The following is a 57414-nucleotide window of genomic DNA, read 5'->3' on the forward strand; positions in this document are numbered from 1 at the left end:
CAGTCGTCCGTATACTTCTTGCCACATTTATGACAGAATCGACTTTTACAAGTGAAGCACACAAAAACGGGTCTAGGATTTCCTTCACATCCTAAACATTCATATCGGGAATATCCCAAATCTCTAGTACCACACCTCATAGCTTTTTCAACCGTTTCTTTTATGTCATCTCTATATGACTCTGGAAAATTAATATCGTTCATTTTCCAGAATCCATCAAAATGATCTTTTAAAATGCGTTTAATGATTCCGCTTCTTTGTTTACTCATACCGATTCTCCCAAGTATTATACGAACATTTTATCGAACAGTTATCCACAAGTCGAGAATTTTATAATTTCCTAAACGATAAAAAAGCTGTCTTTTCGATAAAAGCCTGTTTTTGCCAACTGAATACCTTCCCTATCACTCTATAACCCCACCGGTAAAATAAAACAAAGCGGTTGTTAACTCTCCCCCTGTTTCAAGGAAGCAGGAGAACCGTCCCCACGCTTCTCATATTATGATTAATATAATTTTAGTTAGATACATTTTGCCACAATCTCTGCTGTTTGTTGAGCATAAACACTTATACCTCAATCTTTACCTCATTGAAAAAACACCTTACGCACCCAGTCTGCACAATAAATAGATCGCTAGCCAATCCTCCATCCCTTTTCTTCTCTATTACTCATGTTAATATGGTTAATAGAAAGGAGAATGAAATGAATAATTATAAATTATTAGTTCTTTTCAGCTTTTTTACGATATTTCTTTTATCTGGATGTTTGCAAGCACCACCTGAACCTGAGTCCATTGATAAAAATGAATCGAGTCCCTCAGACACGATTGACAAGGAAAAGATAGATTCATCGACCCCAAGCAAAGAAGAAAGCGACCTCCCTGATCTGACTGAAAGGGGATCTAATGATTTACCCGAACTCAAAGTCCACTACATCAACGTTGGACAAGCAGATTCTACTTTACTTCAATTCCCCTATGAGGGAGATGATTTTACAATCTTAATTGATGCAGGGAATTGGAACAGAAATGATGTTGTTAATTATCTTGCTTCTCATAAAATTTCAGAGATTGATCTCGCGATAGGCACCCATCCTGACGCCGATCACATCGGCCAATTAGATAAAGTGCTGAACACGTTTGACGTTGGAGAAGTGTGGTTATCTGGGAACACGAGTAACTCGCAAACCTTCCAAAGACTGCTCCAAGCCATCGATGCTAAGGGCGTTGATTACTATGAACCGAGAATGGGTGAGGAGTTTGAAATCGGCCCGTTGAAAATGGATGTCCTCTATCCAAGAACCATTTCAGAGCAGGATAATGATGAATCGATTTCCTTAAAAATAACGTATGGAGATGTCCGATTTATTTTTACAGGTGATGCGAGCACCGATGATGAACTTAAAATGCTGCAAAGTGGCTTTAATGTTGAAGCAGATATTCTTCAGCTTGGACACCATGGTTCCTCGACTTCAACGCATCCAAGATTTCTGAGTGCCGTCCACCCAGATGTTGCGATTTATAGCGCTGGAGTAGACAATAGCTATGGTCACCCACATGATGAGGTTGTCGAGCGTGTTCGAGGTTCTGACGCTCAACTTTATGGCACCAATGTCCATGGAACGATTATCGTTACAACGGATGGTAAAGACTATAACCTACTAACTAAAAAAGATGGGACCATTACGCCTTCGAGTAACAGTCCTAATAACGATGATTCCACCAACCATAACTCGAATAGTGAACCTAATACTTCAAAAACTAGTTGTATCAATATAAATGAGGCAACATTTGAGCAATTACAAGAAATAACCCATATCGGTCCCGCACGTGCTCAGGAACTAATCAACTTGAGACCGTTCGAATCCATAGATGATTTATCAAGGATCAATGGAATCGGCCCCTCGAGAATAGAAGATATTAAATCACAGGGACTCCCATGCTTAGGAGGTTAAAATAATGAAGGGCTATTTAGACAGAATAGAAGATGAGAAGTACGCAGTAATTTTAATTGAAGACATTCAAAAAGAATTTGTTGTCAATAAAAATTCATTACCCGAAGGAAGCAGCGTTAAATCCTATTTCGATCTCACAATTGAGAACGACAAGATTACTTCCATCAAATTGAATGAGGGAGCCACGGCATCACAACAAAAAAACGTTGATGAATTAATGTCAAAACTTCAATCAAAGAGCAAGACGAGTAAATTCAAAAAGCAATAGCCCTTTTGAATTTATAGAAAAAGAGACTATTGTAGAAACGGGGAGCTAATTTTGGACGGCTTTTGGATTGGGCTTATTGTTGCCTTGTTTGCCATCTTCAGTTTAATCAACAGGAACACAAAGACTGGTTCAGAAAACAATCCATTCATATTTGTAATTATTAGCATCATTGCTGCAATCATCGGTTTTATCGGTTATGCATTCCTAGGCTGGCGTTATTAGATCGTTCGTTTAGAAGCGGATAACAGGATTTCGCAACAAAATTCCCTGCGCACCATAATATTCCACCTACTTCGAAACCGATAAAGCAGGAACTATGCAACTAAAAAAGGCAACCCAAAGGTTGCCTTTTTATAATCGTCACCCGTTAATCCTTCTGTACCTAAACTGTTTCCACTGAAAAAGAATAAAACATCCTATGCAGAAACCAAGAATAGCAATAAAAGCAGCTAAAGCAACGAGAACTGTAAATATATATCCAACAACATCCCAACCAAAAAGGAAACTAATAAATCCAATCGCAAGACAGGCTACAGCAATTTTCTGATTAAACTGTTGCTGTTCCCAATCTTCAGGGATATAAGCCTTTAGTGGTTTCTTCAAAAACCTTTTTGCTCCTTCCATGATCGGATTATACCCGAACAGAAGACCCATGACCCCAGCTAATAAAGGTACTAATAAAAACCCTTCTTGGCCAGTTGCCCATGTGATAAGTACACATATCACAATAACCGTTTGGTTCATTTTCACAAGCGGTCTTGGAATTGAACGCTGAATCTCACTCATCTATAATCCCGACCTTTCACATATGTTTTATTGGATTGTTATTAGTTTATTCTTTTTTCCTGTCTTTGTATAGTGAAAAGAATTTAAAAAAACGCAATAAAGTAGGAACTCTTCATCTACCAGAAAAGTTCCTACCTTATTAAGCTTCAATATGTTCTAAATGTTTTTCTATCTCTTCTTTTAGCTGCCTCGACTTCATCAACTTACAAGTAAATTCCATAAAAGTAGCTTCGTCTCCTGTATCAAGAGCTACATTAATCTTGTACTTACAATAGTTTACTTTCAGTTCAAGGTCTACCAAAGAGAACAGATAGCCACTGACATAATAGTTCTCCAAATCTTCGAGAGCGAGATAGAAATGACGCCCATCACTCATGCAAATCAAAAAATACCATCCTTGTTCTTCTATGAATTTCCGTTCATTCGTAAGTTCAATTATATCCCCTATCTGAATGGTAACCTGACCAGCATGATGGCGATCCGCGCAAAAACATTCAATCTTATGTTCAAAAGAATTACTCGCAATAAAATGTCGAAACATCCGCTTCTCTCCCATTATAATTTTTTTCAATTCCCCTTACCCTAGTGTAGAAAATCTTCATTCGACCTTTTCGTTTCTTTATCGTGACGATCATTACACTTATTTGTAAACGGGCAGCTGCTACATTCAATCATAGAATTGGTTTTTATATAAGTGATAGGTTGTTTTAAGTAACTTTTCATCTTGTTCAAAAACACAATGCCTTGTTCAACGTTGCTGTTTGTTGGTGAAAAGCGATATTTTTTCCCTTCCAAAAGTGTGATGATTTCAATTCTTTCTGGGAGTTTCCCAAACGCTTTATCCGAAAAAACCACAAGCATATGAAGATATAGTTGAACCATTTCCTCATCCGCTTCAACAAGGAATTTTTTCACCATAAATGATTTGTTCGTCCACTCCACTAACTCAAACGTTAAAGAAAGGTCTATTTCCAGCTCCTCCACATATGTATTCATTTTTTCATATAAAAATAGTGGAGGTTGCTGTTGAGTCTTTGCCATTAAGAATTGCAACAATTGATCGGTTGTCTTCGCTAACACCATATAGTAGTGGACCTTTGACTCGAATAATTGGGGATTCACGTTTTCCCAATATCGATCAACTAGTTTCAATATATGCAATTTGTTTTGCTCATTTGGTGAAAGTTGATAGAAGCTTTGGACGACTTGATTGATAATGGATTGAACCAACTGCCGCCATTTAACTTGGCTAGAATCTAGCGATAAGATATGTTGATAATAAAATCGATAAGGACATCGAAGAAAAGATTCTAAGTGATAGTCAGTGATGGTTTTGATTATGACTTGTGGCTGGCTACGGTTCATTTAATTGCCCTCCCCTTTCCTACATGAATTTGAGGATATTCAATAAGTTGAGAATAATTCTCAACACGGAACAAAAAAATTAGGCACTAACTCCCTTTAAAACTGTATAAATCGAACACCAAGAACGCTTCGCAAAGTAAATTGGAATCGATTGGCTTTTCGCTCGCTTCTTTATTACTGTAGATAAATTATGATTCACATAGTCTGTTAAAACGAGAATACAACTTACCTTTTCAGGAATCTCCATATTAACCATTTTTCCTTTCCTTCCGTTTACATGATAGACATCATCAAAACCAACAGATGATAGTTTATCTAGAATACCTCCTAAACGATCCGCGCCAACAATCATTAATGAACTCATCCGTACTTCCCTCCCAAGACTAGTAATTTTATAGTTTAAAACGGTGAAGCTTACGTTTATTATTTAATTGATAATGGTTATCATTAGTTATTAACATTTTAAATGATAATGATTTTCATTGTCAATAAAATTCACAAAAATTACATAAATGACTTTTACTCAATAGTTTGTTCTCACTTTTTACTCACGATTACCATCATAAATGCTCTACGGTAAGCAAGAATCATCTCCTACACACATATTGTTTTAAGAATGCAGTATTTTACAGTCGACAAGGTGGGATCTTATGCCAGCATGTGATGGAACGGAATTTTTACAAAGGATTCGTAATCTAAAGGCGGAAATCTGGATTGACGGTCAAAGAATTACCGATAACATATGCGACCATGATGCTTTTAAAGGTGTACTAAAAAGTAAAGCAAAGCTGTTTGATTTGCAATTAGAAAAAAATAAGAAAGATTTTATGACCTATACATCCCCATTAACTGGTCAACGCGTGGGGACTTCCTTTATGGAACCGAAGACGAAAGAGGATTTAGAGAAGAGACGATTAACTACTCAAGAGTGGGCGAAAACCTCGGGGGGGATGATGGGTAGATCTCCGGATTATATGAACACCGGTTTGATGGCCTTAGGGGCGGCTTCGGAAGTGTTTGGTGAACAACACCACCGTAGGAAGAATATGAAATGGTTATATGAAAATGCCCGTGAAAAGGATTTAACTTTATCTCATACGTTTGTCAATCCTCAAGTCAATCGATCAACAGGCTATTATGAGGCAAACGAAGAGCCAATCTCCGCCCGCATTGTAGAGACCAATGCTGATGGTCTAGTCATCAAAGGTGCACGTTTGCTCGCAACTCAAGGGGGAATTACAGATGAGTTGTTGGTTTTACCAATCGGGGGGAAATATATTGAAGAGTCCTTTATCTATGGCTTTTCGATTCCAAGCAATACGCCTAATTTAAAGTTTATCTGTAGGGAATCATTTGCATACCGTCCATCTCAGTTTGACCATCCTCTAGGTTCGCGATTTGAAGAGATGGACACAATCGTGGTATTTGATCATGTTTTAGTTCCCTGGGAACGAGTTTTCCTATATAACAATTACACAATCGCAAACTCGATGTATGAAAAAACACAATTCTACCCATTCTTACTTCACCAAACCGTTGCCCGACAGACGATTAAAACCGAGTTTTTATTAGGGGTCGCGCAAATGATTGTCGAAACGATTGATATTAGTGGTTATTTACATGTAAAGGAAAAGGTAAGTGAACTTATCACTGGATATGAAACAATGAAAGCCCTTTTGTTATCTTCTGAAATGGGGGCGAAAACAAATAGTCGTAGCACGATGGTCCCCGATCCAAATCCGTTGTATGCTGCCATCACTAGCTTTCCGAGGCTTTATCCTAGATTTACTGAGATCTTGCAACTACTAGGAGCAAGTGGATTAATTTCAATCCCCACCGAACAAGATTTTCAGTCTACGGCTATCGAAAAAGATCTTCAACATTATTTACAAGGTGCTACCTGTGATGCCAAATCTAGAACGCAACTCTTTAGACTCGCTTGGGATATTAGTACAAGTGCGTTTGGTGGCAGGCAAACCCTTTATGAACGATTCTTTTTTGGAGACCCAGTGAGACTGAATACTAGTCTTTATAATGGCTACCAGAAACAAGATGCGGTGGAACTAGCAAAATCACTACTTAATCAACATTAATATTCTACAAAGTTATCCTATCAAAATTAAGCAAGGCACCGTCCAAAAAATGAACTGGACAGTGCCTTGCTTTTTAACTACCTACGCTGCAACATCCCGTTTGGCAAAAACGAAAAACGCCAACAGATGAAAGACAACAAAATAAATCAGAAGCATGATGATGGAAAAGGCAAGTGTCATCCCTTCTACCGGTGGGACGCCGTCAAAGTAGACGGTTAAGTTCGTGTTAGCAAAGAGTACATATTTGGCCCAGTCAAACTTTGACGCGAGCAACATCGTACCCGTACCACCCATGAACATTAAAAACAGGGACAACCCAATCGCTAGTGAGCTGTTGCGGAATACCGCGGAGATCATAAACGCCATCGTCGCCAGCATTAACACGTCAATGGAGCTTAGTAAATAATTGTAGATTAGCTGAATAAACATGCTTCGCTCAACTACTTCCCCATCGGCAAAAGCTAAATATGGCCTCGCCTGCTCTGGCATCCCGAACAACACTAAACCAACTAATGCTGAGACAGTATAAAGGACCGTCAACATTAGCCCGCCGAATAACAGCACTGTCAAATATTTAGACAATAGAATCTTAGAACGTTTGATTGGTCGAATTAGTAATAGCTTGACTGTTCCCCATGAGAACTCAGATGCGACCATCCCCGCTGCGATAATAATTGTAAAAACCCCTATGATTCCGATAACAGCCTGTGCTTCGCTCATCAACGACCAAAGGGTTACACCCGTTTCTGGTGCGAGATCCTTCTCCAATTGGTATTCTTTGACCGCAATTTCCCGCTCATAAAACATTCTCAGTGTAGCATTGTTCTGACCGGTTTCCTCCAATGCGGCCCTGTCTGCCTCAAGCTGCATCGCTAGCTCTTGCTCCCAAGCCGGATTAACCTGAGGCGGATTGTTCACTTCGCCATATTTTAAAAATGCACCAATTCCTAAAATCATGATAATGACGATAGCAAACATCACCCATGTGCCCGTCCTTCGAAACAATTTGGCACACTCATTAATTATCAATTTCCCCATCGTTTTCCCCTCCTATTTCGTGGTCACTTCTAGGAATCTGTCTTCTAAAGTCTTTGCAACGGCCTTAACACCGTAAAGATCAATACCTTCTGCTGTAAGTTTTTTTATCAGGACTGGTACTTGCTCCCTAGTTATTTCAACAGAAAAACCTTCTTCCATCATGAGAGCGTTCCAGTCACTCTTCAACCACGTGGCCGCGTCCCCGAGGCTACCGGTTTCAAACGCGAATGCAGCCGTTGCCTGTTCAGTGAACTCGTTAATTGTCTGTACATCAATCAGTTCACCATTCTGGATGATGGCAATTCGGTCGCACATCAACTCCATTTCAGACAGCAAATGGCTCGACACGATGACGCTCATTCCTCGCTCGCGCGTGAGCATCCGGAGATGATCCCTGATTTCTCGAATGCCTGCTGGGTCTAGGCCGTTTGTCGGTTCATCTAAAATCAATAGCTTAGGATCATGTAAAAGGCATTGTGCGAGGCCCAGGCGTTGGCGCATGCCGAGTGAATACTTTTTGACCTTATCGTGAATTCGGTCGGTGAGCCCCACCAGTTCAATCACTTCTCGAATTTTCTCTTTTGTAATTCCATCATGCATCCGGGCATATTGAAGTAAATTTTGATAACCTGTTAAAAATTTGTACATCTCCGGGTTTTCAACAATCGCTCCAATTTCTTTAATCGCTCCAGTAAAGTCGTTTTTGATGCTCTTTCCACAAATGACGATGTCGCCTTCGCTAATGTCCATCAGTCCAACAATCATCCGAATCGTTGTCGTTTTTCCCGCCCCGTTTGGCCCCAAGAAGCCGAATACTTCTCCTTCACGAACAGAAAAGCTCAGTCCGTTGATAATTGTCTTTCCACCGATGACTTTTTTTACATGATCGAGTGTAAGTACTGCACTCATTGTGCTCCCTCCTCTTGCTTTATTGCCAATTGTTTAAACCATTGCAACACAGATTGCCCCTCTTCCTCACGTAATGACTCCACGCTTTCCCTACCGATCATCGTCCCATGGTAAATGGCGATTGCTTCATCAAGTAGCGGTTCAATTTCATTAATTTCGTGGGTGGCAATGATAAGGACTTGATGTTCAAAATCAATATACTTTAACAGACTTTTTACAATCGAATCGCGTACCATTGGGTCGAGGCCTGAGAACGGTTCATCCAGCAGTATGACCTCCGCATCCCGTGCTAGCGTTGTAACCAGCTTAAGTCGACCCCGATTCCCTTTAGAGAGTGAACGTACTTTTTGTGAAGCTTCTAGCCGTAGCTCTGTTAAAAGCAGACTGGCTTTTTCCCTATTAAAATCAGCAAACTGACTAGCTACGTACTCAACGGTCTCTCCAACTGAAAATGCATCATAAAACATATCAAGCTCAGTTAAATAGGCAACCTTTTCAATCGTTTTTCTTGTGACCTGCTCTCCGTTAAGCGTGACCGTTCCTTCGTCCGGAAAAACAAGCCCAGTTATCAGCTTTAACATCGTCGATTTCCCGCTCCCGTTTGGGCCAAGTAAACCGTAGATCTTCCCTGTTTCAAAGCTAAGATGAACATGTTTCAAAGCTTGATTTTTTCCATATTTCTTACTGATATTGTTTAACTCAAGCACCATCTCATTTCCCCTCCCCAAGATAGCTTTGGAGGAGCACAACAAGTTGATCTCTCGTTACACCGATTTCCTCCATTTTTCTAATAAAATTCTCCATAATCTCTTCTTGCATGTTTCGTCCCAGCTCCTCCATTAGGGCTTTATTTTCTGAAACGAACGTTCCTTGCCCCCTTCTGCTCTCCACGATTTGCATTCGTTCAAGTTCTGTATACGTCCGCTGAATGGTGTTAGGGTTAACCCCCATCTGCACAGCCATTTCGCGCACCGATGGAAGCTTATCGCCAGGCAGCTGCTTGCCCTGAGCAATCTCGCTAATGATTTTATCGACGATTTGCATATAAATTGGTTTTGATGCCTGGAATTCCTCTCCCATTGACTACACCTCCACTTTCCGCTCAAGAAGTCTAGCTGCAGCGGTAACGAGGATCGTAAATAACAACAAATACCAAAGAAGTGGAATCACAGGAATCTGGGCTGGCTCAAGGACTGCTCGCCACTGTTGGTCTTGATAACTTAAGCTCGCATCAGACACTACATTTATTTGATATTGGAAAAGAAAATCCCTTAACGGCGTTGCAGACAGAAGTAGACTCTCAACCATGTTATAGGCTATTACAATACCAATCACCGTTATCCAACGGACAAGCTTTGCCACATTCTTCATGGAATGGTACACCGTCCACAAAAAAGTCAGCCAAGAATTGAGGTAAAAACCGAATAGTAAAATTAGGATATTCAATAAAATGATTGCCTCTAGAAAGAGTCTCATTCCGATTTGATCATACACTTGACGTCCAAACCAGAAAAGATTTATCGCCGTATAGATCGTTAACACCATCTGCAGAATCAATTGATAGGTGAAAATCACCGCAAACTTTGAAAAGATCAATTCAATTCCACGTCGTGGGGTGTAAAGCCATAGTTGGGTTTTCGCCTCAATATTGAGCAAACCTAGCATGAAAACTGGGGCAAAAATAAAGTGCAATAGTCCGATTAGTATAATGACAGGTAGTGTGCCCGCCGGCTGCGACCAGTACGCCGACAACGCGATTCCCCCAATTAAGGCAAGGATCACTGCCGCTCCCCACGTAAGAAACATATTGCGAGATATCCGATAGTCCTTCTTTAATAAACCGAATTTTGGATTCATAACAATCCCCTTTAAGTGTATTATTGTACTAACCAAATAGTACACTAATACATTAGCATACGTCAAATTCAATTTTTTTTACCCATGCAATAAAAAATAAAAGGGCTAGATTGAGAATGTCTCAATCTAGCCCTTTTATCGTTTATTCCAACCCAACCCTTATTTGGCTAAGATGATTCAAGCTTACAGTTAAGACTACTTGATCTATCGGGTCTAATTTTATCTAAAGAAAACTTTATCGATATTATACTTCGACTTAAGTTTATTGATGATATAGGTTTCATAAATTTCTCTATCCGTCGGATCTTCCACTACACAGATTTCAATTTTATGTACTTCATCTCTGTGGTTTTTAATTGGTGAAACTGTGTCCTCAAAGTGCTTTTTAACTCTCTGGCGTAGTTTACGCGCTTTCCCAACAAAGAGTAGTTCATCATTGATATTGTAAAATAAGAAAATGCCACCTTTATCCCGTGGAATTTGATGGAAATCAATAAAGCCATAAATGGACTTTATTTCTGGTTCATCCGCCTTACGATGCTGTTGTCGCTCCGTAATGGTAATATCCGGATTTGGAATTTCAATTTTAATCACGTTTAATCACGTCCTCTTCTTTATAGACTAATATCGTAACACAATAATGATAGGAAAAATATTATTTTATTTATTCCCACATAGGGACGGTTCTTATGCTTCCATCAACAAAGCTAACAGAAGCGTTTCCTGCCTCTAAGGTCTGTATCCGTAACCAAAAGAAAACAAGAAACTAAAAAAGACAAGGAGAATTGTAGCTGGTATTATACTAACTAAAATGAGGATCCTTGCGACTTTGGTTTGAGCCTTAGTAAACCATTTAAAGTAAATGAAAATTACAATAGCAATTAAAGGTAGGAATAAATAATTTGTTATCGTGTCAACCCATCCAGTATTTTTGTCCCAATAGGCATCTGGAACAGGAAGAATGTCTTCATATTCCTTATCTATTCTGTTCTTAACTGTGATGAAATAGTAGGAAACGACCAAATAATAAGCAACAATTATACCCTTGACCCACCAAAATAAGTATTTGTTGAATAAAACAATGATAAGAATTATTGCTAATGTTATAAAAAAACCTGTGTATTGTTGCATCAAGATCCCCCTCCCAACCGAAACCAACAATGTTACACTGTTTAATGGCGATAATTAAAGAGTTAGTTTGCTTCCCTTCTTATAAAGCGATAATTACTTTTCTATCATTCCTTTGTCCTTTGCGAAGATTCCAATTAATAAAGTTATAAGTCCTCCCAAGAATATAACCGGGAACAGGATCACCATTAGTCCACCCGCTGCAAACCCACTACCCACACTTACTCCATAAGCAACCCCAACCAACCAAGAGAAAAAGGGAGCAACTGCAACCATGAAAGTTATCCCCCACACGACCTTTTTCCTCTTATTCGACTTCCCTACGCTTAATTGGTAGGCAACCGTAACACCTAAAAGCAAAACCAAAATCGCCACACCTATTGCCATAGCTCAACATCTCCTTTTGGTTGCATGGGGACGGTTCTAGTGCTTCCTTTGGAAGCGCTAGAACCGTCCCCATGCATCTTATTTGTTCGGCAATTGAATTTCCTTTACATCTGTTCCGTCCAAGTTCATCTGGTATAGATGATAGTCCGAATTTCTTTTTGCGAACCGCTTGTCGACCATGAAGTAGATCTTGTTCTGATTTGCACTAATCACGGGGTTTGTCGTATATTCCCGCAAGTTTGTCAGCTGTTTTTCTTCTTTCGTCTCTATATTGTATTTATATAGTTCATATTCAAAGGTATCTCCAGAATCGATATTCCCAATTGATTGAAAAATGATGTCTTTGCTATTCGGAACGAACGCAAAATCAAAAATATCCACCTCACGATTTGGGTCACTAACAACTGTCCGCTCCGTAGGATTACTTAGTGAGATTTCGAAAATACGTTGGTGGACATTGAAGCTCTCTTCAGGGGTTGGTTCAGCCTCCTCATCCATGCGGACGAATACAGATTCACCATCTTGAGCAATATGAAGAGAATGCATGGAGTACTCTTTTAATTCTGTATGTTGTATATGTTGGTCCTCCGCAAAGCGGTACTCGTGAACGTCAAAATCATGTGGCCGCTTACTCGCAATCGGCGAATAATTCTCAAATACGCCTGCCATTAAATAGAACAAGGATTCCTCATCTGGTGAAAATTCGATTTCCGTAATTGCAGATGCAACGGAGAATATTTCTTGATTTTCCTTGGTTTCAAGATTGAACTGGAGGATTGTACTTTCTAATGACTCCTCTAGGTCTTTATTGGTTGAGATATAAATAATCGTGGACCCATCAGCCGAAAAAGTCGGATTTAAAATATATTGGTCATTTTCCAATTCTATAGCTTTCGTCTCAACAGATTGTTCAGGGTGAAATAAGCGAATCTCTGGTTTGCCCTCCGAATAAGTTACGTAAGCAATCGTTCCTTGTGCCGAAACATCATAAAAACCTGATAAACCATTAAGCTTTTCATCTTCATTTTTACCAAAAAACATACCCAACACAGATAAACTGAGTGTCACGATAGCGAGAATCGACATAATCCAAATAATCATCTTTTTTCTCATCTAAAAACCCCTAACGGCAAAAAAGCTTTCAATAAAATAAATACGCTTATTAAAATAGAAAAAATGGCTAATAGATAAGCCGCCCGTTTGTGCTTTTCTACCATTTTCATCTGTCCATAATAAGATAGGCTCCACAAACAAAAAGGGATGATCATCGGAATCATGTAGAGGTGAAATCCACCAAACAACATCAAACCAACCGATATAAAAAATACTGAAAAGCCAATGATAGCTATACCCGAAATAAAATTTAATTGGTGAAGTCGTTTAAGCTCTTCCACTGTCTTCCCTTGCGATTTTATTCCATAAGTCGTTGTTTGATAAATCAACACCAGTGTTAACAGAATCAAAATCCAGTTTGATATTACCAAAGGTAGATGTGCTGGGTGTTCAAGCACAGATAAAATGGCGTACCCATACAAGAAGGCGAGAATGTTTATTATAAATAAGCTATTTAACCAACTTCTTCGATTTAATGGTGCAATTTGATTTAAACCAACCAATAAAAGAAGCGAATTCACAGACATAGAAGTTACTAACCATCCAATATGTGCATTGCCCTCAGCAAACAATGCCAATAGGTATAAACCAATAGAGTAAATAAATGAAGCAAGCGAAAGGGTTAGAATCAACTCCTTACGATAAGGAAAAAACGATTGCTGTAACTCACTTCCGATTTCCTCTTCGATTCCAAATAGCTGCATTGCTTTTATTTCAGCATCCCTTTCACTTAATCCCTGGCTCATAAGTTCATCTCTCGACAATTCGAGATGGATGATTAGTTCCTCATACATATCTTTTTTTTCTTCTCTATTACAATCCGTTTGACAGATGATCTTCTCTACATACTGTTCAAAATTAGATTTCACCCAATCCCTCCGAACTCCTTTTAACCAAGTTCTGAATTAAATCGAAATTCTTTTGCTTTTGCTCTAACTCCTCTTTCCCCAAATCCGTAATTTGATAATATTTTCGCCTACCATTACTTGTTTCACTCCAATAAGAACTCACCCACAATTTCTTTTCAATCCGTTTCAATGCAGGATAAAGCGTTCCTTCACTCATTTCATATGTACCATCACTTAGCTGCTTTAAAATTTTCGTTATTTCATATCCATATAAATCCCGTTTGGCTAACAACGATAACAGCAGTAAATCGATACTCCCTTTCAACATTTCCTTATCCAATCTTCAAGCACCTCATTCTATTTTGATATTCGATCTCTCACCGATTCAAAGACCCGTCCATCCATTGTAAGGAATCTTTGCCAGAGGTTCCTCACCTAAATTGTAATACGATGTACCACGCATTGCAAGGGTGAAACGAAGCAAGGGGACGGTTCTTCTGCTTCCTCGATTTGGAAGCAGAAGAACCGTCCCCTTGCATTCATCAAAGTTTTCTCTCTTCATTCTCTGCATGAATCTTTATATTAACCTGATATGAACTTGCTTGATCGAACTGATTTTCTACTTCTGACACATCTATGTTTGTCTCAACCGTCACTCTTTTCTTTTCCTTCCCTGCTAATTCCACCTTATATGGCGCACCGGTATTCATCAGTGAAACCGTCTGGACAGACTCTTCATACCAATAATCATCATAAAATTCCACACCAAATTCAACAGCATTTCGACTATTGTTTGTAAACGAAAATTCACATACTCCATTTACAGTATTCGCATCAACCCTAGTAAACTCACATTGACTAGAATCAAGTTCATAGTTAACAGCGTAAATACCTGTCGCAATTGTTTGCTGGTAAATAGATATAAGGAGGTAGGGCATAAGCATAAATAGAATCATAGCAACAAATACTGAACGAACACGATACTTATCTAGTGATTTCGCAAGCAATAATAAACTCGCCACTAGCAAAAGTAACCCAAACACCCCGATTGTATTGACCCCATCCATAGTAGTAATAGGAATATTAAAAATGGATGTAAGCGTCCTAGAGCTTAAATAGGTATCCGGAAAAGGAAAGGTTAATGCCGTAGAGGTAATAAAAAGAATACCAGCAAATACTAGAAGTTTTTTATTTATAATGATGTCCAACGCATCCTTTCATCAAGGGAGTACCTTCAAGGTTTTGTTTTTTTAGTTGCCTATGATACATACAATAATGTCTTATTAGTCCTCCCCGAATACCTGGCTCATGTTAGAAAGCTAGCTTAAGATCTTTTCATATTTTTCAGTTCAAGAATCCCACCGAATAGTCCAATAAAACCACCAATTCCAAGAATAATAGGGCCGAATGATAGATTTTCATTTATAACATTATACAATCCAAACATGCATAAACCGAGGCTACCTATAATCCCGATCAACACTCTTACTTTTCTATTCATCCGTTTTACTAGTTTCATTGCTGTATAACATCCATTAAGCTGTTTGCTCGGATGAGGATAACAGCTATTTTCCCATCCTCATTAATATTCGCTTGGCCTGTTATCGTTGAAACTTCTGCTGCACTTCCTTTTGGCTGATACTGTACATCTGCAGTGAAATCATAGATATGATTCTTTGTTTCAGAAGTCTGAACATCGATGTTGTTCACCTTTAACTGAGCATCATTCCAGTAAGCATTCGTTACAAAAGTTAACGCATAAGAGGAAATATAGGAATGATACATCTCTTCGGTAAAATACGGCTTCAACCGTTCTGCTAAATACTGATTTAGGTGATTTGGCGTAATCGTTCCTACAGATGAATCTTTAACCTCTTCAGCTTCAATTACTGCATTTTCTATCGATTTCCAAATCTCCTTCAGTTCCTGATCCGGCCCAGTGAAGGTGTATTTCAATACCTTTTCAATTTTGATGATGTTTTCATCTTTAGGCTCAGGTACGGCCACTTCGTCCGATGAACACCCTGCCACAAATAAAAAAATCCCTATAATAAAGAGAGCTTTTACTAGTTTAGAATTTTCATAAAAAATATAGTTGAAAAGCATTTTATTCCCCCCTTTAAAAACAAGTACGAATTAAAAGGTATTCCGGTTCCAATATTTGGAGAAGTTCAACACTAAAATAGTAAAACTAACAACCCAAACATTAGACAATTAATCGATTTTCTTACATTATAACCCCCAGTATTAAACTTCTATTCCCAATAAACCTTCGATATTATTACCTTACACGAAGAGTCCACTAATTTCCAATTTTCACCTTTCTAAATGTTCCCCTTAGCCTTCTTCTCCTACCTTCAGTTGAATTCGGAACTTTTGTTCTAAATCATCCTGTAACTTTTGATAATAATCCTTACTAACCAAGCCTTTAGCACCGCGAAGAATCTCCGTGTAGTAATGTTCTGGTGGGGCCACCTCTTCCTCTTTATCGATTACTAAAAATGTTAACACGTTTTTGTATGATATCCCGTCAATCATCACATCAATAAAAGCAGGTCGATAAATCTGAGAGTGAACCCCCTCTCTTTTAAACAAGTAGTCTAAAGTTTTCCGCTCAATTTGATACACTTTCCCCTCAACCATTTCAGTAGATTCTTCGACCATGTCGGCTCTGCCTCCATCATGGAATTTCCTCGAATAGGCCAGCGAGAAGTTGCTCGCAACCCCGCACCCTTTTACTCTAGCAAACTGCTCATGAACTCCAGCTAGCTTAAAGCGCTCATCGTCCATGCAAGACCCATAGGCAAAGTACAGGAATTCCTGCCGGTTCAAATAGCGGCGACACTTCCAATCTCCAAAAACTATTTCTTCCAACTCTGTGACGTGAGCTGGCAGATAAAGATAGACAAACGCTTCGACCGGTCCTGAATCAGTGTGAATCGTTTGGATAATTCTTTCATATAGATTGTTCTTCCCATCCTCTTCGTATCCTTCTAAAAGATCCAGTTGCTTGAGTTGCTCTCCGTTCACTTCATACACTTCTCCATATACTCTGTTCGTGGTACTTGCTAGCAAGCCTGGATACCCATATCCAGTGTCATAAAGGATTCCATTCGTCCAAGCCTGACGCCAAAGGCAGCTCGCATTCTTTAATAAATGGTGATTGCTCTCATGCTGTCGCAACGTACCGTAAACAAATACGTAGTATGTATCATTCATTTTCCACATCATCTCCTGCTTTTATTAGTTATCTAAAGTAAAGTTGATTTCGCGTGACAGTACTGTCAAAGAAAAAGCTACTGAATCCAGAAGCAAATCCGTACTAATATCTCTATTATGCTTGAACATTCGATATTCTTGTTGACAATTCCCTCGAGAGTACCGTGAATTGAGCAGTTGGAACTGTCTAAAATTAAAAGTAACTATGTTACTAGCCATTTTTTCTAATTTTACTTGCCGGTTTTGCCTGTTTACTAGTCGAAAAATCACTTTACTAGCCACTTCCGCCGGTTTACTCGCCAAAATTTGCAATTCACTTGCCATTAGACAATATCTGGAATCACTAGCAACCCGTTGGATAACAGTAGTCAACCCGCACACCCTAATGCCATTAACTTCATTGTAAGTGGCTTGTACTATTTGAAAAAACAACCTGTCTCCCTCTTTCCGTATACTCCAACAGATGAATACCCGTATCACCTGTTCTAAAGAAGACGTCATGGACAAAAGGCAAACCTAAGAAACTCTCAATGATTCTCGAAATCGTACCCCCATGGGAAACAATCGCAATTCTTTCATATCCTTTACTAGCTGCTTTGATAACAGAAAAGACCTGTTCCCCGCGCGCACGGAACTCCATTGCAGATTCCCCATAGGTGCCAAACTTTTCATGTGGAAGCAAATGCCATGGGAAGGGGACTTCATGAAGGGGCTTCCCTGCCATATCCCCATTCTCATGTTCGCGAAGTTCGGGTAGATAGTGAATGGGACAGTCAGTTATTTCAGCTAAAATGGATCCTGTTTGACTCGCCCTTTTAAACGTACTCGCCCAAATAAACTCAGGAGGAAACTCCTGCTTCACTCTAGCTGCCATTCGTTTAGCTTGTTGCACACCTTCTGCCGTCAATGGATAATCCGCACTTCCTTCATGTACGTCAAGTAGGTCAGCCTCGGATTGCCCATGACGAATTAATAGAATTTGCATATAATTGCCCCCTTTAGGAATTCCGATTGAAAGATACATCTATTCAACAGCCGCCCCTTCAATTCCTCTTATCTGATTAACAATTCCATAAAAGTTCAGAAATCTTAAAGTTTTAAAAATAGGTGTGGTTCGATCAGCGCTGAAGCCGCATGATCAACAATTACGGTGACGTTCGGGTGCTGATTTAAAATGGAAGCGGGAAAGCTCTCGTGGACCTCGCCAGTGAGCAACCGTTTGACAGCCTCTTGTTTTCGCTCGCCTGAGATAAGGAGGAGGATTTCATTGCTTTTCATAATTGTTCCAATTCCCATAGTAATCGCCTGCTTGGGGACGTCTTCTATTCTAGGGAAATATCGGGAGTTAGCTTCTCTTGTTGTTTGTGCTAGTGAGACGATATGAGTCTTCGATGAGAATGACGTGCCTGGTTCATTAAAGCCTATATGGCCGTTGCGGCCAATGCCAAGTATCTGAAGATCCACTCCCCCATGCACAAGGAGACTATTCTCGTAACGTACACATTCCTCTGTAGGATTCTCAGCATTGCCGCGGGGTACAAAAGTGTTGCTTTTATCGATATCAATATGGTCAAACAAATAGGTATTCATATAATAACGGTAACTGTTCGGATCACGGATAGGGATTCCGATGTACTCATCAAGGTTAAACGTCTTTACGCTCCCATAGGAGGTGCCATTCAACTGGTGGTCCTTAATCAGATTTTGATAGGTCCCCTTTGGTGTACCCCCAGTCGCCAATCCAAGGGTGATTTCTGGATTCATCCGAACTTTATCAATGATTAAGTCAGCTGCTGCTCTACTCATGGCTTGATAATCTTCAACTACTTTTAGTTTCATCTGTTCCCATCTCCTCCTTTTTATAGGCTTAGTCATAAAGACATCATCCTTGTCATCAAGGATAACCAGGTCCGCACCCTTCCCTACTGCAATGCTTCTTTTGTGGTCAAAAAGATTTAATTACATAGCCGGATTTGCGGACGCCATTTCAACGGCATCTGCTAGTGTACAATCCGCAAACTCCATTACATTCTTAACCGCGTGACTACTGGCTTACATTCACCCCATGAACATGAACATGGACATAAATCAAACCTCGGATGATTTTATAGTTCTTATGGATGACGATTTCCTCCAAAAGCCCGTCCTCTTTTATTTCATGAACCGAGCCCATTTCGACCCTTTTGATTAGCCTGTTTCAATCATTTCTTTTCCAGCATAGATTTAGATATTTTTTATTAACAGTTTATTGGCTGTACACAGTTTCCGTTCCATAGTATTCTCCCTTTCTAATCCACTTCTAATGATTTTGGACAAAACAATGATAAATTTTAAACTTCCCTCAACATGCTAATATTTTTTAAGATTAAAAATTACCATCTTTCCATTCCTTGTCCCTACTTGACCATTTGAAAAAATAACATACGGATCTTAAAGGAATGTTTCACCCTGATAGCGAACAATAAACGAATAAATGCAAGCAAATTTGTTAGAAAACTTTTGTTTAGGGGGATTGGAATGGCCTTTCCAGAATTAGAAACAGAACGATTAAAATTAGTCCAGATTTCAAAACCAGATACTCAAAGCTACTTCGACATAATGTCTAGAGACGAAGTAACCGAATATTATGGCATGAGTAGCTTGAAAACGATTGAAGACGCTTCAAAAATCATTCAATCCTTTCAAGATGGATTTGAAAACAATAGGTCGATTAGATGGGGAATGGTATTAAAAGATTCGGGAGTTTTTGTTGGCACAGTGGGGTTGAATAACCTCAGTACTTGGAGTAAAAAGGCTGAAGTCGGCTACGAATTGCATCCGTCCCACTGGCAAAAAGGGATTACAACCGAAGCGGTTAAAGAAGTATTAGAGTATTCTTTTGATGTGTTGGACTTATTTAGAATGGGCGCAATCACATACCCCCAAAATATAGCTTCAATTCAATTATTAAAACAGTTAGGCTTTACTCAAGAAGGTTTGCTAAGGGCCTATCTTTATCAGAATGAGCAATCCCATGACGCCTATGTGTTTTCTTTATTAAAAACCGAGTGGACAGAAAAGCTTCGACTTAACCAAAATATATAGTTGGATTTACCGCCAAAGATAAAACTGGCCCATTCCTAGGAAAGGGCCAAAACACCTATCTTTATATAGACCACCCTGCGATACGCATTTAAATAAAAGCTCAAACCCGCACACAATGCCATCAATTTGCACTTGATCCCTCTTTAATGAGTTCATTTTTTCTCAAGGCTAGATAAAAGAAACCTCCATTTAGAGCTGTCACTATAATCAAGCCTGCAAACACATTGCTATAGATGATACCCGTTCCTTCCGCAATCGAAAAGGGATTTATCCGTAAACCCACTTCATAGTCTAACACTCTACCAATAATTGCACCGCCAAAAGCTCCAGCCATAAAATTAAACAGGTTGTAAATCCCCATCCCAACTCCAATTTCATTTCGAGGGAGAGCGAATGAGATTAAATTTGCTGTTGACGTTTGAAGAAACGGAAACGCGATATAACTAAGAATCACTACGATACTAATAACCCAACCAGGACCGCCAATGAACGTGGAAAGTAGAAAAAAACCGAGGATCATCAAAGCAAAGGCAAGATAGACGACAGGTTTGCTTCCGCGTAAGTCGGTCAAAACCCCGGCCCATTTGCCCGTAAGTGCCGCAGCCATAGCGCCTGGGAATAACGTAAGCCCAATCCAAAGTGTATTTAATCCATTTACCTCACTTAACATAAGTGGCAACATAAACATCATGCCAAACATTGTCATGATCGCAAAAAATCCCGAAATGATTGTCGTCCGAAACGCGCCATTGCGAAACAAATCTGGGCGGATAAATGGAATCTCACTAGTGAATATTCGCCAAGCAAACAAGCTAAAAAATCCAATACTAACAACTATGTAATACCAATCAAACATCGTGATGAACAGGATAAGCGTGGCGACAGCAATCGCGATAAACATGGCACCGAGGATATCTACTTTTCCTTCCTTTTTCTCCTCCTGAGGCATCCAAATCCGGAAAAATGGGATTGTAATAACTACAAATACCGATATTAAAAATAAGAACTGCCAGTTCAATGCACCAGCAATAAATCCACCGATGACCGGTCCAATTCCAGAGGCAAATGCCATAGTACTTGAGACAATTCCTAGCACTCTACTCCTTGCTTCTGGAAAATACCGTGTTGGCACGATAAAAGCCAGCGCAACAATTGAGGAAGCGCCCGAAGCCTGAATAAGCCGGGCAAGGATGACCACTGAATAATTTGGCGCAAAAAAACCTACAATTGACCCTATTGCAAACAAGCTGAGTCCAATGGTAAGCAAGTTTTTTAATGGATAAATATCGGCTAATTTCCCATACATTAGAGCCCCAATTGCATAAATAATGATGTAACCTGTTACCACCCAACTTACTTGTGAGGGCAAAAGCGCAAACGATCGTGCAATATCAGGTACAGCAATCATAAACATCGTTCCATTCATAACTGAAAACAATAAGACCGTACACATCAGGAAGATGATTTTCTGTTTTTCCGCTTTAGATAGTTGGTATTCTACACTTAATGATTCTGCAACAGTTGTCATTTCAGCCATCTCCCCTCCTTTTATAAATATTCCTAACTCTACTATCATAACAGGATAATAAGGAAAATTCAGTAAATTAGCCCGAAATGGTTATGAGCGGACTCGACTTGATTAGCATGAGAAGGAAAAGAATCGTATCACCATCGTTTTAATTTCATTCTACTTAGCAAAGTGTCCTTCCTATGATTAAATCGTAAAGAAACCATTAGGTTGCAAGTAGGACAATAAAAAGAGCAACGTCCATATTTCGTTGCTCTCTTCGGTTTCCACATTTACCATTTGAACGGAAGCAAGTCATCACTTTTATCGTTCTCCTAGTTATTGTGTCGGCGAGCCAGGGGGATAATAATATGGAGGAACTTTAAGCCAACCACGTTTTCTCATCAAGGTTTTCAGAGTGGTACCAAACGTCACCCACTCTGAATAAAATTTCAGCCACATCATCCCCACATCATTCCGAATCGAGTTCACTTGCCCTAAGGTGCATACTTGCATACAGTTAACTAACTTAAAAGTGATTCCATTTGCAATTTCATCATCGGTTAGCTTAACACCTAAAGGGATTTCCTTTGATTCTGATTTAGGTTTCGCAGACGTCACATCAGGTAAAGGTATTCCTTCTTGTCTCATGAACTCACTGACCGTTTTCACTTGTGATTCGCATATTCGAATCACATCCGTTAACATTTCTCTTACTTCATCATCCGTAGTTGTATTTAGTCCAATTTCCTCGTAACGGATAAACTCTTCCACCATCGTCACATATTTCCAGAAGTCACCAACTTCCATCACATGTAGTGGAGTCTTCGGCTCATTCGTGTTGTCAATCGATGTTTTGAGTAAATTCCAAACCGCTTCAAATGGATTCGGCATTTCATTCACCTCCTATAATTAGGTTTCTCACGTTCTTGTGAAATAATGTAAATTTTTTACAAACAAACCCAATACTAACTTGTTCCAGGCGAACCCCTTAAACATGAAAGAAGGACTAACTTCAAGTTAGTCCTTCCCCTTTATAGCTCATCAAAATCACTGTTACTGGTTAACCATTTAGTTACTTCTTCATATGGTCTTCTTTTTCCAGCCGCCATTTCTCTTTTCGTATATCCAAAATAAAGAAATCCCAGTACTTCACCTTTTTCGGACAACCCAAACAGTTCTTTCATTAACGGATCATAGGTTGGTTTCCCAGTTCGCCAGTAGCCCCCCAGGCCTAACGCATGGGCAGCTAGCAGCATATTTTGAATCGCTGCATACACCGCTCCATATTCCTCCTGAATGATTACTTTTTCTGATTTTAGATTCGGTTCCACCGCAACCGTCATCACTACTGGTGCCCGTAATGGTTTTTCACAGATTTTCTCAAGCTTTTTTTGATTTGTTTCGCTCAAAGGATTCTCCATATCACGCTTAGCAATTTCCGCAAGGACTTTCCCGAGAGCTAATCTACCTTCACCTGTTAACACAAAAAACTTCCACGGCTCGGTTTTAAAATGGCTTGGCGCCCAGGTGCCAGCTTCCAATATTTTATCTATTATCTCCTTTGGGACCGGTTTATCTGAAACAAGACCATTGCTTCTTCTTGATTTAATCGCCTCGAAAACATCCACTGACAATCCCCTCCATTGAAAGTAGGATTTTCTATTTGTACTGAAGTTTAGGCAAGTAACTAAATTATATGAGTCCTACTAATCGAATATGATAACTGTTATAAAACATTGTCGAAAGAAAACTCCGTTTAGAGCAACCATGAGGGAGAATTTTATACAAGAATTCCCTGTTGTGTATATACAGGTTTTTACAGTGAAAAATGCCTACTCTAATCTGTATCAGGTTTAACCAATCATAATTTTCTCTTCAGCATATCAAACCAATGATTCTTTTCGTGTTCTCAATAATGCAAAAGCCATCGTTAACGGTCCAAGTCACCCAATAAACATCACGATGTTGAGACTCTTCCCACTTGAGATAAATCATACGAAAACCGACTGTTAACCCAACCGTGCTAAAAGCGGAAATGGTTTCAAAAGAATTTTGGTTATCAACATAGTAATTTAAAGTGCAAAACAAAAAAATGCCTATTCCAACAAAATGTGGAATAGGCATCTTTTTTAGTTTTACTTATTCAGCTGGAATCGGAACAACTTTTCCATCTTCAATTGCACCAACGATTAAGGTAGATTCAAATCCACCATCGTCACCGATTGATGGAATTTCGTAAACACGTGCGTAGTCAGGAATATTGTCTAGACCATCTTGCATATGATCACGAATTTTCGCTGGATCATCAACGGAATTTGCTGCCTCCATAGCTTTAGCAAATGCCCACATACCAATGTAGTTTAAGCCTGCTTCAGAACCTGGATCTTCCCCGTACTTTTCATTATACTTTTTCACATAATCAGGAACAGCTGCTTCATCAGAGTCTACAAGTGGCATAACACCGATTGAACCTTCAAGCATCTCGTAAGAACCGGTTACACGCTTCATCTCGTCAAGCTTTGCTTGGTCCATTATAATAAAGCCGCCTTCAAAACCTAACTCACGTGCTTGCTTTACAACTTTAGCTGTTGGCTCAGAAGCTCCTCCAACGAACAATACATCTGGATTTTCTTTTAACGCATTTGTAATAATCGTGAAGAAGTCAGTATCCTTCGTAAAGTCGATGGAAGAGTTATAGACAATTTCTCCACCTTGCTCTTCCCAGTATGGCTCAAGTGCTTCTGCCCAGTCTTTTCCGTATTGAGAAGCTGTTGGTAAGAACGCAATCTTTTTACCAAAACGCTCCATTTGATACTTTGTGAATGGAGCAAGGTATCCATCATAACGAGGAGGGATACGAACAGTTAACGTATTTCCAGCTTCAGTAATTTTCGGCTCACTTGAGTAAGCACCAATTAAGAAATTATCCACTTGGTTGAATACCTGTAGGGCAAAGATCCCACCACTATGTGGTGTAAAGATGATTGGCGTATCATTTTCTTGAATTAAACGCTTTGCATTGGAACCAGCTTCATTTGGCAAGTATTTGTCATCAAGAGAGACAATGTTTACTTTGTATTTCTTGCCATCGATATCAATTCCGCCTTCTTCATTAATTTCTTCGGCAGCCATTTTTACACCGTTTAAGGTACGCTCACCATACAACGCTGCTGGTCCACTTAATGGTCCAGTGTAACCGATATTAACCGTACCTTCTCCGCCACCTGAATCAGATTCACCTGAATCTCCACCAGAAGTTGATTCGCTTCCACCGCCACTACAAGCAGCTAATAGGAACATGAACGCAATTAACAGAAACGATAAGAAACGGAACTTTTGCTTTTTCATTTGTTTTCCCCCTTGGATATCATTCTCATTTTTTATAAAAATAGTAACCATTGTTCACAACAATCTCTCCGTTCCTCACCACCTTTCAGTTATTGAACCTACAAGGGGCGATTACGCCCCAATGTAGGCCTTTCTAACACTGTCATTTGTGAATAACTCTTCCGATGTTCCTTCGACAACCACTTCACCGTTTTCAAATACATAGCCTTTTGTTGCAATTTTTAAGGCAGCGTTGGCATTTTGTTCGGCTAATACGATGGTCGTGCCTTCTTTATTGATTTGTTGAATAACCCCAAACATTTGTTCAACGATCAACGGCGCAAGGCCTACAGATGGCTCATCAAGCATCATCACTTTTGGCTTTGCCATTAAGGCTCTGCCAATTGCCACCATCTGCTGCTGCCCACCACTTAGGGAACCAGCAGGATCATCTTTCTTCTGTTCGAGAATGGGGAACAGCTCGAACACATGGTCCATTGTTTGCTTGATTTGCGCCTTGTTCCGACGATGGACATAAGCACCCATTTTCAAATTTTCAAGAACGCTCATCCCCGGGAAAAGCTTTCTTCCTTCCGCACATTGAACAATACCTGCTGCCACAATCCGGTCTGCAGAAAGTTTATCAATTCGCTTTCCTTCGAACTCAACGTCGCCTTGAAACGGTTTGTTCAGGCCACTGATTGTATTAAATGTAGTACTCTTTCCTGCACCATTCGCCCCAAGCAATACGACAATCTCACCCTGGTTTACCTCGATATTGATATCGCGAATTGCCACAAAGCTTCCATATTTAACGGAAATATTATTAACCTTAAGCACTCGCGCTACCCCCTAAGTAAGCCTTAATAACGGCATCATTATTTTTAATCTGCTCTGGTGTCCCCTCGGCAATTTTCTCCCCGTAGTTTAACACCATGATTTTATCTGCTAGCTTCATAATCATCGACATCTTGTGTTCAATCAGACAAACGGTCACGCCACTTTTAACCATTTTCTGCATCAACAATGCAAGGCCTTCGGTTTCGTCTGGATTCACACCAGCCGCTGGTTCGTCAAGGAAGATAATCTCCGGATCTGTTGCTAACCCTAGTGCAAACGCGACCCGCTTTTTCTCTTCCTGTGATAAGCTCCCTGCTAGTTTATAAGCAACATCTGTCAATCCTACAAACTCGAGAACCTCAATCGCCTTATCTTTACATTGCTTTTCTTCCTGCTTTAACCGTTTCGTTCGTAAAATCGCATCAAATAGATTCGATTTTGTTCGCAGGCGATGGCCAACAATAACATTATCAAGAACAGTCGCCTGATCAAATAGATTCGTTGTTTGGAAGGTTCTAGCCACACCTAATTCTGCAATTTTATTTGATGGTAGCTTTGTAATGTCTTTCCCCTTAAAAATGACCTGGCCTGAGGTAGGAGGATGGAAACCGCTAATCAGGTTAAAGAAGGTCGATTTTCCTGCACCGTTTGGACCGATGATGGCATTGATTTTCCCTTGTTCGATAGCAAAGTCTACATTATTAACGGCTGTGTTTCCGCCGAATCTCTTCGTTAAATTCTTCGTCTCCAAGAACATATAATCTTCCTCCTTTACCCGTTTTTATTTGATGCAGCAGATGATTCCTGAGTAGAGATCATTTGCTGATTTTGATTTTTATTTTGCTTTTGATGCTTTTTGGCCTGGCGTTTCATCTTCCATTCAATAAATCCACCTGAGATTCCCCTTGGATAAAAGATAACCAAAAGAGTAAGGATTGGACCAAAGATCATCATTCTATAATCCTGTAAAAATTGTAGCTGTTGGGAAACCCATACAATGAGAATCGTCCCAATAACAGGTCCTGACAATGTCCCGATCCCGCCAACTATCAAATAAGTAAGAATATCGAATGTAATGGTAATGTAGCCGATATCCGGACCAATAAAGCGAATAAACGATGCATAAAGTGCACCTGCAAGGCCGGCAAAGAAGGTTGAAATGACAAACACCAATAGTTTGTTAGTCATCGTATTAATTCCGATTGTTTGGGCAAGATCTTCACTATTACGGATGGCGATAAACGTTCTTCCCGTTAAGGAATGGACGATTCGGTACATCACTAAAATAGAGAGTAATAAAAAGGACAAGACTAAATAATAATTTGAAACTGGTGTTGTAAAGGTTATCGGTCCAATGTTTCCTGGTCCTGGAATACCAATCAAACCACGGATACCACCTGTTAAGCTATCCCATTTATCAATAATAAGATAAATGATGTAGCCCACACACATCGTGTAAATCGCAAAGAAATGCTCCTTCGTTCGTAATGAGATCAAACCGACTAACAAACCTAATATACTTGTGATGATGAGTGCTAATACAAAGGCTAACCAATAATTGAGCTCTGCCTTTGTCGTTAACAACGATAACGAATAGGCTCCAATCGCGAAAAATCCAGCGTGTGCAAGCGATAGATAACCCGTATATCCTGCGAGAAGATTCAGACCATATACGGCGATCATCCAAATAAAGGCGAGTGTCATGATATGAATTAAGTAATTATTATTGGTTATGAACGGGAACACGATTGCAAAGAGAATTAAAATTGCAATAACATTCCTTTGTTTAAAAATAGAAGCCATCAATGTCCCCCCTTAGCTGGAAATAATCCATTCGGTTTAATTGTCAAGATGAGTACTAATAGAACAAACGCAATTAAGTCTTTGTAATCATTCGAAATATAAGTAGCACCTAGACTCTCTGTAAACCCTAGAATGTAACCACCCATAATTGCACCTGGAATACTTCCCATTCCACCAAGGATGATGATAACGAATGCCTTTGTTAGGACCAGATGTCCCATCCCAGGGAATACTAGATTAATAGGAGCAGCTAATGAAACCGCGATTGCAGCCAAGGCACCTGAGATTAAAAACGTAAGCATCGCGACGCGATTCGTATTGATCCCTACAAGATTAGCTCCCTCACGGTTTTGCGACATCGCAATGATGGTCGCTCCCGTAAAAGTCTTCTTCAAGAAGAAGTATAATAAGGCCATAACAACGACTGTAGCGACGATAATCAATAATCGTTGCATCGTTAAGGTAACGCCTGCAAAGTTGACAACCTGCCCGTATGGAGATGTCATTGTCTGGTAATCTGCTCCCCAAACAAATTGCACGAGTGCTTCAAGGAAAAGCATGATTCCGATGGCCGCGATTTTATCATGAATCGCTGGTGCATGTCTGAGCGGATGGAAAACCAATCTCTCCATAAGGACAGCAAGACCTCCAACGACAACACACGATACTACAATTGCTATCCAATAGTTTAAGCCTGCCTGTGTCATCATCGTCAAAGTAATATAACCACCGACCATGTACAAAGCACCATGGGCAAAGTTCGGGATATGTAAGATCCCATAAACAAGTGTCAAACCTAGTGCGACTAGACTGTATACGCTACCTAATGTCAAACCATTAAACAGCTGCTGAATTAATACATCCATTGTTCTCCCCCTGTTCGCATGAATTCACCTGCGGAAATTCCCTTTTGTATGAATTCTATTTTTTATTGTGTTTGCCCAGCTTTTTGTCTTTCCTCATCTTGGAGCTGGCGCCAAAGGATTTTCCCGCTGCTTGTCATTGGGAATTGCTGTTTAAATTCCACTTCACGTGGATATTTATAAGCAGCCATATGTTCTTTTGCCCACTCAATGATTTCTTCCTCTGTGACCTTGCCTACATAATCTTCATTTAAAATCACAAACGCCTTGACTGATTCACCGCGTCGGGGATCAGGCACTCCTACCACGCAAGCCTGTTGGATGGCTGGGTTTTTGTAGAGATATGATTCCACTTCGGTTGGCCATACTTTAAACCCCGAAGCATTGATCATCCGTTTGACACGATCGACAATGAAGAAATAACCTTCCTCATCATATCGGCCAATATCACCTGTGCGGAAAAATGTCTTTCCACCTAATTCAATAAACGAATCGCGGTTTTCATCATCGCGATTATAATAGCCAACCATGACCTGAGGTCCGTTGACGATAATTTCTCCAATTTCTCCTACTCCAAGTTCCTTTAGAGAGGCTGGTTCGATAATCCTAGCGTCCACATCGAACGATGGTACCCCTAAGCACTGCATCTTTGGACGATGGCCTGGATTAAAATGGGTTTGCGCAATCGTTTCAGATAGTCCGTAGCCTTCAATAAATCGGAGACCAGTCAACTGGTACAACTTCTCACCGACTGCTTCCGGCAAAGCAGCTCCGCCACCAGAAAGGTAAGTTAATGAAGCAATATCTTCTTTCTTCAATTTCGAATTGGAAACAAAATCGACAATCATTGTGGCAATTGCGCACCAATGCGTACATTGATTTTGCTTAATCAATTCCACGGCCGTTTCACGATTCCATCTTGTCATAATTACCATCGTGCCACCGCTATAGATTGGCATATGCATGCTGTGAACCATCCCTGTCACATGAAACAATGGCAACGTCATCAGATGAACGGAATTTGGCGAGACACTTGACCAATGGAACGCTCCAACCGTATTCGCTTGTACGGAATAATTCGTATGCATACAGCCTTTAGGCAGGCCTGTTGTTCCAGATGTGTAAGGTAGAACAGCAAGGTCCTTGGCTGAAGTCGTATGTTCACCCGGTTGAAGATTGGCTTCAATCGCATTCATCCATAAGTGATGTCCCGTTTCTGTCAGAACCGCTCTCTTAGCATCAACTTCTGGTGGCACATTTCCTTTGAAATCTTCCGCAGCATAATCCGAATAGGCGGCAATTACCACGTTTTCAAGCGAAGTCGTACCAAGTAACGGCTGGACCTTTTCATACAATTCTTGACCAGCTAGGGCTGTATGAATTTCCGCATCCTTAATGTAGAAGGATAATTCATTGGCAGTAAGCATTGGGTTGATTGGCACAACCACCGCATTAGCTCTTAAAATTGCGTAAAAGCTAATCACAAATTGCGGGGAGTTTTGCATAAACAGCAGAACCTTTTCTCCTTTGGCAACACCTAGCTTATTTTGAAGATAACCAGCAAGCGCTGTCACCTGCTCATCCAATTCTCGGTAAGTAAGGCTATTCCCGTAATACAAAATTGCCTGGTTTTCTGGGTATCTCCTAGCGCTGACCTGGAGGTTCTCATATAACGAGGTTTGCGGAACGCTTAAAGATGTCGGCACGTTTGGCCAATGATCATGATGAAGGGTTAACATACATACATCTCTCCTTTATAAAGAGTTACTTTGAAAGGTCTGATACATTCGTCACGAACTTTGCTTTCAACTCACTAGCAATTTCACTAACTGCCTTCTTTCCATCTGTTAAAAATTCGGTCATTCCAAGGAATCCGTGAATCATTCCTGGGTAACAAACATATCTCACTTCTACACCGGCATCCTTTAATTTGTTGGCAAATGCCTCGCCACCATCACATAATGGATCGAATTCAGCTGTCATGATAAAAGCTGGCGGCAATTGCTTAGTTGCTGCATCGGGAATTAGCATTGGTGCAGCTAGTGGACTTGCTGTGTCATCTACACTCGTTAAGTACTGCTCACGGAACCATTCCATCGTACCCTTGGTTAAGTAGTAGCCTTCACTATACTTTTCATAAGACTCTGTGGGTTCAAAGCTAGTAGATGGATAAAGTAGCATTTGGTAAGCAATCTCCAAATCCTTCCGCTCTACAGCTAGATAAGTAACGGCCGCCGCTAAGTTTCCACCTGCGCTATCTCCACCGACAGCAATCCTTTTCGGATCAACACCAATCTCGCTAGCATGCTCATAGGCCCACTTAGCCGCAAGATAGGCATCTTCGACTGGTTCTGGGAACTTACTTTCTGGCGCAAGCCCATAATCAACCGAAACAACAATACACCCTGATTCTGCAGCAACCGTATGGCAAAGCGCATCATGCGTTTCGATATTCCCGATGACCCAGCCACCACCATGATAGTAAACAAGCGCGCCGGTCAGACCACTTACTTCCGGAGTGTATATCCGAATCGCGATTTCCTTCTCCGCTCCTTGAATCATCCGATCCTCGGTCTTCACCTTTTTTTCTGCTTTTGACATCATTGTCGCCGAGGTGATAAATGCCTGACGTGCTTCCTGAACACCTAGTTGTTCTAATGGTGGAAGCCCCCTTGATTCCATCATTTGTAGCAAGAATTGAACTTGAGGATGTACACCCATTTTGATATCACTCCTTTATTGTGAAAGCGCTTTTATTCCTTATATTTAAAATTTTCAGACATAAGAAGGTAGAATGGTCATACACTATTAGTAGCCTAGACGAGCTTTTGAGTTTTGACCCCTTTTAAAATAATGTCTGTGAAAATGACTGCGAGCTCCTCTTCTGAAACATCCCCATCGGGGTTATACCAGTAATAACTCCAATTCATAATCCCGAGAATCCCAAATGTCAACATATCAGCTGGAATCGTGGTTTTAAATTCTCCCTCACTGATGCCAGATTCAATTAAGCTTTGATAATTTTTGCGAAATAAATTTCGCTTTAATCGGATCTCCTCAACATGTTTGTCACTAAGATGCCTCATCTCCCGAAAGAAGATGCGAGCACTCTCTTTATTCGTTCTTATATTGCTTATGACCATATAAATAATTCCATGTAATTTCTCGGTACAATCCTTCTCTTCGTCCCCTAAAATTCTCTCTTGCTGGTCAATGAGATCATCAATATAGTTTAAATGAATATCTCTCAGCAGTTCTTGCTTGCTTTTAAAATAATAGTAGAAGGTCCCCTTTGTAACATTTAACACTTCAACAATGTCTTTAATTGAAGTAGCCGTGAACCCCTTTTGATCAAACAACTGAATACTGGCTTCAACGATTCTATTCTTCATGGCATTGCGCCCCTCGTTCATCTTCGAAACAAATTCTGGATGGTAAGGAACGGAGCCGGAAAAACGTCTCCGACCCCCGTCCCTTTCCCTCCATATTACCGCTCATTTTCGATGATGGTCGCGATTCCCTGTCCTCCGCCGATACAAGCTGTAATTAACGCATATCGACCACCAGAACGCTTCAACTCATAAATAGCCTTCGTTGTTAAAATTGCACCGGTTGCCCCGAGTGGGTGACCATGAGCAATGGCTCCACCATTGACATTTACTTTTTCTAAATTCATGTTCAACTCACGATTACAAGCAAGCACCTGAGCCGCAAATGCTTCATTAATTTCAATTAGGTCCATATCATCCATCGATAACCCTGAGCGCTCAAGCACTTTCTTTGTTGCCGGAACAGGGCCAATCCCCATAATATTCGGATCCACGCCTGAAACCGCATATGCTCGAACCGTTGCTAAAGGAGTAACCCCTAACTCTTCTGCTTTTTCGCGTGACATAACCACAACAGCTGAAGCGGCATCATTAAGACCTGAAGAACTACCGGCAGTGACCGAACCACCTTTTAAGAACGCTGGTGGAAGCTTTTGCAAAGCCTCAATTGTTGTTTGCGGTCTTGGATGTTCATCCGTCTTGAACACAATCGGCTCCCCTTTACGAACAGGAATTGTAATCGGAACAATCTGCTCATCAAAGCGGCCTTCCTCCATTGCTTTTGCCATCCGCTGCTGGCTCGTAAACGCGAACTCATCCTGCTCTTCTCTTGTCACATTATACTTTTCAGCAAGGTTTTCAGCCGTAATTCCCATTGGTGGATCCCCAATTTCCTTTGGAGACAATTGCGACTTCTTAAAACTTGGTGGCATTGCGCTATATGGCTTTTCCGGACGCTCCATCAAGTATGGAGCGCGGCTCATGCTTTCTGTACCACCAGCGACATAAATATCTCCGTCACCAGCCATAATTGCTTGAGCGGCTAAATTGATGGCATTGATTCCTGATCCACATTGGCGATCAACTGTTAAGCCAGGAATATTGATTGACAGCCCTGTCTGTAAAGCTGTTAATCTAGCAATATTTCCTCCACCGCTCAATACGTTTCCAAAAATAACATCATCAATTTGCTCTGGGTCCACGTTTGCACGTTTTACCGCTTCCTTAATGACTTCAGCCCCAAACACATGTGCAGGCACAGAAGCTAATGCACTCCCCTGTCTCCCGATTGCTGTTCGAACAGCTGAGACAATGACTGCGTCTCTTTTCATATTAGAATCCCCCTTTGTTCGTCTGAAACTTTATTCATTAAAATGTATCATTACATTGCATTTGTCCCGCCATCGACGACAATTGTTTCTCCCGTCATGAAATCAGAGGCTTTAGAAGCTAGTAATAAGGCAATTCCTTTTAGGTCGCTCTCTGTACCATACTTTCGTAACGGTGTACCTTCTAAAATTCCATTACCGCCTTTTTCTAACAAGCCCTTAGACATTTTCGTTGGAAAAAATCCAGGAGCAATTGCGTTTACATAAATTCCTTTAGGGCCCCATTTAACAGCCAAGTCCTTTGTGAATGTAATGACAGCTCCCTTACTCGCATTGTAGCCGATCGCATCCATAAACTCAGGTCTTGATCCCTTAAACCCGGCAACAGATGCAATGTTGATGATTTTTCCGTATTGCTGTTCAATCATCACTTTGCCGACTGCTTGGGACATGAGGAAAGTTCCCGTTACATTTACATTCATTACCTTATTCCAAGCTTCAAGTGGCATTTCTTCCGCAGGCGCACCCCATGAAGCACCACTATTGTTAACAAGGATATCGATACGGCCAAACTTTTCGAGTGCCGCCTTTACAACGCTGTTCACATCTTCTTGGCTTGTAACATCACATTTTAGTGCCAATGTCTCTACACCAAGCTTCTTCATTTTCTCAGCCACTTCTACACATGCTTCTTCTTTTCTTGAGCAAAGAACTAGATTCGCTCCGGCTTCAGCAAACCCTTCAGCGATTTGTTCGCCTAGTCCTCTTCCGCCTCCTGTGATAATCGCTGTTTTTCCTTTTAGGTCAAATAATTCTTTTATATGCACGGTTGACTTCCTCTCCTCGAATTAAAGATATTTTTTAAGTTCGTTTCTTGCAATCGCACGACGGTGAACTTCATCCGGACCATCGGCAAGTCTTAATGTACGGATATTCGCCCAGCTTGCAGCAAGTGGAGTATCCTCACTTACACCAGCAGCTCCAAACGCTTGGATTGCGCGGTCAATAACGTTTAACGCCATATTCGGTGCAACAACCTTGATCATGGCAATTTCTGCTTTCGCTTCCTTATTTCCAACCTTATCCATCATATCCGCTGCTTTTAAAGTGAGAAGTCTTGCCTGCTCGATTTCAATTCTTGAATCGGCAATCCATTCCTGAATGACCCCTTGTTGAGCCAATTTCTTACCAAATGCTTCACGTTCTTGAACACGCTTACATAACAACTCTAATGCACGCTCAGCCGCACCAATCGTTCTCATACAGTGATGGATTCTGCCAGGTCCTAGGCGACCTTGAGCAATCGCAAATCCCTTTCCTTCACCCCAAAGCATATTAGAGGCTGGTACACGAACATCTTTATATTCAATTTCTGCATGACCATGTGGTGCATGATCATAACCGAAAACTGGTAGAACTCGTTTAATTGTTACTCCTGGTGTATCAAGAGGTACTAGAATCATAGATTGTTGTTCATGCTTTGCTGCGTTAGGATCGTTCTTTCCCATAACAATCGCAATCTTACAACGTGGGTCACCTGCACCAGAAGACCACCATTTTGTTCCATTGATGACGTATTCGTCACCGTCACGGATGATACTCGCTTCGATATTCGTTGCATCAGAGGAAGCAACATCCGGTTCTGTCATCGAGAAGCAAGAACGAATTTCCCCACTTAACAATGGCTTCAACCATTTTTCTTTATGCTCTTCTTTACCATAACGTACTAGCACTTCCATATTTCCAGTATCTGGTGCTGCACAGTTGAATACTTCAGGAGCGATACTAGATCGGCCCATGATTTCACAAAGTGGAGCATATTCAAGATTAGTCAGACCAGCACCCAATTCACTTTCAGGCAAGAATAAATTCCATAGTCCATTATCTTTCGCCTTCTGCTTTAATTCTTCCATGATTGGAGGCACTTTACCAAAACGATCTTGCGGATCGATTTGTTCATAATACAATTTTTCATTTGGGTACACATAATCTTCCATAAACTTAGTTAGTTTCTGTTGGAGCTCTTTTACCTTATCAGTATAAGTAAAATCCATTTCGAACACTCCTTATATATTTTTCTCTTACGCGTACTAACTAGTCGGTATGTAACTACCAACAATAATAAACAAAATTTTTGCAATATTCAACGGCGAATTTTGTCGTAAAATAAATATATTTTCCGAACCTTAGAATAACCTACCCCTGCTCAGGGACGATAAATTTATACCTCTATAATAATAGAAGAATTCCATTACCTATTAATTTTATAAACCCCTGAACCTTTCGCGATTAATCTATCATCCTCGTCAAGGATCTCAGATTCCACCGCTGCAATTTTATATCCTTGTTGAATAATTTTTGCTGTTGCATAAATCACACCCGAATTGGTACCTGCTAGATAATGGACATTTTGATTAATCGCTGTAACACCTGTTTCGTAAACAGACCTGAGTGCTACGGTTTGAATGGTATCGAGCATTGCAGCATGTACTCCTCCATGAAGGTTTTGCTGGATGTTTAGGTGTTTTGCCTCGATTGATAGTTTTACTACTATATCTTTTCCTTCTCGCTCAATCGTTTCGAATCCTAGATGTTTAATAAAAGAATTTTTTTCAAACCAATCCATTTTTGCATCGTTTACAGCGACCATTACACTACACCCCCTTTCAAACTAGCAATATTCGACTTTCATTATTCCTTGATAGGATTCAACTTAAAGGTGCCTGATGCTTTTGCAACCTGGTTTTGATGCTCATCATAAATGACACCCTCACCCGTGACATATTTACCATCTCGGTTTAGAACCGTTGTTTCTGCTGTGTACTTGTTACTGGGATGAAGATCAAAATAATGCAAGTTTAAATTAATGGTCGTCGCAAACGAATTAGTCTGCTTTGAAATTGTTGCCCCCATCATGATATCTAGCATCGTAGCAAATACTCCCGGGTGAACGGTTCCATCGTCTTGAAGCAAAAAAGAGTTTATAGGAAGCTCCAAATCAAAGGTCGGTTCTTCAGTCTCTTCACTAATAAATCCAAGATAATCAAAAAAAGAGGATATAGTACTCTTGGTCTCTTCCATAGATCTCCCTCCTCTCCAATGTTATTCTTATCTTCCAAACCGTTTTGTTTCCTCTAGTTTGAGCAAAGAGTAAATTGTTTCTAACACAGGAGTCTCAACACCTAGTTCTTTCCCCTTCTTCACCACGTAGCCACAAATAGACTCTAACTCCATCGGTTTTCCATTGCGTTTATCTTGTAGCATGGAAGTTTCATGATTTCGCGCAGGATCACTCTGTTCAATTATTTTACTAACAAGTCCATCTTCTAGTGGAATGCCCGCTCCCTTTGCGACCTCAAGGGCTTCCATACCTATCCGTTCTGCTGTTCTCCTAAGCCCATCATCATCCAAAATAACGCCGACCTTCCCCTCTATCAAGGCCGACAATGGATTGAAGGTCACATTCCAAAGGAGTTTTTTCCACTTCACTTTTAAAATATTACTAGAAACATAAGTTTCAATGCCAGCCGACTCTAGAATTTGACTTACTTCATCCAGTCTGGACATATCCCCCTGAGAATTAAGAGCACCTATGATTAATCTAGTAGGATTCTCCACTTGCTTAACCACTCCGGATTTTTTCATCTGAGCCTGAATATATGTAGCAGCCGACAAGATTCGCTCTTCGCCAAAATAAGCCGCAAGCACCTCTTCATTATCGACCCCATTCTGTAAAGTGAGAATAGAAGCTTCCTTCTTTAAAAATGGCACTAGTTGTGCCGCTACTTCTTTCGTGGCCGTCGATTTTACACAAAAAAGGATAAGATCAACATCAACTAGAGAATCATAGCTGTCCGTAAAAATACCAGACGCTTTAAAATTACCCTCGAAACTTTCAATCGAAATCCCATCATTTCTTTTTAAAGCCTGAAGATTTTCACCTCTTGCTAAAAATGTAACCTCATGACCAGCCTTGCTCAAGCAAGCTCCAAAATAACCGCCAACAGCCCCGGTTCCAACAATTCCAATGTTCATGCTATTATCCTCCTAAAACTGGGGAGTTGTGAAAGATATACTTATGGAAAAGGCGAAGCTGCGCCCAGCGCCCTTCGCCTTTATTCCTAGTCCAACAAATCGGGTTGTTCCCTCACGATTCTGTTCCATAATGGCTGGAACTGGAACCAACCCGCATCCTTCGTTCCTACCTGACGATAGGTCGTCTGAGCGATTTCCGGCTCAATTATAACCGGTTTGCCAGCTGCCTCCGCCATGAGCTGTGCTTGACACGATCTTTCCATTGTAATGAACCACCAAGCAGCCTCATCCACAGATTGGCCAACGGTTAACAGCCCGTGGTTTCGCAGAATGCACGCTTTCCTGTCACCGAGAGAGACACCGATTCTACGCCCCTCATCGGTTTCATGTACCACGCCTGTATAGTCATCAAACAAGGAATGGTCGTCATAAAAGGCACAGGCATCCTGTGTAATCGGATCAAGCAGCCGCCCTAAAGACGACCAAGTTTTCCCATAAACCGAGTGGGCATGGGCTGCCGCAATCACATCAGGTCTGGCCGCATGTATTTGTGAATGGATTGCAAAAGCTGCGCGGTTGACAGGAAGATTACCTTCCACGACAACTCCATCATGGTTGCATAAAATTAAGTCAGAAGCTTTGATAAGGCTAAAATGAACCCCAAAAGGATTGACCCAAAAATGATTTTTCCGTTCCGGGTCCCTCGCGGTAATGTGACCAGCGACACCTTCATCAAAACCAAACTTGGAAAAAAGACGGAACGCTGCAGCCAACCTTTCTTTTAAATGCTGCCGCTCCTCTTCAACCGATTGAAAAACAGGTGGCTTAAAGCTTACTTCCATTTTTGTAACCATGATTTCCTCCCATTCTACCATTCCAGCAATCTATGGCTTACGCCACTTTATAGACAACCTGCCCTTTTAGAACTGGTTTTTCGTCTTGATTGACAGCAAGTACATCGAACTTTAACACATCTCCGTCGCGTTCCTTCAGCTCGGCCTTTAATGTTACAACATCGTTTAAAAAGACCATGCCTCTGAACCGGATAGCATACTCCTGAATGAAGCCTTCCTCATAGAAAGGAGTGAATAGCTTCGCTAGATTTCCCATCGTCCACATACCGTGAGCAATTATACCTGGTAATCCTGCCTTCTTCGCTTCTTCATCAATCGTATGAATGGGATTGAAATCTCCGGAAGCACCAGCATATTTGATCAAATCAATTCGAGACACAGGATCAAGCTGAATATCATTCAGTGTATCCCCAACATACAACTCTGCAATCTTCGTCATACCTGCTGCACCTTCCTATACGCTTCAGACAGAATAACAATCGATTTTGAAGTAAAAACCGCATTACCATCCTTGTCCTCGCCATTATTTTCTAACACAATAAAGCCCATATTGCCCATCGCTCCGGCCTTCTCATAATAATCGGAGACCTTCGCATAGCAATAGACATCCTCGCCAACTAGTAGTGGACGCTCGTATTGATAGATTTGCTCCCCATGAATAAGCCCCTTGTTTGGAAGGTTCAATCCCTCAATCACACCATAATCAAACACTCGTGCGAAGGTTGGTGGAGCAATATTTTGACCAAAACGCGACTGCTTGCCTACTTCCTCATCAAGGTAAATCGGATGCATGTCCCCAACAGCCTCGGCAAATTTCTTCACCGCACCACGTTCGACGGTATTTTTGACTTTGGTTGAGGCTTTGCCAATCATTTCCTTCATCTACAAGTCACCTCACATTTTATAATTAGTTTTTCGGTCCACCTGCAACGTAAATCACTTGTCCGTTAACAAATCCGGACTTTTCATCCGCAAAGAACGCAACAGCATTTGCAATATCTTCTGGCTTTCCGCTTCTAGCAACCGGTATCGCTGCAACACTTGCATTAATAAGATCCTCAAACGAAATACCAATCCTGCGTGCTGTTTCTTTTGTCATATCTGTTTCAATGAAGCCTGGAGCAATTGAGTTAGCAGTAATGCCATATTTTCCAAGCTCAATCGCAAGTGTTTTTGTAAAGCCTTGTAACCCAGCCTTTGCTGTCGAATAGTTCGCTTGCCCTCTGTTTCCAAGTGCGGAAGTGGAAGAAATATTAATGATACGACCATATTTTTGGTCAACCATGAATTTTTGAACCGCTTTCGTTGCAAGGAAAGATCCTTTTAAATGCACGTTCATAACTGTATCCCAGTCATTTTCCGTCATTTTGAACAACATGTTGTCACGAATAACCCCTGCATTATTGACAAGGATATCAACGGAACCAAGGTTTTCAACGATTTCCTTTACAGCTGCTTCTACCTGATCAGCGTCTGTAACACTAGCAACCTTTGAAAATACTTCAACGCCTTTTTCTTTAAGTTCAGCTGTTGTCTGTGCTAAAGCCGCTTCATCCAAGTCAATGAATGCCACTTTTGCTCCCTCTGCAGCAAAAAGCTCAACAATTCCCTTTCCAATCCCTCTACTTCCACCTGTTACAAACGCAACTTTTCCTTCAAATCTTCCAGCCATACTCATTTCCTCCTCTATCAAGTAAACTTGCACTATTTTAGATAGCGCTTACAAACTATATTATATGAATTGCCCTAATTTTACATGTCCTTTAAGCAAGTTTCTGGAAATAATGACTCTCTGAATCTCATCTGTACCATCATAGATTCTCCAAAGTCTAGCTTCACGGTACCAACGCTCAAGTGGCAATTCTCTTGTATAACCCATTCCACCATGAATTTGCAGGGCGCGGTCAATGACTCTGTTCCCCATGTTTGCGCCATAAAGCTTTGCCATGGATGCAAGATGACGATTGTCTTCGCCTTGGTCCAATGTATAAGCTGCATTTAAAACTAACCAACGAGCAGCATCAATTTCAACGGCTGAATCAGCAATCATAATTTGAATCGCTTGTCTGTCAGCAATCGGCTTACCGAACGTTTCACGCTCTTTTGCGTAATCAATCGACATTTGCATGACTCGTTCTGCAGCTCCAACTGCGCGGGCACCAACGATCCATCTTGCAAAGCCAATCCATTCTAGTCCTAAGTTATACCCTTTATTCAACTCACCAAGGATATTTTCTTCAGGTACACGTACATTGTCAAATACCAATCCAGCTGGACCCCATTCTCCCATGGTATGTATATACTCGGATTTCCAGCCCATATCGCGGTCAACGATAAAGCATGTAACACCTTCGCGTCCTCTAGTGGACTTATGCAACTCTTTATCAGTGATTGCAATCGCCATTACAAAGTCCGCTTCGTTTCCGCCTGTAATGAATGTCTTTTCTCCATTTAGGACCCATTCATTTCCATCTTTTACTGCAGTCATTTTAATATTTTGTGTATCAGATCCAGCACCCGGCTCAGTCATCGCAAAGCAAGATTTCTTTTCGCCGTTAATTGTTGGGATCAAATACTTCTTCTTTTGATCTTCGTTCGCATAGTAAAGGATGTTATCGGCAGATCCACCAAATTGGAAAGGTACAAACGTTTTAGATACTTCCATGTAAACAAGTGCCAACATCATTTGACCAAGATCGGCTCCACCGTACTCTTCAGGTGTATTAATTCCCCAGAAGCCTGCTTCTTTTGCTTTTAGCTGAAGCTCCTTCAATTTACCAGGTGGTAAGCTTGGCTTGCCTTCCCTCTCATTTCTTAATACATCATTTTCAAGAGGCATTAATTCCTTTTCAACAAATTTGCGGATTGTTTGTTGAACCATTTTTTGCTCATCGGTAAGGCGTAATTCCATGATTTCATCCCCATTCCTTTTTTAATTGATGGAAGTAATTACTAATAGTTATGCTGGTAATCATTTTTTCATACCAACCAGTTGGTATGTATACTTCTATTCTATTTAGAACTTTCTGAAAAAACAAGTCTTAATTTGTAATTATTTGAATATTGTTGTTGGTTTTGTGAGGAAAGCTACTCCTTTAGGGGGTTGAGTGTGTGGAAACAAGCCAACGAGAATATATATGAACGTTTTGCACCAGGCATTCATTACGATATAAGATAATTTTGTTCTTTAAGGCTATCAAGGGGTGAATTATCATAAAACTCGGATATGTTCTTGGTAACTTAGGGATTTCATGGTACAAGTTTTGCTCTTCTCACCCTGTCTTAAGCCATGAAGATGATTTCCAGGTTATTTCAGGATAGATTTCATCTTCATGCACATGACACACCCACAATGCAAAAAAACCCTCTACTAGAGAGGGGTTTTAAAAGGTCTTTTAGTCTTCAATAACAACTTTTTCCATAATGTCGCCGTTGCTCATCGCTTTCGCAGCTTCCAAGCCAGATGTCACTTTTCCGAATACAGTGTGGACACCGTTCAAATGTGGCTGTGGCTCATGAACGATGAAGAATTGGCTTCCGCCTGTGTCTTTTCCAGCATGGGCCATTGATAATGAACCTGCTTCGTGCTTATGAGGGTTTCCTTGAGTTTCACATTTGATTGTGTAACCAGGACCACCAGTTCCAGTTCCGTTAGGGCATCCGCCTTGAGATACGAATCCTGGAATAACACGGTGGAAAGATAATCCATCGTAAAAGCCTTTTTTTGCTAAGGTTTCAAAGTTTTCAACTGTTCCCGGAGCTTCATTTGGGTATAATTCAAACTCAATTTTATCTCCGCTTTTCATTTGTATGTATCCTTTTTTCGCCATGTAAAACAACTCCTTATTTTTAAATCTCAACTATCATACCACTTTTCACCTTAAAAATAAAAGGACTTGTCCTTCTGATTTTAGAGGTGTATATTTTCACTGTTAGTATGTTATAATAAAAAGGCTCCTTCCGATCTTTTCGCTCGTTGCGGGACACTTAACCACTGTACGGACGGAAGGAGCCCTGCTTATGCAGGTCATACATAAACTTGCGCTAGAGTGATGATACTCTAGTTTTATTTATAGAGTTGGTCTAGCTTTTTAATAATGGGTTTAGGTTCCATTTAGATTTCAGGAAAATAGACGCCTCTATGTTACCCCCCCTTGGAGACCACCAACAGGTACATAGAACGTCCCTATCTTACCGTTCCTACCCTTTCCAGACCCACTTCGGGCACATAGACCGCTTCTATCTTACCGTTCTCTACTCTTGCCGGACCACTTCGAGCACATGGAAAAAATTATGTAAACCTATCCTTCAACTCTGTCAACTCGCGATAAATCTCAACAATCTCTTCTACTTTCATCCTCACAAGTCCACTGGACGATGGAGCCACAAACTCGACAATCCCAGGGACAACTGATTCTTCCTGAACGCCCCAGTCCATTTTTCTTTTCCCGCTAAATTCCTGATAAACGCCTTTCCCTACAAAGCAGGCAATCTTCGGGCGATAATGAAGCAACTTCTTTTTTAACTCCTCTCGACCAATTTGATACTCTTCCTTCGTAATTTCATCAGCAGCTTTTGTGGGTCTTGCGACAATATTTGTCAGCCCATACCCGAGGTCAACTATCGTGGCATCCTCAATCGCCTGATATTTTCGTGGAGTTAGCCCCGACTCATGTAAGATCTTCCAAAAGCGGTTATTAGGATTCGCAAAATGATGCCCGTTTTCCCCTGATCGAATGCTTGGATTAAACCCAATAAACACAATATCTAGACCCCCTTTAAGGTGATCTCCCATTGGTTCTAACATCTCATCTATCCCCCTCTAAAAAAACAACCACCTATCCCTTCCAAGGAAACAGCCGGAAATTCTCATTTTTATCATAAATATATCTAAAAATCCGTAGTTGGTACAACATTTCATCAAAGCACATCTGATCCGCGTCCTCATAAGAATACGCATCCAGATAGGCACTTAGCATCCTTTCATCCAGCTCATCGGCCATCCCCGTTAACCACAACTTATATTGATGTTTTTCATAAATATCTGACCATCCGGCATCGTCAAAAATGATTTCCATTTCCTTTTGTTCCATTTTCATCCTCCTTCATACCCGCTAGTATTTCCTCCCCTCCCAAATTCAATCGTGATCATGCGTAAACTTGCTTAAAAAGGAAAAGATAACATTATAAAAGGAGGCTAATGCAATGCAAGATAAGCGCAAGGAATTTGAAGACGTAGTATTGCCACCTGACAGTCATGGCGAACACAGCATGGTTTGTAACGAAGATTTGTTTTACGCTGAATTAAGGGCGGCCGCTGAGGACACTGAAAAAGAAAATTTTCTCGGTAATGAATAAAAACAGAGGCTGTTTTCGTAAAGATTGTTGTTAAAATCCTAAAGCCGGTTTTAACGCAAGTAAGCTGTTTGTGGGTTATAGTAAGTCTGTAAGCTCTTAAAAGCTATGTTTGAGTGAAACACAGCGTAATTCAATCTGAACCTATATCCAATACAACAAAGTTAGAGAAAATAGCCAAAATAAAAGGATGCCTTCAACAACGGAGGGCATCCTTCATCTATTTAGTCATCTAAAATTTCTCGCTATAGCCTTCTTCTCGCGCTTCTTCCCTTTCAATATACCAATGTTTCACCTGTGTCAATATTGAAAATACGAGGAAGAAATTCATTGACCATACACTTACAAAAGGGGCAATTCCACCAAAATCAACGGTACGGTACCCCTTAAACTGCATTACGATATACGACTCAATGAACACGAGGATAAATCCAGCAACACCAGCAATCGACATCCGAACCATCTTTTTCAGCCCCTATACCTAAATTTACTTATTAAGGAAATAATACCTTACCATTCAAACAATCGCAACAAAAATGTTCAAATTTTAGACAAAAACTTTTAAATGTTTTTTGACAAATAATAAAAAGAGGTGCATAAAGACACCTCTTTTGATATAATACTAAAATTTATTAATTTTTTACTATTGAAGGAACCACCCGTTGACCGACTGCCTCAATCAGCTCTTTCGGCATTGGGAAGTTAACTGCTGCTGGATCCGAGCTTACAGCCGGAATCGCCCTTGCTAAATCTTCTTCTGTCAAATTATACTGAGCAAAATCTTGAGGCAATCCCGTCTTCTGTTGAAGAAGCCTAATTTTCTCCACCGTTTTCGCGAGAACCGTTTGTTGATCATCTGTAGATGAAACATCGACACGAAGAGCTTCCGCTAACTCCCTAGCTTTTGGCAGATAAAGGTCTGGAATAGACTCCATCACAATCGGAAGGAACACCGCGTTTGCTAAACCATGTGGAATCCTGAATAAAGCACCATAGGCATGAGCAAAGTTGTGTACAGGAATCGCATTTAACGCAAAACTAAACGCAGTAATCCCCATTAAGCTTGCCTGGAGCATTTCCATTCTAGCATCCACATTTGAACCATTTGCGACAACCTCAGGCAAATTCTTTTCAATCAAACGGATTGCATGAAGCGCATGGGCGTCTGTTAGTGCAGTTGCCGTTGGGGAAGCAAATGCCTCAATCGCATGTGTTAGAGCATCAAAGCCAGTGAATGCTGTGATGGCCGGCGGTAATCCGACAGTCAAATCAGGATCAAGAACCGCCATGTCAGCGGATAAAAATGGATTGATGATATTCGTCTTCATTTGAATTTCTTCATTAAAGATAACCGCAATTGGCGAAACCTCAGAGCCTGTTCCTGCCGTTGTTGGGATTGCAATATGAGGAATTGGAATATGATTTGCCTTCGGGAACTGCTCCATGACAAAACCGCCTGGAATAGCTTCCTTAATATCTGCTAGACCGTGATGTAAGGCATATTTTACTCCTTTTACCGTATCAAGCACACTGCCGCCCCCGACAGCTAATAAGCCATCTGCCCCAATTTCGCGTGCATAGCGAGCAGCATCGTTCACACTTTTACTCTCGGCATCCTGAGCAATATCGAGGTAGATCCCAGCTAGCTCTGGTCCGGACCCCTGAGGAATCAATGAGAAGATTTGTGCGACCTTCTCAACTACTCCAGCCTGCTCAAGTCCACGATCACTTAATAATAGAACCCGCTTCGCTCCAAGCCCTTTAAATAGACTAGGCACTAACGCCCTTGTATTTGACCCACTATATATTGCTGTACGTAGCATAAACTCCGACATTGTCCGTGTTTGCATCCATAATCACCTCATGATTAGATTTTTTTAGAAATTCGTCCCTACATTTTTTACTTCGAAAATAATAATCCATACCAGTTACGACGGTGAATCTCTGGAACCATCGAGGTGTGTACATGCTTCACTTGTGTATACGCATCTAAGGAGTGCTTCCCCATTTCCCGACCGATTCCACTCTGTTTATAGCCTCCGAACGGAGCATCATTTCTCAACATATGCCAGTCATTGATCCAAACGACACCTGCTTGGAGCTTCCTGGCCACGTCATAAGCTTTATTCACATCACTCGTCCACACACCAGCGGCAAGACCGTAAATTGTGTCATTCGCCATTTTAATCGCTTCATCCACATCAGAATATCGAATCACTGATAAAACTGGACCAAAGATTTCTTCTCTTGCGATTTTCATATCATTGGTTACATTCGTAAAAATTGTTGGCTCAATAAAGTTCCCTTCTTCACAGCCAGGCACTGTAACTTCACGGCCTCCACAGACCAATGTCGCCCCTTCTTGTTTGCCTGCTTCTATATAAGAAAGAATTGACTCCTTCTGCTTTTTCGAGATAACCGGACCAATGTCGGTTGCTGGATCAAGTGGATTCCCCATTTTAAGCTTACTCGCAAGCTCTACAAGTCCTTCGACAATGACGTCATGAAGATGGTCTGGTACAAACAACCTTGTTCCTGACTCACAAAGTTGTCCTGAATGAAGGAATACACCAAATAAGCTACCTGGGAGTGCAATCGATAAATCCGCATCCTCTAAAATGATATTTGGCGACTTCCCACCAAGTTCAAGGGTCGTATTTTTAATGGTACCTGCCGACAGCTCCATCACTCTCCGACCAACCTCAGTCGAACCAGTGAAGGCCACTTTATCAACCTTCGGATGACGAATCAGCGCCTCACCAACATCTCCGCCTGAGCCTGTCACGACATTGATGACACCTGGAGGCACAACTTCGGAAATAATTTCAGCAAGCTTTAAAGTGGATAACGGTGTGTAACTAGCTGGTTTAACGACTACCGTATTGCCCATTGCTAGAGCAGGAGCAATCTTCCACGTTGCAATTACCATTGGTAGGTTCCATGGGGTGATTGCCGCACAAACTCCAATCGGCTCACGCCAAATAAAATTATGGGCTGGTCCAGGAAATGGTGGCGATGGCAATGTCTCAGAAAACTCATATTCGACAACAAATTTAGCTAGTGTCTGAAATAAATCAACCATCTGTAAAATATCATTTCCACCTAATCTACGAACGGTTCCTCCAGAACTGATGGACTCAAGATAGGCAAGTTCTTCGGCATGCTCAGCAATTTTATGAGAAATTGCATAGAGAACGTTCGCCCGTTCCTTCGGGCCCATATTTCGCCATTCCGTGTTGTCAAAGGCCTCTCGTGCTGCTTGGACAGCCTTGTCGATATCTTCAGACGTTCCTTTCGCTACTTTCGCGACGAGCTGTCCTGTTGCCGGATTGACAACATCAAAGGTCTCTTGGCTGCTACTTGGCTGCCACTGACCATTAATAAACAAGGGAAATGTTTGTACTTCAGTTTGAACTGTCATAAATATCCTCCTCTAATCTTTCATTTATAAAAGCTCTTCTTTTCCTCAAAACTGTGTTTTCTTCGAAATTAAATGGAACTGGATAACGATGTTTTTATTAAAATGCTTTAGTAGTTTTATGAGAAAAGAGCTTGAATACTTAAATTAATTGCACCATATAGCTATCCCTGCATTAAGATCGGCTTTTGGATTTGAACAATAGCCTGTTATAAAACACCCATCTCTGTTTCTGTGACCCGGTAAATATCCTCGATCTTCTTCCCACGTGCTCGTGATAGAATATCCATTCTTACGGATAGCTGTTTCATCGTAAAATTCATCGTGTCCTCAAGCAGATGGCCGAACTCACTTACATCGCGGCCAGCAAAGCCTTCCTGATTGATTTTGATGGCCAATGGGGCCAATTGTTGCATCTTTGCTTCTACAACTTCATACAGATGCGGATGCTCACAAATCAAGCGCTGAAGCAAAAAGGTTCCATAGGCAATATGACGGGATTCGTCACGCTTCAAATATTCAATCCCTTTAAGCAGGCCCGGCATTAGCCCTAATTCCTCGAGTGATTGATAGAAGGAGTAGTAGCCCGTTTCCGCCATTACACCTTCGACAAACATGTTATAAACGGTTGCAGCCTCAGCAATCGCTTCGGGTGATTGGTCAGTTTCAAGCCTGCTCATCGCTTCAGGAAGGATCTCGTAGAAAATCTTCTGGTAGGTTTCGGAATGAAAATGGGCTAAATCTCCTTTTTCCCCGATGGTGTTAAGCACAATTCGGAAAAACTCTGTATGCTTGGCTTCTTCGAATAAAAAAGTCGTCAAGAACATTTCTTCTTCGAGTCTCCCCTCCTTAGCAATGGTCATAATCAACGGAAGTAAATCAAGTGTGACCGCTTCCTCTCCAGCCTGAAACTGAGAAATTAACCGCAAAATATCTTGCTGTTGCTCACTCGCAAGTGTTTTCCAATCCCTTGCATCCTGGGTGAGGTCGATATCACTTGGATTCCAGACACCGTACTTTTTTGCTTTTTGAAACAAGCGGAAAGGGAAGGAGTCCTCAATCAACCCCCTCTTACTCGTCGTTAAAATCGTTCTTTTCTCCATCTGTTCATCTCCCTTACCAAAAATCAAAATCTATATGAAGGCCTAAACCAGATGTACAAATTAAAGATCATTTATACAAACCTTAAACATCACGCTTGGTTATTCGGTGAAATCATTTCAACTGCTGTTTTTCTTAAGTGGGTTTTAAGAATCTTTCCGACCCCATTACGCGGTAGTGCTTCTAAAAAAATGATTTGTCTAGGTGTTTTATTTTTAGCGAGATGATCTTGACAAAAGCGAACGAGTTCCTCTGATGTCACATGAGTTCCTTCTTTTTTTACTACACAGGCAACCATCTCTTCTCCCATCCTTTCGTCAGGAATTCCAACGACGGATGCTTCGGATACCGCTACATGGCGATTAAGGATTTCCTCGACATCGCGCGGATAAAGATTAAAGCCACCTCGAATAATTAAGTCCTTCTTACGGTCAACGATATATAAATAGCCGTCATCATCAAGCCTCGCCATATCTCCCGTATGTAGCCATGAGCTCTTCAAAACCTTCTCGGTCTCAACCAGATTATTAAAATAACCTGGGGTTACGTTATCGCCACGGACAAGCAGTTCGCCCACTTCACCTACAGGAAGTTCACTACCGGCATCATCAACAATTTTAATTTCCACCCCTGGTATTGGAATTCCAACTGATCCTGGTTTAATTTCGATGTTTTTCCGATGAGCTGTGACAATTGGAGCTGCCTCAGAAAGTCCATAGCCTTCATAGATTTCAGCATTAAACCTCGCTTGAAAAGCATTTAACAACGCTACAGGCAATGGAGCTGAGCCTGAACCCACCCACTCTAGGCTGCTTGTATCATACTTATCGCCATCAGGATACGACAGCATGGCATGAATCATCGCTGGAACCGCTGAAAAGGATTTCACTTTATGTTTTTCAATTGCTGTAAACACGTCAGCTAGGTTAAAGCTTGGGAAGATGACAATCGCCCCACCTAACATCATGCAAATATTCGAAATGGTTAAACCGTATACATGGGCTAGTGGAAGAATACCAAGGGTCGTTCCCCGTTCCGTTTCATTATGTTTCGCTGAGTTCTCAGCATTTGAAAATAAATTCTTATGAGTTAATAAGACTCCTTTAGGACTCCCTGTTGTCCCGGATGTATAAAGAATAACCGCGGTATCGTCTTCGGTCGTAGTAAGTGAGGTTCCTAACGGCTCGTTTTCCGCCAGAATTTGGTAAAAATTACGAACTTCATCTGAACTTGGCAGGTCAACAGCAATAATAGTTGGTTGGTCCTCGAGATCTTTCATGGCCGCTCGTACCTTTTCAATAACAAGTGAAGAGGTTATTATTGCTTTAACGCCACTGTTCGCGACAATATAATGAATTTCCTTTGGGTGCAGTGTAAACATGACCGGAACAATTACTGCACCTGCTCGATTGATTCCTTGGTAGGAAAAAATCACTTCTGGGCAGTTCGGCATGATAACCATCACCCTGTCACCTTTGTTGATCCCTTGCTGTTTTAACCCTGATGCAAATCTGTCTGCCATTCTCTTCGTTTCAACATTGGTAAATTGCTTATTTTGAAAATACAACATTGGGTACTCGTCAAAGTTCTCAACATTTGAATCAAGCAATTGTTCTAGCTTCATTGGATCCTCTCCTTTATGAAAATGACCAAAGTACTAACATCCGGATTAATTGAAAGCGTTTTCAAGTGATTGTACTATTATGGCGCCTTCTGACTCCTCCACCAAATATATTACAAAATTAGAATATTATGAATATTCTCTGTGTTTTTTTAAAACCCTTTTATTTTTTAAAATTATTTATTAAAACGAAGGCTCTGTTAAACAATTATGTTGATTTCCGCTCCAGGCGCTCATCGAACAGCGGGGCGTGCGGTGAGCCCGCAGGACACTGAATCACATCCTCGAATATGCCCACGCACGAGAAAATGTGCACTTCATTTTCGAGGAGTCAAGCGCCTTCCGCTCCTATCAACCTGCTCAAAATCAACATTGACCTTTAACAGAGCCAAGACCAAAGATAAGTAATTGGAAAAATCCTAACACCAAAATGAAATTTTACGCCATAAAAAAGAAGCCTAATCAATTAACCAGGCCTCTTCACATTGAACATGTCTATAAAATTATCCTTATATTCCCTTCAACCGCGCACCTTTGCCTTTTTCTGTTTTTGCATGACCTCATACGATTTCTCTATGATGTCGGTTAGCACATCACCTTTGTATATTCGCCCAATTTTCGTATTCTCCTGATAGTACTCAACAATTTCATCCAGTTTATCTGATGTCTCTTTTGATATTCGAACATTCAACTGAAGCCTGTCATTCCCAGCCATTTTTCCGTCACCTCTTGATATAGCACTTGCTAGCAGATTGCTATTCGAATGATGTGCATTCGATAAAATCCGCTATAATCTTTTACCCTTCTACATTCTTCTATTTTATCATACAAAATGGCAGCGCAACTCCCCTCCTATACATAATTTTTTCATTTACAAACCAGATTAATGAAAGGAGGTGCTTGGAATGGAACCAAACAAACCTGGAAGTAAACAGCTTCCTGACTTTAAAGAATTAGGCGACCGCATCATTGCTGAAGCAACGTCCGAACCCATGCTCGTCATTAAAACGAATTTAGATCCAAAGGATTCCACCGAAGATAATCCATATTATCGTAATATGGGTCTGACCGATACAGAACAATTCCGGAACTATTTTGAGGAGCGTAAAAAATAATGGAAAAGACACTTGCCTATTTACGAGAGATTCTCGCAAATTACACCGAAAAGGATGAAATCAGTAACCGGATATATAACAAAATTGAAGCCGGAAGCTATTCGTCTGAAGGAGAACTCGTCAGAGATTTAACGTTTGAAGAGTCTGAGTACCTCAATGGGATTCTTCCTTGGGAGATTAAATACGCCAAGAATGAGCAGGACGAACAAAGAGCCTATCAATTAAATGAAGTATACGAGCTACTGTTTTAACCTTTTACAAGGGCCAATTTAACTCATTGGCCCTTGTTTTCATTTTATTTTAGAGTAGCAGGTCTTTTTTTATCGGACTATTGTTGGAGCGGCGGTTCCTTTGAGGAATAGCGATTTTATATCAAGCAAAAAAGGATGAACAGATTGTCCATCCCTTTTCTTTATTTGTCTTTCTTATCTTCTTCTACATACGGATCATGTTCAAACGCAGGAAGATCACCAAAAGGCGTCATAATACCTTCGTCATCGAGTTCCTGTTCATAACGTTCCTGTTGCGGACTTGGATAAACGGTAATCTCTTTGCCTTCAATATCTGTGGCGACGAAATTCTCATAATCCTCAACATAACCGATATTTTCCTGCGACTCGTTGTACATATCATTATAATGATCCGGCGGCTGGTAAAAATCAGACGGACCTTCTGACGTTCCATACCTTGCCACATCCTGCCAAGAATCTTCAGCATCATAAGATACATTTTCATCCTGAAGATCTTTATCGAACTTCCCAAATGGAGGCATTAGCACCCCTTCTTCTATGGGGCGATTGGTTGAAATCGTCCTATCAGGCGTGTGTTCTATGCAATAGAGCGTTTCTGGAATCGCCTGAAGTCGTTCGTAGGAAATTTCCTTCCCACATGTTACACATTTTCCATATTCCCCATTTTGCATAGCCTGAAGGGCTCGGTTTATATTTTTTAATTGGTATTCATCATGTTCATTTAGAGCAAAGTCTTTTTCGCGTTCGTACAGCGCGGTTCCTTCATCGGCAGGATGATTATCGATACTTGACAACTCTCCCATCGACTCATGATAATGCCCTCTTTCCAAATCATAATTATCATTGTTTTCAAAACGCTGTTCCAATTCTTGCTTTAAACCTTGAAGTTCTTTTTGTAAATCGGACAGCTGCCCATTTGTTAGCATATAAGCTGCTCCTTTCTATAGGCGGTTTCTTTTTAGTATGGAACAAATTTGCTTTTTCATGACTCGAAACTGAAGTTGGGCTTTTTCACCATCTCTGTAACTTGGACGCTTTCCCCTATTTGTTCATACCCTATAAGAAATACATGTAAAAGGAGTGGATGGTTTTTGGGTTTATTTTTCAATCACAAGCGCGGAACGAAAATTTACCAGAACTCCAATGAAAATTTAAAAGAAACAAATCAGGACGTCTATCGCGAAAATTTTCTCCAATCTGTGATTAAGGAACAACAAAACCTTAATAAACAGTTTGCTGAAACGGCATCCGAGCATGCGGAGAAAAATGAGATGTATAATCAAGTGCTTCTGGACCAAATGAATAATCAAGATGCGTTTTTACAGGAAATGTACCGTAAGCTTCAAGCATATGAAGAAACCTCCCATTCTATCCGCGAACAGATGAAGGTGCAGGCTGAAATAAAAACGATGTTGGACCGCCACGATGACTTACAAAATGTATTCCACCAAACCGTCATGGAGCGGTTCGATCAGCAAGGTTCCGATTTCAAGGAGCAAATAAATCAACACGATACAAATATTAGCCAAAAAATGGATGCAAATAAAAGCCATTTAGTGGATCATTCAAACCATCAACACACTCAATTAATGTCGGACGTTCGTGACCTTGATGAGAATTTTATAAAGGCAATCGATAAACTGATGGTGGAGTTTCAACATCATGATGCCCAATCTACAGAACATATTACCAACCTTGATTCGAAACTGACTGAACACTCAGCTGAGTCTGGTAGACATTACCAGCAACTCGGTTCCAAGATGCTTGACCATTTTAACCAGCAGGCTAACCATTCTGCTGAACAAATCAAGCAACTTGGTTCAAAGATAACTGAACAACTTAATCAGCAGGCTGGTCAATCTGTACAACAATTCGGTATGCTTGATTCAAAGATAACCGAACAACTTAATCACCAGGGCAACCAGTCCGCAGAACACCTTAATCAACTTGATTCAAAAATAACCGAACACTTTAATCAGCAGGCTGACAAATCCGCAGAACAAACCAATCAACTGAATGCAAAAATAGTCGAGCACTTTAATAATCATGAAAATCTATCTACCGAGCAGCTCAACAAACTTGAAGCCAAGTTGGCTGAGAAATTCGAACACCAGGATCACCAATTCAAGGAGCACTTTGACAAAAAAGATACCCAGTTGCTTGAACATGTAAACAAACTTGATATGAATTTAACCGAGCGATTCCAACACCAGAAAAAAACTCTAACAGAGCTAGTTGACCATCAAAATGTTCAGAACGAAAACCTTGAGCGGAAGCTAGATTTTATTAAATCAACAATATTCGAACGAGCGGCAGATCTTTCAGAAAAGCTAGATGGACATTTCAAAAAGTTTGCAGAATTTTTCTCAGGCTTTATTAGTAAAAAACATTCAGATAAACAGATTGAGTTACACGAGAAAGAGAAAAAAGAAGAAAAGGTATGAACAAAAGCGCAAGCGCCTTGAACAGCCCCGACAGGCATAAGACGAGCCGGCCAGAAGGTTGTTCTTTAACCTTCTTGACGGATTGGCTTATGACCCGAGGGGCTAGGCGCTGGAGCTGGATGCAAAGAACGAACACAATTATCCACACCTTAACTTTTATAATTTCTTAAATAAAAATGAGCTGTCCCACTTGAGGACAGCTCTCGTTCTATTCCTTATACTCCACAATCGTGACCTTTACTTGCTTCCGGCCCCATTCGATTGCGTCCTCTTCCTCTTGAAGGTAAACATCAATCTCGTTTCCGTTTATTCCTCCCCCGGTATCTGCAGCCATCGCATATCCGTAACCTTCTACATATACTTTCGACCCTAGTGGAATAATAGCAGGGTCAACCGCAATAACTTTTACATCAGGATTCGCTTGAAGGTCTGTCCCATTTGCCGTTGTTCCCGAACAACCTTTACACTCCGCTGTATATGCCGTTGCAGAAACGCTGATTTCCTGGCTTACTTTTATCGTTTCTTTCACCGCCGCCTCCGCAGAGTTTTTTGGTTTCACCGGAGCAGCTTGGACGATGTCACTATTCTCTATCGTTTCAACGTTCTCATTTTTATCTTGGTTTAAGTTCATTTCTTCTGCTTGTACAATAACACCCGTTGCTGTAGAAATAGCCGTTGCAGCAAGCAAAGATAGTATTAATTTCAACATATTGTTTGCCTCCTTCGGCATATTTTTAAGATGTTATTATCGTAACATAGTTTCTTGCGGATAAAAGAACAGCTAGATATTAAATACATGACAAAGATAACAGCCATATAACAATTAGATTGCAATCAAACAGAATATTCAATCATCTTGCTATTAAAAAAGACCTACTCCATTTTGGAATAGGCCTGATTTGACTGAGTATACCCACTTTTGTAGTTAGCTCTATTAAACTGTCACTGGTTTTATTTGTACTGCACAAGCTTTAAATTCGGCTGTACCTGAAATCGGGTCAAATTCGTTAATGGTTAACACATTTGTAGGAACCTCTGACCAATGAAAGCTCATAAACACAAGACCAGGAACCACTTGTTCGGTAATCTTTGCCTTTACCTGTAATTCTCCTCGTCTAGAACTTACTTCAACAAGATCTCCATCGATAATTCCTAGTTTCGCCGCATCTTCCGGGTGGATATCCACCGTCTCTTCTTTTTGTCTAATTTTTACACCGTCTGCATAATGACGCGTCTGCGAATGAGTGTTATAGGATTCTAATCTGCGCCCAGTAGTTAAAGTGAATGGATACTCGCTGTCCGGACGCTCAATTGGCTCGGTATAATCAACAGGAACAAACGTGGAAACTTTCTGCCCTTCTACTAGATCATGGAATCCGACATGAAGGATCCTCGTTCCTGGATGTTGCTCGTCAGGACAAGGATAGTGAACACTATACTCAGACTCAAGACGTTCATATGAAATGCCCCCATACAATTCCCAGGCTAATTCGCGAACTTCATTCCAAATATCTTCGCTCGTCTCATAATGCATTGGGTAACCTAACCGTGTCGACAATTCACAAAGGATTTCCCAATCCTCTTTTGTATCAGGAGCAGCTTCCACTGCTTTTCTAACACGTTGGATTCTTCGATCTGTATTCGTATAAGTCCCATCCACTTCTCCCCATGATTTCGCCGGCAGAACAACGTCCGCATATTCAGCGGTTTCTGTTAGGAAGATGTCTTGAACTATTAATAAGTCAAGCTTCTGCAGCAGCTCTCTCGTGTGATTCATATGAACATCCGCGAGGAGAGGATTCTCACCAATAATATACAGCGCCTTAAGGTCTCCATTTTCAATACGTTCAAATGTTCTTGTCTGCGTATCACCTATACTAGCGTTAACCTCCATTCCCCAAGCAGTTTCAAACCGACTTCGATAGGCATCATCGGTAATACTCACGGCACCAGTCAGCTGATTAGGTAGACACCCCATATCGCCAGCTCCTTGGACATTATTTTGTCCACGTAGCGGCATAATTCCTGTCCCTTCTCGACCGATTTGTCCTGTCAAAAGGGCAAGGTTGGCAATATCAAAGACATTGTTCACTCCACAATGATGTTCTGTAATTCCTAGTGTATAAGCAATCATCGATTTTTCAGCCTTTGCATATTCTCGGGCTGTGTCGATAATATCCTCAACACTTAGTCCGGTAATTTCAGCAGAATATTCCGGTGTATATCGTTCCACTTGCTTCTTTAGTTTTTCAAATTCTGTTGTGTGCTGGAGAATGAACTGATTATTGTATAGACCTTCTTTAATAATCACATGCATCATCGCATTCATTAAAGCAATATCTGAGCCTACTTCAATCTGAAGATGGCGGTGAGCTGACTTCACGATATCAATTTTTCTCGGATCCACTACAATGACTTTAAGCCCCGATTTTGCAGCTTTTTTTATTTTATTTCCAATAATCGGATGAGCCTCTGTTGTGTTTGACCCCATTAAAAGTAAAACATTTGCTTCATCTATTTCATCCAGTGTGTTTGTAGGGAACCCACTACCAAATACAGTCGCCAGACCGGCGACGCTCGAAGCGTGTCACGTTCGGTTACAACCATCTATATTATTGCTACCAATTGCTGTTCTCATGAATTTCTGAGTCACATAATTTGATTCATTGGTTGTCCTTGCACACGCAAACATTGAGATTGCTTCGGGACCGAATTCATTTTTTATCGATGATAACCCTTTTGCAATAAACTCATAAGCTTCATCCCATGTCGCTTGAACAAGCTTTCCGGCCTTGCGAATAAGCGGTGTCTTCAGTCTACTTGGTGCGTGTACGTATTTATAAGCAAATCCACCTTTTACACATGTTTGCCCTTTATTAACAGGAGCTGTCTTATCCCCCCTGATTTTCACTATTTGATTATCTTCAATATCTAAAACCAAGCCACAGCCGGTTCCACAATAACCGCAAACGGTCTTCACCTGGGTCACTTCACCCATGTTTTCTCCTCCCTTATAACCAACTTCTGTAAACCTATATTTACATAATATTATTTTAGGGCAAAACAAGTTCACGATGTTGTCATATATTAAAAAATATATGTCTGTTTTTTAACAATTAGCCTAAAAGTATGGATGAATCTGAAATGAAGTATTCTTACAAAAAAAGACAGGAACCCGAGGGGGACCTGTCTTAAGCCGTTTTCGCTGGCAATAATATTTTAAAGGTTGTGCCTTTATTTTGTTCACTTTCAATATAAACTTTCCCGTTATGGCTCTCAATGATCTTGAACGAAACCATAAGACCGAGACCGTTTCCGTTTTTCTTTGTGGTGTAGAATGGTTCTCCAATCTTTTTAAGTGTTTCAGGAGGAATACCAACTCCAGTATCTTGAATCGAAATCTCAATATTGCTATTGATGACTTCAGCTTTGACATTTAAATCACCGCCGGATGGCATTGCCTCAATCCCATTTTTAATGAAATTCAAAAACACTTGTTTAAGGCGGTTTTCATCGCATTCAATTTGAACAATATCTGCATTCAAATCCAAATGAAGTTTTACATTGCGCTTTCTCGCCTCAAATTCCAGCAAAGAAATAATATTTTTAAGGATCGGAATTATATTCTTTTCTTCTAATTCAACAACTTTTGGCTTTGCAAGTAACATAAACTCTTCGACGATATTATTAACCCTGTCAATCTCATCAAGAATAATATCAATAAACTCCCGGCGCTCAGGATCTTCTTCATCTAGTTGTAGAAACTCCGCATATCCTTTCATTGAAGTCAATGGATTGCGTATCTCATGTGCGACCCCAGCAGCCAATTGTCCCACAGCTGCAAGCTTATCTTGACGATGAATTAGCTCTTCAGACTTTTTCCGTTCAGTGATATCATTCCTAATTGCTAAGTATTGATAAGGTTTTCCTGATTCATTTAAAAACGGGACAATTGTCGTATCTACCCAATAGAAGGATCCATCTTTCGCCTTATTTCGAATTTCGCCTTTCCATACCTGTCCATTTCCAATCGTTCTCCATAAGTTTTTGAAAAACTCCTTAGAATGAAAACCAGAGTTTAAGACGCGATGGTCTTGGCCAATTAACTCCTCACGTGAGTATTGTGAGATTTCCACAAATTTATCATTTACACTTCTAATGATTCCTTTTT

Annotated in this window: 67 protein-coding genes (1 of these 67 only partly in view); 9 read left to right on the top strand and 58 right to left on the bottom strand. The window is 40.7% G+C overall.

Annotated features, from left to right (window positions below):
* Positions 1-269, bottom strand: a 269-nt coding sequence (locus BMX30_RS17940) for a transposase zinc-binding domain-containing protein (protein WP_170843927.1), incomplete at its 3' end; no start/stop codon positions are given.
* 434 nt (positions 270-703) lie between these two features.
* On the opposite strand from BMX30_RS17940, the gene BMX30_RS17945 reads away from it, so the two are divergent.
* Genes BMX30_RS17945 through BMX30_RS23630 form a run of 3 tightly spaced genes read left to right on the top strand, consistent with a single transcriptional unit; the run spans position 704 to position 2444 of the window.
* Positions 704-1954: an MBL fold metallo-hydrolase gene (locus BMX30_RS17945; protein WP_090748891.1), complete on the top strand. Its 1251-nt coding sequence runs from the start codon at positions 704-706 to the stop codon at positions 1952-1954.
* Between the two features lie 4 nt (positions 1955-1958).
* Positions 1959-2222, top strand: coding sequence for a DUF3006 family protein (locus BMX30_RS17950; RefSeq protein ID WP_090748893.1), 264 nt, complete (start codon positions 1959-1961; stop codon positions 2220-2222).
* Between the two features lie 51 nt (positions 2223-2273).
* Positions 2274-2444, top strand: a complete 171-nt coding sequence (locus tag BMX30_RS23630; protein WP_170843928.1) for a hypothetical protein — start codon at positions 2274-2276, stop codon at positions 2442-2444.
* Positions 2445-2582: 138 nt separating this feature from the next.
* Here BMX30_RS23630 and BMX30_RS17955 read toward each other — a convergent pair whose 3' ends face one another.
* The 4 genes from BMX30_RS17955 to BMX30_RS17970 all read right to left on the bottom strand — a co-directional run bounded on the left by BMX30_RS17955 (position 2583) and on the right by BMX30_RS17970 (position 4737).
* Entirely contained in the window at positions 2583-3008 is a 426-nt protein-coding gene (locus BMX30_RS17955; RefSeq protein ID WP_090748894.1) for a DUF4395 domain-containing protein, read from the bottom strand.
* A 139-nt stretch (positions 3009-3147) separates the two neighbouring features.
* Positions 3148-3549, bottom strand: a complete 402-nt coding sequence (locus tag BMX30_RS17960) for a hypothetical protein (RefSeq protein WP_090748895.1) — start codon at positions 3547-3549, stop codon at positions 3148-3150.
* Positions 3550-3590: 41 nt separating this feature from the next.
* On the bottom strand, positions 3591-4373 hold the full coding sequence (locus BMX30_RS17965) for a PD-(D/E)XK nuclease family protein (protein ID WP_090748896.1): 783 nt from the start codon (positions 4371-4373) through the stop codon (positions 3591-3593).
* A gap of 79 nt (positions 4374-4452) precedes the next feature.
* Positions 4453-4737: a DUF2325 domain-containing protein gene (locus BMX30_RS17970; RefSeq protein ID WP_090748897.1), complete on the bottom strand. Its 285-nt coding sequence runs from the start codon at positions 4735-4737 to the stop codon at positions 4453-4455.
* 286 nt (positions 4738-5023) lie between these two features.
* Here BMX30_RS17970 and hpaB point away from each other — a divergent pair, with 286 nt between their 5' ends.
* On the top strand, positions 5024-6466 hold the full coding sequence (gene hpaB, locus BMX30_RS17975) for a 4-hydroxyphenylacetate 3-monooxygenase, oxygenase component (protein WP_090748898.1): 1443 nt from the start codon (positions 5024-5026) through the stop codon (positions 6464-6466).
* A gap of 81 nt (positions 6467-6547) precedes the next feature.
* Here hpaB and BMX30_RS17980 read toward each other — a convergent pair whose 3' ends face one another.
* From BMX30_RS17980 to BMX30_RS24120, 18 genes are all read right to left on the bottom strand, one after another.
* A complete protein-coding gene (locus BMX30_RS17980) occupies positions 6548-7504 on the bottom strand; it encodes an ABC transporter permease (RefSeq protein ID WP_090748900.1) in 957 nt (318 codons plus the stop codon).
* A 12-nt stretch (positions 7505-7516) separates the two neighbouring features.
* Positions 7517-8413 carry an ABC transporter ATP-binding protein gene (locus BMX30_RS17985; protein WP_090748902.1) on the bottom strand — a complete coding sequence of 299 codons (897 nt, stop codon included), beginning with the start codon at positions 8411-8413 and terminating at the stop codon, positions 7517-7519.
* Entirely contained in the window at positions 8410-9123 is a 714-nt protein-coding gene (locus tag BMX30_RS17990; protein ID WP_090748904.1) for an ABC transporter ATP-binding protein, read from the bottom strand. Before BMX30_RS17990 ends, BMX30_RS17985 begins: the two co-directional genes overlap by 4 nt.
* A gap of 1 nt (position 9124) precedes the next feature.
* The gene (locus BMX30_RS17995) at positions 9125-9493 is read right to left on the bottom strand and encodes a GntR family transcriptional regulator (RefSeq protein WP_090748906.1); all 369 of its coding nucleotides are present in this window, start codon (positions 9491-9493) and stop codon (positions 9125-9127) included.
* Between the two features lie 3 nt (positions 9494-9496).
* A complete protein-coding gene (locus tag BMX30_RS18000; protein ID WP_090748908.1) occupies positions 9497-10270 on the bottom strand; it encodes a hypothetical protein in 774 nt (257 codons plus the stop codon).
* Positions 10271-10489: 219 nt separating this feature from the next.
* On the bottom strand, positions 10490-10864 hold the full coding sequence (locus BMX30_RS18005) for a nucleotide excision repair endonuclease (protein WP_090748910.1): 375 nt from the start codon (positions 10862-10864) through the stop codon (positions 10490-10492).
* 135 nt (positions 10865-10999) lie between these two features.
* Positions 11000-11401, bottom strand: a complete 402-nt coding sequence (locus BMX30_RS18010; protein ID WP_090748912.1) for a hypothetical protein — start codon at positions 11399-11401, stop codon at positions 11000-11002.
* 93 nt (positions 11402-11494) lie between these two features.
* On the bottom strand, positions 11495-11785 hold the full coding sequence (locus BMX30_RS18015) for a hypothetical protein (RefSeq protein WP_090748914.1): 291 nt from the start codon (positions 11783-11785) through the stop codon (positions 11495-11497).
* 78 nt (positions 11786-11863) lie between these two features.
* Complete coding sequence (locus BMX30_RS18020) at positions 11864-12898, bottom strand: TolB family protein (RefSeq protein WP_090748916.1); 1035 nt, start codon at positions 12896-12898, stop codon at positions 11864-11866.
* A complete protein-coding gene (locus BMX30_RS18025; protein WP_090748918.1) occupies positions 12895-13767 on the bottom strand; it encodes a permease prefix domain 1-containing protein in 873 nt (290 codons plus the stop codon). The genes BMX30_RS18020 and BMX30_RS18025 overlap by 4 nt, the downstream gene beginning before the upstream one ends.
* Positions 13757-14086, bottom strand: a complete 330-nt coding sequence (locus BMX30_RS18030) for a PadR family transcriptional regulator (RefSeq protein WP_090748920.1) — start codon at positions 14084-14086, stop codon at positions 13757-13759. Before BMX30_RS18030 ends, BMX30_RS18025 begins: the two co-directional genes overlap by 11 nt.
* 202 nt (positions 14087-14288) lie before the next feature.
* A complete protein-coding gene (locus tag BMX30_RS18035; RefSeq protein ID WP_090748922.1) occupies positions 14289-14954 on the bottom strand; it encodes a hypothetical protein in 666 nt (221 codons plus the stop codon).
* Between the two features lie 116 nt (positions 14955-15070).
* Complete coding sequence (locus BMX30_RS18040) at positions 15071-15265, bottom strand: hypothetical protein (RefSeq protein ID WP_090748924.1); 195 nt, start codon at positions 15263-15265, stop codon at positions 15071-15073.
* The gene (locus BMX30_RS18045; protein ID WP_090748926.1) at positions 15262-15852 is read right to left on the bottom strand and encodes a hypothetical protein; all 591 of its coding nucleotides are present in this window, start codon (positions 15850-15852) and stop codon (positions 15262-15264) included. Before BMX30_RS18045 ends, BMX30_RS18040 begins: the two co-directional genes overlap by 4 nt.
* Positions 15853-16083: 231 nt before the next feature.
* Positions 16084-16965, bottom strand: coding sequence for a gamma-glutamylcyclotransferase family protein (locus tag BMX30_RS18050; protein ID WP_170843929.1), 882 nt, complete (start codon positions 16963-16965; stop codon positions 16084-16086).
* Positions 16966-17362: 397 nt separating this feature from the next.
* Positions 17363-17950, bottom strand: coding sequence for a histidine phosphatase family protein (locus BMX30_RS18060; RefSeq protein WP_090748931.1), 588 nt, complete (start codon positions 17948-17950; stop codon positions 17363-17365).
* Positions 17951-18054: 104 nt separating this feature from the next.
* Positions 18055-18804: a glucosamine-6-phosphate deaminase gene (gene nagB, locus BMX30_RS18065; protein WP_090748933.1), complete on the bottom strand. Its 750-nt coding sequence runs from the start codon at positions 18802-18804 to the stop codon at positions 18055-18057.
* 205 nt (positions 18805-19009) lie between these two features.
* On the bottom strand, positions 19010-19138 hold the full coding sequence (locus BMX30_RS24120; protein ID WP_280139985.1) for a hypothetical protein: 129 nt from the start codon (positions 19136-19138) through the stop codon (positions 19010-19012).
* 344 nt (positions 19139-19482) lie between these two features.
* Between BMX30_RS24120 and BMX30_RS18070 the strand changes: the two genes are divergently transcribed.
* Positions 19483-20049, top strand: coding sequence for a GNAT family N-acetyltransferase (locus tag BMX30_RS18070; protein ID WP_090748935.1), 567 nt, complete (start codon positions 19483-19485; stop codon positions 20047-20049).
* 121 nt (positions 20050-20170) lie between these two features.
* Here BMX30_RS18070 and BMX30_RS18075 read toward each other — a convergent pair whose 3' ends face one another.
* From BMX30_RS18075 to BMX30_RS18195, 25 genes are all read right to left on the bottom strand, one after another.
* The gene (locus BMX30_RS18075; protein WP_244532650.1) at positions 20171-21586 is read right to left on the bottom strand and encodes an MFS transporter; all 1416 of its coding nucleotides are present in this window, start codon (positions 21584-21586) and stop codon (positions 20171-20173) included.
* A gap of 309 nt (positions 21587-21895) precedes the next feature.
* Positions 21896-22450 carry a DUF3231 family protein gene (locus tag BMX30_RS18080; protein ID WP_090748937.1) on the bottom strand — a complete coding sequence of 185 codons (555 nt, stop codon included), beginning with the start codon at positions 22448-22450 and terminating at the stop codon, positions 21896-21898.
* Positions 22451-22590: 140 nt separating this feature from the next.
* The gene (locus tag BMX30_RS18085; protein ID WP_090748938.1) at positions 22591-23187 is read right to left on the bottom strand and encodes a nitroreductase family protein; all 597 of its coding nucleotides are present in this window, start codon (positions 23185-23187) and stop codon (positions 22591-22593) included.
* A 511-nt stretch (positions 23188-23698) separates the two neighbouring features.
* Positions 23699-24907, bottom strand: coding sequence for an ABC transporter substrate-binding protein (locus BMX30_RS18090; RefSeq protein ID WP_090748940.1), 1209 nt, complete (start codon positions 24905-24907; stop codon positions 23699-23701).
* A gap of 111 nt (positions 24908-25018) precedes the next feature.
* Positions 25019-25726: an ABC transporter ATP-binding protein gene (locus BMX30_RS18095; RefSeq protein ID WP_090748942.1), complete on the bottom strand. Its 708-nt coding sequence runs from the start codon at positions 25724-25726 to the stop codon at positions 25019-25021.
* Positions 25719-26483, bottom strand: a complete 765-nt coding sequence (locus tag BMX30_RS18100) for an ABC transporter ATP-binding protein (protein WP_090748944.1) — start codon at positions 26481-26483, stop codon at positions 25719-25721. The genes BMX30_RS18095 and BMX30_RS18100 overlap by 8 nt, the downstream gene beginning before the upstream one ends.
* Before the next feature lie 14 nt (positions 26484-26497).
* Entirely contained in the window at positions 26498-27529 is a 1032-nt protein-coding gene (locus BMX30_RS18105; protein ID WP_090748946.1) for a branched-chain amino acid ABC transporter permease, read from the bottom strand.
* On the bottom strand, positions 27529-28395 hold the full coding sequence (locus tag BMX30_RS18110) for a branched-chain amino acid ABC transporter permease (protein ID WP_090748949.1): 867 nt from the start codon (positions 28393-28395) through the stop codon (positions 27529-27531). The genes BMX30_RS18105 and BMX30_RS18110 overlap by 1 nt, the downstream gene beginning before the upstream one ends.
* Positions 28396-28457: 62 nt before the next feature.
* Positions 28458-30131 (bottom strand): long-chain fatty acid--CoA ligase, encoded by a 1674-nt coding sequence (locus BMX30_RS18115; RefSeq protein WP_090748951.1) that lies wholly within the window; start codon positions 30129-30131, stop codon positions 28458-28460.
* 25 nt (positions 30132-30156) lie between these two features.
* Complete coding sequence (locus tag BMX30_RS18120; protein WP_090748953.1) at positions 30157-31113, bottom strand: alpha/beta hydrolase; 957 nt, start codon at positions 31111-31113, stop codon at positions 30157-30159.
* Between the two features lie 95 nt (positions 31114-31208).
* Complete coding sequence (locus tag BMX30_RS18125) at positions 31209-31784, bottom strand: TetR/AcrR family transcriptional regulator (RefSeq protein ID WP_090748955.1); 576 nt, start codon at positions 31782-31784, stop codon at positions 31209-31211.
* Between the two features lie 95 nt (positions 31785-31879).
* Positions 31880-33052: a thiolase family protein gene (locus tag BMX30_RS18130; RefSeq protein WP_090748956.1), complete on the bottom strand. Its 1173-nt coding sequence runs from the start codon at positions 33050-33052 to the stop codon at positions 31880-31882.
* A gap of 50 nt (positions 33053-33102) precedes the next feature.
* Positions 33103-33876: an SDR family oxidoreductase gene (locus BMX30_RS18135; protein ID WP_090748958.1), complete on the bottom strand. Its 774-nt coding sequence runs from the start codon at positions 33874-33876 to the stop codon at positions 33103-33105.
* Between the two features lie 21 nt (positions 33877-33897).
* On the bottom strand, positions 33898-35103 hold the full coding sequence (locus BMX30_RS18140) for an acyl-CoA dehydrogenase (protein WP_090748960.1): 1206 nt from the start codon (positions 35101-35103) through the stop codon (positions 33898-33900).
* 197 nt (positions 35104-35300) lie between these two features.
* On the bottom strand, positions 35301-35699 hold the full coding sequence (locus BMX30_RS18145; RefSeq protein WP_090748962.1) for a PaaI family thioesterase: 399 nt from the start codon (positions 35697-35699) through the stop codon (positions 35301-35303).
* A gap of 41 nt (positions 35700-35740) precedes the next feature.
* Complete coding sequence (locus tag BMX30_RS18150; RefSeq protein ID WP_090748964.1) at positions 35741-36130, bottom strand: PaaI family thioesterase; 390 nt, start codon at positions 36128-36130, stop codon at positions 35741-35743.
* A 27-nt stretch (positions 36131-36157) separates the two neighbouring features.
* The gene (locus BMX30_RS18155; protein ID WP_090748966.1) at positions 36158-37084 is read right to left on the bottom strand and encodes a ketopantoate reductase family protein; all 927 of its coding nucleotides are present in this window, start codon (positions 37082-37084) and stop codon (positions 36158-36160) included.
* Between the two features lie 86 nt (positions 37085-37170).
* Positions 37171-37938 (bottom strand): class II aldolase/adducin family protein, encoded by a 768-nt coding sequence (locus BMX30_RS18160; protein ID WP_170843930.1) that lies wholly within the window; start codon positions 37936-37938, stop codon positions 37171-37173.
* A 37-nt stretch (positions 37939-37975) separates the two neighbouring features.
* Positions 37976-38377, bottom strand: coding sequence for a MaoC/PaaZ C-terminal domain-containing protein (locus BMX30_RS18165; RefSeq protein ID WP_090748968.1), 402 nt, complete (start codon positions 38375-38377; stop codon positions 37976-37978).
* Positions 38374-38820, bottom strand: a complete 447-nt coding sequence (locus BMX30_RS18170; RefSeq protein ID WP_090748970.1) for a MaoC family dehydratase N-terminal domain-containing protein — start codon at positions 38818-38820, stop codon at positions 38374-38376. The genes BMX30_RS18165 and BMX30_RS18170 overlap by 4 nt, the downstream gene beginning before the upstream one ends.
* A 25-nt stretch (positions 38821-38845) precedes the next feature.
* The gene (fabG, locus tag BMX30_RS18175; protein WP_090748972.1) at positions 38846-39610 is read right to left on the bottom strand and encodes a 3-oxoacyl-ACP reductase FabG; all 765 of its coding nucleotides are present in this window, start codon (positions 39608-39610) and stop codon (positions 38846-38848) included.
* A gap of 60 nt (positions 39611-39670) precedes the next feature.
* Positions 39671-40849: an acyl-CoA dehydrogenase family protein gene (locus tag BMX30_RS18180; RefSeq protein ID WP_090748974.1), complete on the bottom strand. Its 1179-nt coding sequence runs from the start codon at positions 40847-40849 to the stop codon at positions 39671-39673.
* Between the two features lie 484 nt (positions 40850-41333).
* Positions 41334-41768 carry a peptidylprolyl isomerase gene (locus tag BMX30_RS18185; protein ID WP_090748976.1) on the bottom strand — a complete coding sequence of 145 codons (435 nt, stop codon included), beginning with the start codon at positions 41766-41768 and terminating at the stop codon, positions 41334-41336.
* A gap of 461 nt (positions 41769-42229) precedes the next feature.
* Positions 42230-42745 carry a mismatch-specific DNA-glycosylase gene (locus tag BMX30_RS18190; protein ID WP_090748978.1) on the bottom strand — a complete coding sequence of 172 codons (516 nt, stop codon included), beginning with the start codon at positions 42743-42745 and terminating at the stop codon, positions 42230-42232.
* 31 nt (positions 42746-42776) lie between these two features.
* Positions 42777-43031, bottom strand: a complete 255-nt coding sequence (locus BMX30_RS18195; protein ID WP_090748980.1) for a hypothetical protein — start codon at positions 43029-43031, stop codon at positions 42777-42779.
* Between the two features lie 112 nt (positions 43032-43143).
* On the opposite strand from BMX30_RS18195, the gene BMX30_RS23635 reads away from it, so the two are divergent.
* On the top strand, positions 43144-43296 hold the full coding sequence (locus BMX30_RS23635; RefSeq protein WP_170843931.1) for a hypothetical protein: 153 nt from the start codon (positions 43144-43146) through the stop codon (positions 43294-43296).
* A gap of 229 nt (positions 43297-43525) precedes the next feature.
* On the opposite strand, the gene BMX30_RS18200 is transcribed toward BMX30_RS23635, so the two are convergent.
* The 6 genes from BMX30_RS18200 to BMX30_RS18225 form a co-directional block, all read right to left on the bottom strand.
* A complete protein-coding gene (locus BMX30_RS18200; RefSeq protein ID WP_090748982.1) occupies positions 43526-43756 on the bottom strand; it encodes a hypothetical protein in 231 nt (76 codons plus the stop codon).
* A gap of 169 nt (positions 43757-43925) precedes the next feature.
* Positions 43926-45143 (bottom strand): iron-containing alcohol dehydrogenase, encoded by a 1218-nt coding sequence (locus BMX30_RS18205; RefSeq protein WP_090748984.1) that lies wholly within the window; start codon positions 45141-45143, stop codon positions 43926-43928.
* Positions 45144-45193: 50 nt separating this feature from the next.
* Complete coding sequence (locus BMX30_RS18210; protein ID WP_090748986.1) at positions 45194-46714, bottom strand: aldehyde dehydrogenase family protein; 1521 nt, start codon at positions 46712-46714, stop codon at positions 45194-45196.
* Positions 46715-46920: 206 nt separating this feature from the next.
* A complete protein-coding gene (locus tag BMX30_RS18215) occupies positions 46921-47814 on the bottom strand; it encodes a R2-like ligand-binding oxidase (protein WP_090748988.1) in 894 nt (297 codons plus the stop codon).
* An 89-nt stretch (positions 47815-47903) separates the two neighbouring features.
* Positions 47904-49436 (bottom strand): long-chain-fatty-acid--CoA ligase, encoded by a 1533-nt coding sequence (locus BMX30_RS18220; protein ID WP_090748990.1) that lies wholly within the window; start codon positions 49434-49436, stop codon positions 47904-47906.
* Between the two features lie 517 nt (positions 49437-49953).
* Positions 49954-50148, bottom strand: a complete 195-nt coding sequence (locus tag BMX30_RS18225; RefSeq protein WP_090748992.1) for a hypothetical protein — start codon at positions 50146-50148, stop codon at positions 49954-49956.
* 190 nt (positions 50149-50338) lie between these two features.
* Here BMX30_RS18225 and BMX30_RS18230 point away from each other — a divergent pair, with 190 nt between their 5' ends.
* Together BMX30_RS18230 and BMX30_RS18235 are read left to right on the top strand one after the other, a co-directional pair.
* Positions 50339-50548: a hypothetical protein gene (locus tag BMX30_RS18230; RefSeq protein ID WP_090748994.1), complete on the top strand. Its 210-nt coding sequence runs from the start codon at positions 50339-50341 to the stop codon at positions 50546-50548.
* Positions 50548-50799 (top strand): sigma-G-dependent sporulation-specific acid-soluble spore protein CsgA, encoded by a 252-nt coding sequence (locus BMX30_RS18235; RefSeq protein ID WP_090748995.1) that lies wholly within the window; start codon positions 50548-50550, stop codon positions 50797-50799. The genes BMX30_RS18230 and BMX30_RS18235 overlap by 1 nt, the downstream gene beginning before the upstream one ends.
* 161 nt (positions 50800-50960) lie before the next feature.
* Here BMX30_RS18235 and BMX30_RS18240 read toward each other — a convergent pair whose 3' ends face one another.
* A complete protein-coding gene (locus tag BMX30_RS18240; protein WP_090748997.1) occupies positions 50961-51725 on the bottom strand; it encodes a TraR/DksA C4-type zinc finger protein in 765 nt (254 codons plus the stop codon).
* A 165-nt stretch (positions 51726-51890) separates the two neighbouring features.
* Between BMX30_RS18240 and BMX30_RS18245 the strand changes: the two genes are divergently transcribed.
* Positions 51891-53243 carry a hypothetical protein gene (locus tag BMX30_RS18245; protein ID WP_090748999.1) on the top strand — a complete coding sequence of 451 codons (1353 nt, stop codon included), beginning with the start codon at positions 51891-51893 and terminating at the stop codon, positions 53241-53243.
* A 208-nt stretch (positions 53244-53451) separates the two neighbouring features.
* On the opposite strand, the gene BMX30_RS24125 is transcribed toward BMX30_RS18245, so the two are convergent.
* From BMX30_RS24125 to BMX30_RS18265, 3 genes are all read right to left on the bottom strand, one after another.
* Positions 53452-53952 carry a 3D domain-containing protein gene (locus BMX30_RS24125; RefSeq protein ID WP_280139986.1) on the bottom strand — a complete coding sequence of 167 codons (501 nt, stop codon included), beginning with the start codon at positions 53950-53952 and terminating at the stop codon, positions 53452-53454.
* A gap of 225 nt (positions 53953-54177) precedes the next feature.
* A complete protein-coding gene (fdhF, locus tag BMX30_RS18255) occupies positions 54178-56241 on the bottom strand; it encodes a formate dehydrogenase subunit alpha (protein WP_244532652.1) in 2064 nt (687 codons plus the stop codon).
* A 193-nt stretch (positions 56242-56434) separates the two neighbouring features.
* On the bottom strand, positions 56435-57414 hold the 3' portion of the coding sequence (locus BMX30_RS18265; protein ID WP_244532653.1) for a PAS domain S-box protein. The gene runs 1195 nt beyond the window's last position; 980 of the gene's 2175 nt are visible here — the last part of the coding sequence; its start codon lies off the right edge, out of view; the stop codon is at positions 56435-56437.

It is taken from the genome of Mesobacillus persicus (assembly GCF_900109925.1).
Taxonomy (GTDB): Bacteria; Bacillota; Bacilli; order Bacillales; family Cytobacillaceae; genus Mesobacillus_B; species Mesobacillus_B persicus.

Bases quoted from the DNA above. Each gene is read 5' to 3' on its own strand.
- BMX30_RS18070 (WP_090748935.1), top strand. From the start codon at position 19,483: ATGGCCTTTCCAGAATTAGAAACAGAACGATTAAAATTAGTCCAGATT.
- BMX30_RS17985 (WP_090748902.1), bottom strand. From the start codon at position 8,413: ATGAGTGCAGTACTTACACTCGATCATGTAAAAAAAGTCATCGGTGGA.
- BMX30_RS18060 (WP_090748931.1), bottom strand. From the start codon at position 17,950: ATGCAAATTCTATTAATTCGTCATGGGCAATCCGAGGCTGACCTACTT.
- hpaB (WP_090748898.1), top strand. From the start codon at position 5,024: ATGCCAGCATGTGATGGAACGGAATTTTTACAAAGGATTCGTAATCTA.
- BMX30_RS17960 (WP_090748895.1), bottom strand. From the start codon at position 3,549: ATGTTTCGACATTTTATTGCGAGTAATTCTTTTGAACATAAGATTGAA.
- BMX30_RS18010 (WP_090748912.1), bottom strand. From the start codon at position 11,401: ATGCAACAATACACAGGTTTTTTTATAACATTAGCAATAATTCTTATC.
- BMX30_RS18140 (WP_090748960.1), bottom strand. From the start codon at position 35,103: ATGGATTTTACTTATACTGATAAGGTAAAAGAGCTCCAACAGAAACTA.
- BMX30_RS18110 (WP_090748949.1), bottom strand. From the start codon at position 28,395: ATGGATGTATTAATTCAGCAGCTGTTTAATGGTTTGACATTAGGTAGC.
- BMX30_RS18210 (WP_090748986.1), bottom strand. From the start codon at position 46,714: ATGACAGTTCAAACTGAAGTACAAACATTTCCCTTGTTTATTAATGGT.
- BMX30_RS18090 (WP_090748940.1), bottom strand. From the start codon at position 24,907: ATGAAAAAGCAAAAGTTCCGTTTCTTATCGTTTCTGTTAATTGCGTTC.
- BMX30_RS18235 (WP_090748995.1), top strand. From the start codon at position 50,548: ATGGAAAAGACACTTGCCTATTTACGAGAGATTCTCGCAAATTACACC.
- BMX30_RS18100 (WP_090748944.1), bottom strand. From the start codon at position 26,483: ATGTTCTTGGAGACGAAGAATTTAACGAAGAGATTCGGCGGAAACACA.
- BMX30_RS18160 (WP_170843930.1), bottom strand. From the start codon at position 37,938: ATGGTTACAAAAATGGAAGTAAGCTTTAAGCCACCTGTTTTTCAATCG.
- BMX30_RS18240 (WP_090748997.1), bottom strand. From the start codon at position 51,725: ATGCTAACAAATGGGCAGCTGTCCGATTTACAAAAAGAACTTCAAGGT.
- BMX30_RS18040 (WP_090748924.1), bottom strand. From the start codon at position 15,265: ATGAAACTAGTAAAACGGATGAATAGAAAAGTAAGAGTGTTGATCGGG.
- BMX30_RS18015 (WP_090748914.1), bottom strand. From the start codon at position 11,785: ATGGCAATAGGTGTGGCGATTTTGGTTTTGCTTTTAGGTGTTACGGTT.
- BMX30_RS18190 (WP_090748978.1), bottom strand. From the start codon at position 42,745: ATGTTAGAACCAATGGGAGATCACCTTAAAGGGGGTCTAGATATTGTG.
- BMX30_RS18230 (WP_090748994.1), top strand. From the start codon at position 50,339: ATGGAACCAAACAAACCTGGAAGTAAACAGCTTCCTGACTTTAAAGAA.
- BMX30_RS18180 (WP_090748974.1), bottom strand. From the start codon at position 40,849: ATGGAATTACGCCTTACCGATGAGCAAAAAATGGTTCAACAAACAATC.
- BMX30_RS18075 (WP_244532650.1), bottom strand. From the start codon at position 21,586: ATGGCTGAAATGACAACTGTTGCAGAATCATTAAGTGTAGAATACCAA.
- BMX30_RS17965 (WP_090748896.1), bottom strand. From the start codon at position 4,373: ATGAACCGTAGCCAGCCACAAGTCATAATCAAAACCATCACTGACTAT.
- nagB (WP_090748933.1), bottom strand. From the start codon at position 18,804: ATGAAACTAAAAGTAGTTGAAGATTATCAAGCCATGAGTAGAGCAGCA.
- BMX30_RS17955 (WP_090748894.1), bottom strand. From the start codon at position 3,008: ATGAGTGAGATTCAGCGTTCAATTCCAAGACCGCTTGTGAAAATGAAC.
- BMX30_RS18195 (WP_090748980.1), bottom strand. From the start codon at position 43,031: ATGGAACAAAAGGAAATGGAAATCATTTTTGACGATGCCGGATGGTCA.
- BMX30_RS18000 (WP_090748908.1), bottom strand. From the start codon at position 10,270: ATGAATCCAAAATTCGGTTTATTAAAGAAGGACTATCGGATATCTCGC.
- BMX30_RS18215 (WP_090748988.1), bottom strand. From the start codon at position 47,814: ATGGAGAAAAGAACGATTTTAACGACGAGTAAGAGGGGGTTGATTGAG.
- BMX30_RS17945 (WP_090748891.1), top strand. From the start codon at position 704: ATGAATAATTATAAATTATTAGTTCTTTTCAGCTTTTTTACGATATTT.
- BMX30_RS18185 (WP_090748976.1), bottom strand. From the start codon at position 41,768: ATGGCGAAAAAAGGATACATACAAATGAAAAGCGGAGATAAAATTGAG.
- BMX30_RS18115 (WP_090748951.1), bottom strand. From the start codon at position 30,131: ATGTTAACCCTTCATCATGATCATTGGCCAAACGTGCCGACATCTTTA.
- BMX30_RS18105 (WP_090748946.1), bottom strand. From the start codon at position 27,529: ATGGCTTCTATTTTTAAACAAAGGAATGTTATTGCAATTTTAATTCTC.
- BMX30_RS17970 (WP_090748897.1), bottom strand. From the start codon at position 4,737: ATGAGTTCATTAATGATTGTTGGCGCGGATCGTTTAGGAGGTATTCTA.
- BMX30_RS24120 (WP_280139985.1), bottom strand. From the start codon at position 19,138: ATGGGCTCGGTTCATGAAATAAAAGAGGACGGGCTTTTGGAGGAAATC.
- BMX30_RS17995 (WP_090748906.1), bottom strand. From the start codon at position 9,493: ATGGGAGAGGAATTCCAGGCATCAAAACCAATTTATATGCAAATCGTC.
- BMX30_RS18155 (WP_090748966.1), bottom strand. From the start codon at position 37,084: ATGAACATTGGAATTGTTGGAACCGGGGCTGTTGGCGGTTATTTTGGA.
- BMX30_RS18130 (WP_090748956.1), bottom strand. From the start codon at position 33,052: ATGAAAAGAGACGCAGTCATTGTCTCAGCTGTTCGAACAGCAATCGGG.
- BMX30_RS18170 (WP_090748970.1), bottom strand. From the start codon at position 38,820: ATGAAGGAAATGATTGGCAAAGCCTCAACCAAAGTCAAAAATACCGTC.
- BMX30_RS18220 (WP_090748990.1), bottom strand. From the start codon at position 49,436: ATGAAGCTAGAACAATTGCTTGATTCAAATGTTGAGAACTTTGACGAG.
- BMX30_RS18205 (WP_090748984.1), bottom strand. From the start codon at position 45,143: ATGCAAACACGGACAATGTCGGAGTTTATGCTACGTACAGCAATATAT.
- BMX30_RS18150 (WP_090748964.1), bottom strand. From the start codon at position 36,130: ATGGAAGAGACCAAGAGTACTATATCCTCTTTTTTTGATTATCTTGGA.
- BMX30_RS18200 (WP_090748982.1), bottom strand. From the start codon at position 43,756: ATGGTTCGGATGTCGATTGCTGGTGTTGCTGGATTTATCCTCGTGTTC.
- BMX30_RS17990 (WP_090748904.1), bottom strand. From the start codon at position 9,123: ATGGTGCTTGAGTTAAACAATATCAGTAAGAAATATGGAAAAAATCAA.
- BMX30_RS18120 (WP_090748953.1), bottom strand. From the start codon at position 31,113: ATGGGTGTACATCCTCAAGTTCAATTCTTGCTACAAATGATGGAATCA.
- BMX30_RS18165 (WP_090748968.1), bottom strand. From the start codon at position 38,377: ATGACGAAGATTGCAGAGTTGTATGTTGGGGATACACTGAATGATATT.
- BMX30_RS18045 (WP_090748926.1), bottom strand. From the start codon at position 15,852: ATGCTTTTCAACTATATTTTTTATGAAAATTCTAAACTAGTAAAAGCT.
- fabG (WP_090748972.1), bottom strand. From the start codon at position 39,610: ATGGCTGGAAGATTTGAAGGAAAAGTTGCGTTTGTAACAGGTGGAAGT.
- BMX30_RS18050 (WP_170843929.1), bottom strand. From the start codon at position 16,965: ATGAATGATACATACTACGTATTTGTTTACGGTACGTTGCGACAGCAT.
- BMX30_RS17980 (WP_090748900.1), bottom strand. From the start codon at position 7,504: ATGGGGAAATTGATAATTAATGAGTGTGCCAAATTGTTTCGAAGGACG.
- BMX30_RS24125 (WP_280139986.1), bottom strand. From the start codon at position 53,952: ATGTTGAAATTAATACTATCTTTGCTTGCTGCAACGGCTATTTCTACA.
- BMX30_RS18145 (WP_090748962.1), bottom strand. From the start codon at position 35,699: ATGGTCGCTGTAAACGATGCAAAAATGGATTGGTTTGAAAAAAATTCT.
- BMX30_RS18225 (WP_090748992.1), bottom strand. From the start codon at position 50,148: ATGGCTGGGAATGACAGGCTTCAGTTGAATGTTCGAATATCAAAAGAG.
- BMX30_RS18080 (WP_090748937.1), bottom strand. From the start codon at position 22,450: ATGCCGAATCCATTTGAAGCGGTTTGGAATTTACTCAAAACATCGATT.
- BMX30_RS18125 (WP_090748955.1), bottom strand. From the start codon at position 31,784: ATGAAGAATAGAATCGTTGAAGCCAGTATTCAGTTGTTTGATCAAAAG.
- BMX30_RS18020 (WP_090748916.1), bottom strand. From the start codon at position 12,898: ATGAGAAAAAAGATGATTATTTGGATTATGTCGATTCTCGCTATCGTG.
- BMX30_RS17950 (WP_090748893.1), top strand. From the start codon at position 1,959: ATGAAGGGCTATTTAGACAGAATAGAAGATGAGAAGTACGCAGTAATT.
- BMX30_RS23635 (WP_170843931.1), top strand. From the start codon at position 43,144: ATGCAAGATAAGCGCAAGGAATTTGAAGACGTAGTATTGCCACCTGAC.